Origin of the sequence: Pseudomonas sp. BF-RE-22 (assembly GCF_019956155.1) — a bacterium.
GTDB lineage: Bacteria > Pseudomonadota > Gammaproteobacteria > Pseudomonadales > Pseudomonadaceae > Aquipseudomonas > Aquipseudomonas migulae.
The window spans coordinates 1-57,671 of record NZ_JAHBDD010000023.1; the positions used below are offsets into that span (position 1 = coordinate 1).

Consider the following 57,671-nt stretch of genomic DNA (forward strand, 5'->3'; position numbering starts at 1 on the left):
AGGCTTGCCCGCGAAGGCGGTGTGTCAGGTAAAACGCCTTCGCGGGCAAGCCTCGCTCCTACAGGGTATGCGCCAGTCAAGAAGCACTGACGCTGCGGATCAGATCAAACCTTCTTGTACAGCTGACTGCCTTCCTGCTTGAACCGCTCTGCCTGTTCCGCCAATCCCCGGGCGACTTCGGCGTCGACGGTCTCGATGCGCTGGTTGGCCGCGTACTCGCGGACTTCCTGGGTGATTTTCATCGAGCAGAATTTCGGCCCGCACATCGAACAGAAATGCGCGACCTTGGCCGAATCCTTCGGCAAGGTTTCGTCGTGATACGAACGTGCGGTGTCCGGATCGAGGCCCAGGTTGAACTGGTCTTCCCAACGGAACTCGAATCGCGCCTTGCTCAAGGCATTGTCGCGAATCTGCGCGCCCGGGTGCCCCTTCGCCAGATCGGCGGCATGCGCGGCGATCTTGTAAGTGATGATCCCGGTCTTCACGTCATCCTTGTTCGGCAGGCCCAAATGTTCCTTCGGCGTCACGTAGCAGAGCATCGCGCAACCGAACCAGCCGATCATCGCCGCACCGATACCCGAGGTGATGTGGTCGTAGCCTGGCGCGATGTCAGTGGTCAGCGGGCCGAGGGTGTAGAACGGCGCCTCGTCGCAGCACTCGAGCTGCTTGTCCATGTTCTCTTTGATCAACTGCATCGGCACGTGGCCCGGGCCTTCGATCATGGTTTGCACGTCGTGCTTCCAAGCGATCTTGGTCAGCTCGCCGAGGGTTTCCAGCTCACCGAATTGCGCGGCGTCGTTGGCGTCGGCAATCGAGCCCGGACGCAGGCCGTCGCCCAGCGAGAAGCTGACGTCGTAGGCCTTCATGATTTCGCAGATCTCTTCGAAATGCGTGTAAGCGAAGTTTTCTTTGTGGTGCGCCAGGCACCACTTGGCCATGATCGAACCGCCACGGGAAACGATGCCGGTCACACGTTTGGCGGTCAGCGGCACGTAGCGCAGCAGCACGCCGGCGTGGATGGTGAAGTAATCGACGCCCTGTTCGGCCTGTTCGATCAGCGTGTCGCGGAACAGCTCCCAGGTCAGGTCTTCGGCAGCGCCGCCGACTTTTTCCAGCGCCTGATAAATCGGCACGGTGCCGATCGGCACTGGCGAGTTGCGGATGATCCACTCGCGGGTTTCATGAATGTGCTTGCCGGTGGACAAGTCCATGATGTTGTCCGCGCCCCAGCGGATGCCCCAGGTCAGTTTCGCCACTTCTTCTTCGATGGACGAACCCAGTGCGCTGTTGCCGATGTTGCCGTTGATCTTCACCAGGAAGTTACGGCCGATGATCATCGGTTCCAGTTCGGTGTGGTTGATGTTGGCCGGGATGATCGCGCGACCGCGGGCGATCTCTTCACGAACGAATTCGGGGGTGATGATTTTCGGCACGCTGGCGCCGAAGCTGTGGCCAGCGTGTTGCTGATCCAGCAGGCCAGCGGCACGGGCGACTTCAAGCTTCATGTTTTCGCGGATGGCGACGAATTCCATCTCGGGCGTGATGATGCCCTGACGCGCGTAGTGCATTTGCGTGACGTTGCCACCGGCCTTGGCGCGGCGCGGGTTGTTCACGTGAGCGAATCGCAGCTTGGTCAGCTCCGGATCGGCGAGGCGTTCCTTGCCGAAGTTCGAGCTGAGGCCGGGCAGACGCTCGGTGTCGCCACGGGCTTCGATCCACGGCGAGCGGATGTCGGCCAGGCCTTTGCGCACGTCGATGATCACGTTGGGGTCGGTGTACGGACCCGAGGTGTCGTACACGACAACCGGCGCGTTGATCTCACCGCCGAAGTCGGTCGGGGTCACATCAAGGCTGATTTCGCGCATCGGCACGAGGATGTCCGGGCGGGAGCCCTGAACGTAGATTTTTTGCGAGCGGGTAAACGGTTGAACCGATTGTTGATCGACTTGGGCCGAGTCACTCAGGTTCGTTATGTTTTTTGGTTTTATCGTCATCACGGGCTCTCCGAACACATCCAGGCAGTGGATTTTTGTCGGAGCGAACCTGTAATCGAATGGACGCACGGGCGCTGGGAAAACCAGCAGTGCTGTGCTCAGTGCTCGAGGGGTGTTCGATTGTCGAACAACATCCCGGACGAAGCACAAGAGGACTCGCCGGGTGACGAGAAATCTTGTTCCCTACGCAGGCGCTAACCTGATCAGGTTCAACGGGATCCGAAATTATTCGATCTCAGCCTCATAGCAAGGCACCCCGACAAGAACCCGGCCAGTCTAGACACAACTGACAAAGAACGCCAACACCGCAGTAAACACCATGATGAATGGCGCAATCAGACGATTGTTGCCGCACGTATGCGCAACTACACTCGCAACGGCCATGTCGCGCATTGACGCTGAGTGGGCTGCGCCGTACCTTTGGCGCTCAAATTATCAGTGTAATTTTTAGGGATGGCCTCATGCTGCGCAAACTCTCACTGGCCCTTGCCGTGTCTTGTGCTTCCAATGGAATGGCCTGGGCAGCAGAAGCGCCCTTATCGACCAAGACCGATCTGGTCAGCGTCTACCAGGAAGCGGTGGACAACAACGCCGACCTGGCCGCCGCCCGCGCCCAATACGGCGCGCAGAAAGAAGTCGTGCCCCAGGCGCGCGCCGGCTTGCTGCCGAATATTTCCGGTGGCGCCCAGTTGGCCAACGTGCGCACCGATATCGATCAACCGTCGTCCGTTGCCAACCGTAGCGCCAATTCCTATCAGGCAACGTTGGCTCAGCCTTTGTTTCGTGCCGATCGCTGGTTCCAGTACCAGGCCGCCAAGGACGTCAATGAGCAAGCCGCCCTGCAACTCTCGGCGACCGAGCAAAACCTGATCCTGCAAACCGCCGAGGACTACTTCAACGTGCTGCGCAGCCAGGACAACCTGGCCTCGACCAAGGCTGAGGAAGCGGCATTCAAGCGTCAGCTCGACCAGTCCAACGAACGCTTCGATGTCGGCCTGTCGGACAAGACCGACGTGCTGCAATCGCAAGCCAGTTACGACACCGCACGGGCCAACCGGATCGTTGCGCAGCGTCAGGTGGATGATGCGTTTGAAGCGTTGATCACCCTGACCAACCGTCAGTACAACTCGATTCAGGGCATCGTCCACACCTTGCCGATCCTGCCGCCGGCACCGAACGACGCCAAGGCCTGGGTCGACACCGCCGCCAAACAGAACCTGAACCTGCTGGCCAGCAACTACGCGGTCAGCGCCGCCGAAGAAACCCTGAAGCAGCGCAAGGCCGGCCACGCACCGACGGTGGATGCGGTGGCCAAGTATGAGAAAGGCGATAACGATGCCTTGGGCTTCAGCAACCCGAACGGCTTCGGCCAGCCGTATGGTGGCCCCGTCGAGCAACGCACGCTGGCGCTGCAATTGAACATCCCGATCTACAGCGGCGGGCTGACCAGCTCGCAGGTTCGCGAGTCGTACTCACGCCTGGATCAGACCGAACAACAGCGTGAAGGCCTGCGTCGGCAAGTGGTGGAAAACACCCGCAACCTGCACCGCGCGGTGAACACCGATGTCGAGCAGGTGCAGGCGCGCAAGCAGTCGATCATCTCCAACCAGAGCGCGGTGGAAGCGACCGAAATCGGTTATCAGGTGGGCACGCGCAACATCGTCGATGTGCTCGACGCGCAGCGTCAGCTGTACACCTCGGTGCGCAATTACAACAACACCCGCTACGACTACATCCTCGACAACCTGCGCCTGAAGCAAGCCGCCGGCACGCTGAACCCGGGGGATTTGCAGGACCTCAAGCGCTATCTCAAGGCTGACTACAACCCGGACAAGGACTTCCTGCCACCGGACCTGGCCAAGGCTGCGGCTGAGCAGTTAAAGGCAAAACCGGGGCAGTAATGGGCGGGTGATGGCGGTTCTGAAGACGCCTTCGCCAGCAAGCTGGCTCCTACAGAATCGGGGGATGACGGGGTTTCTGGGTTCACGCAAAACCCGTAGGAGCCAGGCTTGCCGGCGAAGGCGATTTCAAGGAAGTCTTCGCCAGCAAGCCTGGCTCCTACAGGTCAGCGATTGATCAATCGATCCAACCCATCCAGCAACCGCTGCAACGCGCCCTGATTGGTGCGCATCACTTTCAGCCCCGCGTCTGCCATTCGCTGCGCATCGCGCGGCAATTCGAACAGTCGCTGCACCGCCAGCGCCAGCCCCTCGGCATCTTCCACTTCCTGCAATGCCCCGGCGCTGCGCAACTGCGCGGCGATTTCGAGGAAGTTGAACAGGTGCGGCCCACTCAGCACCGGTTTCGCCAGCGCGGCGGGTTCCAGCAAGTTATGGCCACCGTTCGGCACCAGACTGCCGCCGACAAAAGCGCTGTCGGCCAGGGCATACAAAAACAGCAACTCGCCCATGGTGTCGCCGAGCAACACCGACGTATCGGCGGTGACCGGTTCGCCGGAGGAACGACGCACCGTGGCGAAGCCCTGTTGCCTGCAAAGCTCGAACACCGCGTTGAAACGCTCCGGATGACGCGGCACCAGAATCAGCAACGTATCAGGATGACTGTCGAGCAGTTGACGATGCGCCGCCAGCACCACTTCGTCTTCACCGTCGTGAGTGCTGGCGGCGATCCACACCGGACGCTCCTGCGCCCGCCATTGCCCACGCAACTCGGTCGCACGCTGAAGCAGTTGCGGGTCGATGGTCAGGTCGAACTTGATCGAACCGGTCACCTCAACCGTTTCCGCACGGGCGCCCAAATCGCGGAAGCGCTGGGCCTCGGCTTCGGTCTGCACGGCGAACAGGCTCATTTCGGCGAGCATCGGCTGAGTCAATTTACCGAAGCGGCCATAGCCTTTGGCGGAACGCTCGGACAGTCGTGCGTTGGCCAGCGCCACAGGAATCCCGCGTTTGGCGCACTGGTGAATGTGGTTGGGCCAGAGTTCGGTTTCCATGATCACCGCCAGTGTTGGCCGGACCCGGTCAAGAAACCGCGCCGCCGCGCATGGCAAGTCGTAAGGCAAATAGCAGTGCTGGATGCGCGGCTCGTTGGCGAACAAGGCGTGGATGCGTTCGGAGCCCGTCGGCGTCATGCAGGTCACGGTGATCGGCAGCGCTGGATAACGTTGCAGCAACGCGCGAATCATCGGCGCTGCGGCAATGCTTTCGCCCACGGACACCGCGTGCACCCAGATGCCGCCCGGCTTCATCGCCGGCAGCCCGAGCGAGAACCGCTCGCCGATGCGTTTGGCATACGCCGGTGCCTTGCGCGAGCGCAGCCACAGCCGAATCGCTACCAGTGGCAGCCCCAGGTAAAACAGCGCGGTGTAGAGAGTTCTATTCATGGCGGCGGAGTTTATCGGTTTTTTCGCCGATCGCCTGCAAGTGCACGGCAAAACGTTCCGCCAGCCAACGGGCCGCCGGGCCGAGCGGTTCATCCCGGCGCCAGACCAGTTCCACCACCAGCGCCGGCGGCGTCCATTCGCTGGCCAGTTCGACCATCAGCCCCTGATACGCCGGATACTGCACCACGTGCCGTGGCAACCAGGCCCAGCCGAGGCCACGCACCAGCCATTCGGCCATCACATAGAAACTGTCGGCCCGCCAGACCTGCGGGCTGGCCGGCTCGCTGCCGGGATACACACTGGACTGGGTCGACATCAGCAACTGCCGATGCTGCGCCAGTTGCTGACAATCGACCGGAGCCTGCGTTGCCAATGGATGCCCGACGCCGCACACCGTGACCATTTCGACGCTGCCCAGCACTCGCCGTTCGAGCGCCTCGGGAATCTGATCGTGGTAAAACAACAGACCGAGATCGGCCCGGCGCTCCACCAGCTTGCGCGCCACATCGCCCTGGGCAGCGCTGGTCAATTGCACTTCAAGGCTGGGAAACTGTTCCGCCAGGGCTTCGAAACTTTCAATGATCGGCTGATACGGCATCGCCTCATCCTGAGCCACGCGCAGGCGAGCTTCCTGCCCACGCGTCATTGCCAGCGCACGGCCATTCAGGCGCTCGCATTGACGCAGCACTTCCCGCGCCTCATCCAGCAACGCATTGCCGGCCTCAGTGAGTTTCGGCTGCCGGCCGCTGCTGCGGTCGAACAGGCTCACACCCAGGTCTTCTTCCAACAGCGCTATCGAACTGCTGACCGCCGACTGCGCCTTGCGCTGGTCCCGCGCCACAGCGGAAAACGATCGCTGCTCGGCAACGCTGACGAACAAACGCAACTGCTCCAGATTCCATTGAATGTTCATGGCCAACCCATCTCCCACACAGATAGGTAATGACTTTACCCCATCTGAGCAACCTCTAAAATGCCGACCTCATAAAGCAACACTTCACACGAGGATGCACCCATGACCGCTTACTACTACCTGGCCATCGCCATCTGCGCCGAAGTGATCGCCACTGTTTCGATGAAAGCGGTCAAAGGCATCAGCACGCCGCTGCCGCTGATTCTGGTGATCGTCGGTTATGGCATTGCCTTCTGGATGCTGACGCTGGTGGTGCGCAGCGTGCCGGTGGGTGTGGCTTACGCGGTGTGGGCCGGCATGGGGATCGTGATGGTCAGCGTCGCGGCGCTGTTTATCTACGGGCAGAAGCTGGATGTGCCGGCGATGCTCGGGATGGCGCTCATCGTGCTTGGCGTTGTGGTCATCCAGCTCTTCTCCAAAACCGCCGGGCACTAAGCCCTGAAACACAATCCATTGTAGGGGCGAGCCTGCTCGCGATTGCGGTATGTCAGCCAACATCTCCGCTGAATGTACCGCCCTCATCGCGAGCAGGCTCACTCCCACAGGATTTGTGTCTGGCTATGGATTGATTGCCAGCAAAACCTCCATTCTTCGAGTCTGTATACTGCGCCCTCGTCTTGAACACTGAGGTCGCTGCATGCCATCCGTTATTTCCACCGACGTTTTGATTGTCGGCGCTGGTGTCGCCGGCCTCTGGCTGAACGCGCGCCTGCGCCGCCAGGGTTTTTCGACCGTGCTGGTGGAAAGCGCCACCCTCGGTGGCGGGCAGAGCCTGAAGTCCCAAGGCATCATCCACGGCGGCGCCAAGTACGCGCTGCATGGCGCCCTGACCGGCGCCTCGGAAGCCATCGCCGACATGCCGCGCCGCTGGCGTGAAGCCCTGGCCGGTGACGGTGAACTGGATTTGTCTGGCGTGCGCCTGTTGTCCGAAGCTCATTACCTCTGGTCCCCCGGCACGATCGCCGGCAACCTCACCAGCTTCTTCGCCAGCAAAGCCGTGCGCGGCCGTGTCGATCAGGTCAAGGGCGACCAATTGCCGCCGGCCCTGCAAGACAAGCGCTTCAAGGGCAAGGTCTATCGCCTGGCAGAACTGGTGATCGACGTGCCGAGCCTGATTCAGCGCCTCGCCGACCTGGCCGGTGACGGCTTGCTCGCCGGGAAGACGATCGAGCCGTTGCTGGAAGCTGGCGTTCTGGTCGGCCTGAAGGTCGACGAGCGTGAAATCCGCGCCCAACGCATCATCTTGAGTGCCGGTGCCGGGACGGCCGCGCTGCTCGAAGCACTGGGGCTGACCAAGCCCGCCATGCAACGTCGGCCGCTGCACATGATCATCGCCAAAGGCCCCGGCCTCAAACCGCTGTACGCCCATTGCCTGGGTGGCGGCACCAAGCCGCGCATCACCGTGACCACCCATCCGGCCGCCGATGGCCAATGGGTCTGGTACCTGGGTGGCGATATCGCCGAGGCCGAAGGGGTTGCCCGCGAACCCGCCGAGCAAATTGCCACCGCGCAAAAAGAACTCGGCCAGTTGCTGCCATGGATCGACTTGAGTACCGCGCAATGGGCGACCTTGCGCGTGGACCGCGCCGAGCCGCTGCAATCGGGCCTGACGCGCCCCGACAACGCCTTCCTTGCCGAAGAAGGCCGTTTGCTGGTCGGCTGGCCGACCAAACTGGCGCTGGCGCCGGACTTTGCCGACCGCGTCATCAGCTCATTGCAACGTGACGGCATCCAGCCAAGCCCTCCCGCGCCGCTGCCCGAGTTGCCGAAGCCGCCGATGGGCGTCCCGGCCTGGGAGCAACTGCTGCCATGAGCCAACCGACCCTGCACGACTTGCATCGCCCGCTGGGCAGCACCGGCCTGATGGTTTCGCCCCTGGGTTTGGGCACCGTCAAACTCGGTCGCGATCAAGGCGTGAAATACCCCAACGGCTTCCAGATCCCCGACGATGACGAAGCGCGCATGCTGCTCAAACTCACGCGCGACCTGGGCATCAACCTGATCGACACCGCCCCGGCCTATGGTCGCAGCGAAGAACGACTCGGCCCGTTGTTGCGCGGTCAACGCCAGGACTGGGTGATCGTCAGCAAGGTCGGCGAAGAGTTTGCCGACGGCCAGTCCCGCCACGATTTCAGCGCCGCGCATACCCGGCTCTCGGTGGAACGCAGCCTGCAACGTCTGGAAACCGATTTTATCGATCTGGTGCTGGTGCACTCCGACGGCAACGACCTGGCGATCCTCAACGACAGCGAAGTCTACGCAACCCTCGCCGCGCTCAAGGCCGAAGGCAAGATTCGCGGCTATGGTTTCTCCGGCAAAACCGTCGAAGGCGGTTTGAAGGCTCTGGAACAAGGTGATTGCGCCATGGTCACCTACAATCTGAACGAACGGAACGAGAAGCCGGTCATTGACTATGCTGCTGATCACGGCAAAGCCATCCTGGTCAAAAAAGCCCTCGCCAGCGGTCACGTCTGCCTGAGTCCAGGCGTGGATCCGGTGCGCGCCAGTTTCGAGTTGTTGTTTGAACATCCGGGGGTGGCCAGTGCTATTGTCGGGACCATCAATCCGCTGCACCTCGCCCACAACGTCGCGACCGTTGCCCAGGTCCTACGTAGCAACTGATGCCGCCCCACGCGGCCTTAAGCAGGAGCCGACATGCCGCGTACGCTCATTAGAAAGAACCCGAGCAACTTCAAGACCCTGCCGTTATTCGTCGAAGCGACTCCCGAAGGCCTGAGTTATCAAAGCGTCGGGATGCCGCTGAATTTTTCCCAGACGTTGCAACGTCGCCGTCCGGTGACAGTGGCTGACAGCGAACGGTTCGCCGTGGAGCTGGCCAATCTCGGGGTTTCGGTGCGCCTGACCCTGCATTGGCAGAATCGCGATTACTGGGTGTTGGTACGTCAGCGTCGGCAAGACCGTGGCGATGTGGTGCTCAAGCTGATCTCCGGTTACGTGCCGGCCCACGAACTGAACCTGCCGCTGCACACCGCCATCCAGGAGATTGCCGAAGAGTGCCTGCTGGAAACGCCGGAAGGCTGGCTCGGCGGGCGCTTCAACGACACCTGGCTGCCGGCGCCCTACTCCGCCGCGCTGCACTATCGCGAGGCGTTGCCGTTTCGGCTGACGCCGCTATCCGGCTCGGCGCGGCCGGTGCGCTGCGCCAACCTGCAGTTGATCGAACGACCGCGCGCCTACGTGCACCTGCCGACCGCGTCGCTGCAACTGATCTATGACTTGCGCCTGGACGTGCCCAAGGAAGCCAAATCCCTGAGCCTGTTTCATGTCGACGAACGACTGGAGGGCGATCAACTGGTGGCCCGCCTCGACCGCAAGCGCCCCGACTTGTACCTGATGCCGTTGCAGGACGGCCAGCCGATGGCCGAGTTGTATACCCTGAAAAAGGATCACCTTTACCCGGCGAGCACACGCGGATTGTATCTGGCAGAGAGCTTTGCCCAGCAGCAAGGCTGGCTGGTGCGCGATGAGCGGATTCGCTGGAAGGATTGGGTGCGCCAGCAAGGCTTGAACCCGCCGGGGAAAGATTCCGGTTTGGCGCGGTTGCGCGGGAAGGCGAAGCAATTGCTGAAAAAGATTGTGCCGCGCAAGAAGGTTAGTTCGTAAGATCAATTGATCTCAACGGGATGTACACATACCCCCTGTAGGAGCTGGCTTGCCAGCGATGGGCTCAAGGACGCCGCGCTTATTCAGTAAACAAGCGTCATCGTTAACGACCATCGCTGGCAAGCCAGCTCCTACAGGGTTTGGTATCACTCGGACTTGCGGATTTTTTCGACTATCGCGGTCGTGGAACTGTTTTCCACCAGCCCCAGCACTTTTACCGTTCCGCCATACGCCGTCACGATGTCCGCACCGACGACCTGGTCGATCCCGTAGTCCCCGCCCTTGACCAGCACGTCCGGCTTGACCTCGCGCAGCAGGTTTTCCGGGGTGCCTTCAGGGAAGCTGATCACCCAATCCACCGCACCCAGACCTGCCAGTACCGCCATGCGACGGTCGACGCTGTTGATCGGACGACCCGGCCCTTTCAGGCGGCTGACCGAAGCATCGTCGTTGACCGCAACGATCAGACGATCGCCTTGAGCGCGCGCCTGTTCGAGGTACGTCACGTGGCCGGCGTGCAGGATGTCGAAGCAGCCATTGGTGAAGACGATCTTCTCTTTATGCGCACGCGCATCATCGACCGCCAGCAACAACTGCTCAAGACCCAGCACACCGCGCTCGGAACCTTCTTCACGCTGGATGGCGCGACGCAGTTCCGGGGCGCTGATGGCAGCCGTACCGAGCTTGCCGACAACGATGCCTGCCGCCAGGTTGGCCAGGGCCACGGCGTGAGGCAGTTCCTCGCCCGCGGCAATCGCCGCCGCCAGGGTGGAAATCACGGTATCGCCGGCACCGGTCACGTCGAACACTTCACGTGCCCGAGCCGGCAGGTGCAACGCCGGATGATCCGGGCGCAACAGGGTCATGCCGTGTTCGCCGCGAGTCACCAGCAACGCGCCGAGGTCGAGGTCGTGCATCAGCTGCGCGCCCTTGCTCACGAGTTCATGCTCATCGGCGCAACCGCCGACGATGGTCTCGAATTCGCTGAGGTTCGGAGTGATCAGGCTCGCACCCCGGTAGATCGAGAAATCCTTGCCCTTGGGATCGGCCAGCACCGGAATGCCACGGGCACGGGCGGCCTGGATCAGCACTTGATGATTTCTCAATGCGCCTTTGCCGTAGTCGGACAGCACCAGCACCTTGATGCCTTCGAGCAGTTCATCGACTTGCTCGCTGAGCGCCAACGCGTCGGTGGCGAAGGGTTCTTCAAAGTCGATACGCAGCAGTTGCTGGTGACGGCTCATGACCCGCAGCTTGACGATGGTCGGCTGGTGCGCGATGCGCTGGAACAACGCCCGTACGCCAGCGCCCTTGAGGCTGTTGGCCAGGCTGTCGGCGGCTTCATCGTCGCCGGTCACGCCGACCAGTGAGGCCGGTGCGCCGAGGGCGGCAATGTTCAGGGCAACGTTCGCGGCACCGCCCGGGCGGTCCTCGATTTGCTCGACTTTGACGACGGGTACCGGCGCCTCAGGGGAAATCCGTGAGGTACCACCATGCCAGTAACGGTCGAGCATGACATCGCCGACCACCAAGACAGGGGCTTGATCGAATCGCGGCATGGACAACTTCATGGAGCAACCCACATACAGAATGAACAGGGGCGGGATATTAACACAGGGTTGGCGTGGGCTTGTGTGGCGGCTGCAACGGGATGATTTTGCAGGGTTTATTGCTCATTTATTGAGCAATAAACCCGATAACCGCCGGCAAGCGTCTGCCATCTCCAGCGTTTGCGTGTCGATTTCACACTCGGCGCACAACGGTGCCTCGTAGGGACTGTCGATCCCCGTGAAATCCTTGATCCGTCCTTGCCGGGCCGCCCGGTACAAGCCTTTTGGGTCGCGCTGCGCGCACACCGCGAACGAGGTGCTCACATACACCTCGATAAAATCGCCCTCAGCGAACAGGCGCCGCGCCGCTTCACGCTCGGCCCGAAACGGCGAAATCGCCGCAACAATCACGATCAGGCCGGCATCGACCATCAGCCTCGCCACCTCGGCCATGCGCCGGATATTTTCCCGACGACACTCAGCCCCCATCCCCAGGTCACGGCACAGACCGGCGCGCAGATTGTCACCATCGAGCACAAAGGTATGCCGCCCGAGCTCATTGAGTTGCAGCTCAAGGGCATTGGCCAGCGTTGACTTGCCCGCGCCGGACAACCCCGTCAGCCAGAGGCAGCGCGGCCGCTGCGATTTGATCGCGGCACGGTCGTTGATCGACAGCGACAACGCATAAGGCCTGATCCCGGGGACTGACATCGACAGCGCCTCATTCATAACCGAGCATCTCGTAATCGCGCTGGTACACCCGCCGTACGAGCCGGCGGGTGCGTACCGAGCAGAAGTCACGGGCAGGCGCTGTGCGCCGCTGCTGCGAGCTGTTGATGTGCGGCAGCGGCACCGCGTCGCCCACCTGCTCGCACACGCGCTGAAAGTCGCGCTCCAGATGCTCCTGATAGCCAATGAAATCCAGCGCCAGGTGCCCGAAGGAATCGGTGAGAAAATCCGTTTGCGCAGCGAAATGCAGCTGCCGGTGGATCGTTTCCGGGTGCAGCCAGCGAGCGACAAAATCGTCGAAATCGCGGTAGTGGCTGACCATTTTTTGCGCGGGTCGGTCGCGCAGGCTCAGCTCGTTGCCCCGCAGAAAAGCGTAGGCCGAGTACGCCCTTTCCAGCGGATCGCGAACAAAAGCAAACTTGAAACTGTCGGCAAACTGCTCGGGAAATTGCTGTTCGTACCAGTACAAGGGCAAGTGCCCCGGGCTCCAGCCATCGAACAGCGCCGCACAGACGCTGCTCCCGGCGCATTTGGGGACGTGAATGAACAGACAGGAACGCTGTGTGAAAGGCCGGGGAAAGCACAGGTTGGCCGACATCGACCGATTGACCACCTGACGGTCCACGACCGACAGGCGCCCCAGCAAGAATTGCCGTTGCGTCTTGGGCAACAGCTTCCAGAGATAACGTTGCAACATTGCAGCACCCGCGCGAAGGGGATGGCCCCCTCGATTGAAGTCAAAGTTCGTTCAGGAACCTTAACAAGCGCGTTGCCGAGATTTATTCAGGTTTGGTCAAGAAAGGTAAAGGTCTGGATACAATTCACCGGACGCATTGCACGTCGATGAGCGCGAGGGTGAGCCTGGCTCACCCTCGCGTCGGGTCAGGCGATGTTTTCTGCCGGCGCATCGAGCCCCATCGCATGCAGCCGCGAGTAGTAGCCGTTTTGTGCCAGGAGCTGGGCGTGGGTGCCGCGCTCGACAATTTCCCCATGGTCCATGACCAGGATCAGGTCGGCCTTCTCGATGGTCGACAAGCGGTGAGCGATCACCAGCGTGGTGCGACCTTTCATGACCTGATCCAGCGCCGCCTGAATGTGCCGCTCGGATTCGGTATCGAGCGCCGAGGTCGCCTCGTCGAGAATCAGCAACGGTGCGTTCTTCAACAAGGCCCGGGCAATCGCCAGACGCTGACGCTGACCACCGGACAGCAACACGCCGTTTTCGCCGACCTGAGTATCCAGGCCTTGCGGCATTTGCGAGATGAAGTCCATCGCATAAGCGTCCGTGGCGGCCTTTTCGATGTCTTCACGCGGCGCACCGGCAAGGTCGCCGTAGGCAATGTTGTTGGCAATGGAGTCGTTGAACAGGGTCACATGCTGCGTCACTTGCGCCACATGCCGACGCAGATTACGCAGACGGTAATCTTCGATTTCTACGTCATCGAGCAGGATCTCGCCGGTTTCATGGTGATAGAAACGCGGAATCAGACTGGCCAGGGTCGACTTGCCGCTGCCGGAACGCCCCACCAGCGCAATCATTTGCCCCGGCGCCGCGGTGAAGCTGATGTTCTTCAGCACTTCACGGTCGGTACCTGGGTAGGTGAAGCTCAGGTTACGCACTTCCAGGTGACCGCTGACGCGATCGCGCTCGACGGTGCCGGTGTCGACCTCAGGCTCGACGTCCAGTTGTTCGAAAATGCTTTCGGCACCGGCGACGCCTTTCTGGATGGTCGAACTGACTTCCGACAACTGGCGAATCGGTTTCGGCAACAGGCCGGCGGCGGTGATGTAGGCCACCAGGTCACCTGCGGTGGCATCACCGCGCAGGAACAACACGAGGAACATCAGCACTGCCATGGCGGTGTAGATCACCAACTGCAGCATCGGCGTGTAGACCGCGCCGGTCTTGGTCATGCGCAATTGCTTGTCGGTGTTGCCCTGACTGGCTTCGGCAAAGCGCCGCTCTTCGTAGCTTTCGCCGCCGAAGCTGCGCACCACTCGATAGCCCTGAATGGTTTCGGAGGCCACGTGTGTCACGTCGCCCATCGCCACCTGGATCTTCTTGCTTTGCTTGCGGAATTTCTTGCTCGCGCTGCTGACCATGACCGCGATGATCGGCAGGATCGCCAGCATCACCAGGGTCAGTTGCCAGTTCATCCACAACAGGTAACCAAACAGGAACACCACGGTCAGGCCTTCGCGAATGACCACTTTGATGGCATCCGTGGCAGCACCGGTGACCATGGTCACGTTAAAAGTGATGCGCGAAATCAGGTGCCCGGAGTTATGGGTGTCGAAATAGCGGTTGGGCAACACCAGCAATTTGTTGAACAGTTCGACGCGCAGGTCGTGAACCAGACCGAGGGAGACCTTGGCCAGGTAATAGTTGCCCAGGAACGACCCCAGGCCTTGCCATGCCGCGATCAGGATGATCAGCAGCGGCACAGCCATCAGCAACTGCAAGTCTTGCAGGTAGGGAACGTTCGGGAACAGCACCGCTTCGGGGTTGCTCAAGCCGTCGACGAAGTATTTGAGAATCCCGGCCAGCATCGGCTGTGTCGAGGCAAAAATCACGAAGCCAATGATACTGATGGCAAACAGGCCCCAGTACGGGCGCACATACGACAGCAGGCGCAGGTAAATCTTCAAGCTCGACGGCGCAGGCGAATCAGGGCTAGTCATGAGAACCCGTTGTATGAGAAAAGAGCCCGCGAGTGTAACACAGGCCATTTTAGTCGCTGAGCTGCGGTAATATGGCCGGCTATCCATGCCTCACGGCGTCGACCCCGGAGTATTGATGCAAGCGCTTGACCACACCCGATACCTCGCCCTGCGCGAGGGTGCACAAGTCCTTGAAGCGGATGGTTCGGGAGACAAGGTGCTGCGGTTGACGGACGGCTCGATCCTCAAGCTGTTCCGCCGCAAGCGTCTGTTGACGTCGGCCGCCTGGTATCCGTACGCCAAACGTTTTGCCGACAATTGTGATGCATTGCGTGAACGGCACATTCCCTGCCCGTCGATTCGTCAGGTCTACCGCATCGCAAGTATCGAGCGCGATGCCGTGCACTACGATCCGTTACCGGGTCAGACCCTGCGCCAGTTGCTGGACGACGAAGGCGACGCTGATCCGCTGCGCGGCCAGTTGGGGGCCTTCATGGCGACCCTGCATGAGCGCGGGATCTATTTCCGCTCGGCGCACCTGGGCAACATCGTGCTGACGCCCGAGCATCAATTGGGTTTGATCGACATTGCCGATATGCGGGTCTATCGCCGTCCGCTGCGCAAGACCCTGCGGCTGCGCAACTTCAAGCATATGGTGCGTTACCCGCAGGATCGCCAGTGGTTGCTCGACGATCACGGTGAGGTGTTCATGCAGAATTATGGCCAGACCCAGAGCGTTTGCTCTGCGGAAGAACTGAGCATCGCCCTGCAAAAATGATCTGGACACCTTCGCCTCCGGGGAGGAGGCGAAGGTCAGGCATTACGCCAGTGCCTGGCGTCGCGCTTTCAATACACGCGAGAGAATCATCGCCGAAGGCAGCAACACCAGCGGCCACAACTCGTCAGGGTTGCCGATCAGCAAACTTCCATCGAAGTTCAGCATCACCAACGCACACGCCAGATACATGCCCCAGGCATCACGCAGACGCCAGGCCTGCCAAAGTGAAGCCACCATCAGCGCGACAAACAACACCAGCGCCACCGCACCGCTGTAGAGCCCCAGCGCCACAAAAATATTGTGCGGATGCTGAATCGGCGTCATGCCCACGAGTAGCTGATCGGTGTGAAAACCGATGCCGCAGCCCAGCGTCCAGCCGCAACGGTGCCACTCGCCGACCATGATGTTAAAGATTTCGACGCGAGACGAATCGCCTCGGCTCAAGAGCGATTCGAACCAGAGCTCGTTGTGCACCACCCCGTACAAGCCCCACAGAGCCACCAGACCAATCACAATGATGCTGCCGATCAGGCGCGGTTTCTGGTGAAGACCATAAAGCAACCAGCAGCCGATGAGGAGCACGGCCCCCACCAATGCAGTACGCGTTTGCATGACGAAGATCACCGCGAACAGCGACAGGACGATACCCAGGCCAGCTTCAATCAGTTTTCGTTCTTTGAACCAGATGGGCAGCACCAATGCCAACGAGCAGAACAGCCAGATGCTCGCATAGATGATGTTCTGCAATCGTGCCGGCAGTAACGCCAGGCGGGCGCCGAACGGGAGCTCACCGCTGCTCCAGCTGTAGATCGCGCAAATGAAAATGTACAGCGTCAGGATCCAGAACTGCGCACGAGCAAACGCAAGGCTACGAAAGAACTGCGGATCGGTGAACGCACCGGCCACCATGATAAACATCAGCACATAAAAGATGTGCTTGAAGAACTGAGGTTCGCCGGCAATCGAAGCAGGCACCAGAAACCACAAAAGGAACGCCAGCCACCCCCACGCCAACGGCTGCTTGAGCAGGCCCGCGCCCTTTTCCTTGATCAGGAACACCAGGCCTGGCAAGACCATCAGTCCGTAGAACAGATTGTTGGTCCACTTCGATGACCAACCCACCACAAAACTCAACAGAAACAGGCAGAGCGCCAATCCAAAATACGACGTGAGGGTGATTTTTCCTGGCTTCATGCCGCTAAATTCCATTGACTGCCCAACCTATTGCCACACCGAGTATAAGGGCCACGACCAGCTTGATCCGATCGAGACGTTTACGCCGCAACTTGTTTTTGCGTTCCTGAGGAACCACCACATGCTCACCGAAACCGGTGTGCAGGACCGCATCGTTTTCCAGAATCAACGCATAGCGGTTTTCTTCGGCATACAGACGCGACAAGTCTTTCTCCCCGGAAAACGCGGCATACGGCGCATGAATCAGGTAATCCGCGCGACGGCGCAGCCCCGGGTTCAGGGAAAAGCCCTGCCAGTCGGCCTTGTGCGAGCCCAATACATAGTAGGGAATGCCATGGCTAACCTTGCGCTCGTTCAAAAACACATAAGGACTGTGAACCTTGAGGTCATGATTGAAGCTGCGCAGCCACACCTGCAAGGCTTGCGGATCTTCTTCCAGCAAGCATTGGGATTCTTCGATAAACCCTTCGCGGTAGAAGTCCCAGTCGTCTTCGCAGTGGAAAATCCACGAGGTCTGCACCTCGGCATAGGCCGCATCGATGGACCGTAGCTGACCCAGTCGCGGATTGTTGATGAAGAAACGGGTATGCGCCCGCCAGTGCTCCGGAATGCAGGCCTCGACGGCGCTGTCGCCGGAGTCTTCGGTAATGAATACCCTGCGGATGGGAGCCGTATTGAACCGGTCAAACGTCTCCAGGGTTCGCTTCAACAGATCGAAGCGACCGCAACTGGTGATGACGACCGAAATGTCGCTAGTCTCGCTGAACAGCATTTATTTACACCGCTCCATTAGTGGTTTTACCGCCGGCTTCACAGCCCGAGCGTTAAGCGTATTTTTTCTTTCCAGCCCAGCGGAACGTGCTCGCGTAGCGGCGCGCGCAAGGCGTCGACAATCGCATGCCCAACGGCGCGGAAGGTGTAACGCTGCTCTACCAGAGCCTGCCCGGCCAATGAAATGGACTCGGTCAGTTGCGGGGACTCACGCAACACCGCAAGTTTTTCCCTCAGCTCCTCGCGCGTTCGATAAAGCACAATGTTGTGCATATCGACAAAGCCCAATGCGCGATTCTCTTCTTCGCCCTGATCGTAAGCAAACAACACACAACCACAGGCCATGGCCTCGAAATTCTTGATCATGTATTCGCCCATGCCGACATCGGCACTCACGAAACAACGGATCCGGCTCAACGTCTCGCAGTATTCCTCACCCGACTTGGTGCGCGTGATCAGCAGGTTTTCGACTTCGGCCACGGACTCGAGCATCGCCCTGCGTCCGGCATAGGCAACACTGTTCAGGCTGCCGACGAAACCCAGCTCGATGTCACGTTCACGCTGACGGTTCTGCAACAGCGCCTGATCGTAGCCCTTGGGCACGAAATGCGCGTCAAAGCCTTCATCGCACAGGCGCTGGCTGACCATGTAACCCGAGCTGATCACCCGCGCCCAAGGCAACTTGCGGTAATGGGCGCTGAACTTTCCGGTGTACTTGCACGGAATGTAATTCTGGTAAGCATCGTGTTCCAGAATAACCAGATTGGGCAGGGTCTGTATGAACCTCACCTGTCTGATTTCTTTTTTGAAGCGCAGGAAGAACACGATCCGGTCATAGCGGGAGACATCTACGTGCTTGCGAAAGTAGCCACGCAAGTCGTCCTGTTCCTCACTGGTCAATTCGCGCTTGTCGCAGTCGCACTGCTCGGCAATACCGTCATACAGCCGATCGAGGATCGCTCGCTGCTCTTTCTGTACCAGAAACAGAACTTTCAATTGGTCTCTCTCTTTCCCGACAGCTCATGGACCCAGAACAATTCATGGCGTCGCACCGCTTTACGGAAGAACTCGTTTTCGCCGAACGTCGGCCAGTGTCTGGCCGCCAGACAACGTTGTATCGCCCGACGGAGTACACGCTTGAGGGGAAGTCGCGGTTGAAGGTCGTGCATCATGCCCAACGACATGGCCTTGTGCCACTGCTTTTCGGCCGACAGACAAAGCGTCCAGGGACGCAACGGCTCTTCAGCACTGATCTGCGGAGGCATCGCCACACCCGCACCGGCATCGCCCATTGGCCAGCGATCGTTATCGTGCAGGTGATTGGCGTAATGCAACAAAGTCTCGGGCTGCCAGGCTGTACCGCCCAGCGCCTGCATCACCGCTTGTTGCGAGCATAGATGATCCGGGTGCGGGTCGAAGCGCGGATGCGGCAAGACAATGACCTGAGGCTGAATGCGCTCGATCAGCTCTTTCAGGTCGGCCACCAGGTTGTTCCATGACGGCACGCCATCCACATCACTGCCCAGGGCGAACGGATTGAACCGGCGAAAATAGCGGGTATCGCCCAGTTGCGCCTCGCGCGACAGCACGGCCTCGGCCGGTGCGTTTTGCATGGCTGGCAACTGCAGACAGAAGTAGCCCAGCTGGACACAACGCTCCTGAGGTACGCCGCCCCACAATGGCACACTGACACTATCCCAAGCGCGAAGCGAACCTTTCAACCGGGACGCCTCGACGCCTTTGAGCCCCATCTGCTGGTAGTGTTCGGCCTCGATTTCACCGGCGGTCAACGTCACGATCCAGCTTTCGCTGGCACTGCTGTACAAGCCGAACGCGGCCAATTCGGCATCGTCGGCGTGGGGCGCGATCACCATCACCCGCCGATTGCTGTAATCCGGATGTTCGAACGCCCAGAGTACCGGTTCGCCGAGCAATCGACAGAAACGCCCGCGCAGACGCAGCTCGCCTTTGGACAGAACCTGCGCCTGGCCGCTGAGGTTGAGGTAACGCAGACCGTTCACACCGCGCTCAAAGACTTGCCGGTCCGGACTGTCGCCACCCGACAATTCCACTATCGGGTCGAGAAAGCGCCCCAGCCAGGTACTTTTGATCCGTAACGCCAGCACCAGGGTCGCGTCGTCCACCAGCATGACGCCATCATCCAGCCGCAAATGTTCACCGTCCAGGTGAACCTTGGGTTGCTGGGTGTAGGGAGGAAAGCTGTATTCGTAATCGTCTTTGGGCGAATAAAACAAATGGTCCGCAAACCATGCTTCGTGAGCGATCCAGCCCAGGACCGCCAGAATCAGCGGCAACCACCAGGCCACCAGCACGCCGATGGCAATCAACAGCACCAGCGCGACCAGCAGGCCGATGCGTTTCTGGCGCCGATGGCGCTTGAGCAATTGCTGTTTACGGCTCATGGATTGGCTCATACGGTGAAGACTGGCACAGGATTGCACCAGCGATCCTTGTATTCACGATCGGCGCGACCGAAGGAGAAGCGCAGGGGCTTGTCCAGCGCTCGCGCATGCTCCCAGGCACTTTGCGTATTGAGAAAGCTCAGCACGCTGCCAGGGCTGAATTCGCGGGTTTGCGGATCCACGCCACCATTGATGTACTCGACACTGATCCATTGCGGCGCTTCAACGCGGTAGACCAGTTGAATCGCGATTGGCGCGTCGTTGAGGAAAATCACCGAACCGATCAACAAGTCACGCAACAACTCGATCACTTCACCCATGCGCTCGGCACCGGTGGCCGCAAAGCCCCAGCGACGCTGAAACAGGTCGCAATAAATCGCGGCCAGTTCGCGGCTGGAAAACTCGCTGACCGGCCGCACCACGCCGCCCGCCTCCTCCAGCAAGCGCAATTCGCGGCGCTGGTTGTAGCGAAACTTTTTCGACAGCTCTTCCGGAGTACGGGCCATGGCCAATTGCTCAGTCTGCAACCTGATGCCGGCGAACCGGCCTTCATTCAGTGCTGACAGATAACGGGCGCGATGGCGCAGGGGCGCTTGCGTATCAGCAGCGGCCGGCAGGATGAGCTCGGCGTTGCCGAGGTCGAACAGGCCTTTTTTACCGTTGCGCTTGAGCACGTCCTTGGACAAGGCAAGGTCGCGCCCCCAGGTCGGGATGGCCGCCTGGACGTCACCGTTTTGCGCCCAGGCCAGATAGCGCACGGGAATGCCGGCCAAATGAGCCAGTCGTTCGACGACCATCGGATGCGTCGCGACGCTGCCGCCATAACGGTTCCAGGCCTCGGCGTAAGTCGAGGCATCGACCACCGCCCAGCCACGCTCGCGCCAGCCTTGTAGTCGGTTGAGCATCAGCCCCTCGGCGCCAGTTCGGTAACGTGTGGCAAACGCCAGAAAGCATCGCGTACGGCACGGTCGGAGAAGCGCTCACGCAGGCGGTCGAGCATCAGCTCGGCGCACTGGCGACGTTGTTGCTCATCCATTGCGGCCAGATGGTGCAGCCCTTGAGCCAGGTGCCCGGCATCGCCCAACGGGAACAGAATGCCAACGCCTTCCACCACTTCCTTCGCGCCGCCACACGCCGTGGCGAGCAACGGCACGCCGGCAGCCATGGCCTCCAGCAGCACCATGCCGAACGGCTCGTGATCGGAACTCAGGGCAAACACATCGAAGGCACGGAAATAACGCCGAGCCTCGGGCACCTGCCCAAGGAACAGTACGCGATCGCCAATGCCCAACTCGCGGGCCTGGGCCTTGAGGTCCTGCTCCAGCCGACCGGTACCCAAAACGACCAGTTGGCTGTTAGCCGGCAAACCCGGCAGAGCCGTCGCAAAACCTTCCAGCAACGTGGCCTGATCCTTGTCCGGATGCAGCCGTCCGACGTTGCCGACAACCCAGGCATCCATCGACAACCCCAGGGTTTCCCGGGCTTCACGAACGGACACCTGGCTGTCTTGCAAGGTTTGCACATCGATGCGGTTATAGAGTGTCTGAATCCGCCCGGCCGGCCATTTCGGCAAGCAACCGCGCATGTCATCGCGCACAGCGTCGGAAACCCCGAGCAGGCTCAGTCGCTTGCGGAAAATATGGGCGAAGAGCTTGCGAGTGCCGCGCTTGTAGTCATCAAACGCATGATGCACACCGATGACCGGCAACGAAGTGCCCAGCAAGGCGATGTAGATCGGCTTGAAACGATGAGCGATGCAGAAGCTGAAGTTGCGCGAAGCGGCGATCTTGCGCAGATCGCCGATGGCACCCAGCTTCAGGCCACGAATGGCCTTGGAGCTGTATTCCATGAACAACACTTCATCGGAAGCACAGCCCGCGGCAACCTCGCTGTCTGCAACCCCGGTCAGAAACACCGTGGTCACTCGATATCCGGTCCCCGCGAACAGGCTGGCGTACTGCCGGGCGCAGTCCAGAAACGGCCCGTCATAGCCGTGACAGAACTGCAGCACATGGCGTTCAGCCGAGCGTGTCATATGCGTCCGCGCCCTCTTTGACCACCAGGATGTCTTCCATGATCAGATACTGCAGGTCGGAGCCGAAGAACATGTTCAGGGCATCCGTCGGCGAGCAGATCATCGGCTCGCCACGACGGTTGAGCGAAGTGTTCAGCGACACGCCGTTGCCGGTCAGCACTTCCAGCGCCTTCATCATGTCGTAGTAGCGCGGGTTGTATTCGCGCTTGAGCACCTGGGCCCGGGACGTGCCGTCTTCGTGGACGACTTCCGGCACGCGGGTTTTCCACTCTTCAGCCACTTCGAAGGTGAAGGTCATGAACGGCGCCGGGTGATCGATCTTGATCATCTGCGGTGCGACGGTGTCGAGCATCGACGGGCAGAAAGGCCTCCAGCGCTCGCGGAACTTGATCTGGTGGTTGATGCGGTCAGCCACGCCGGTCGCGCTCGGGCAACCGATGATCGAACGACCGCCCAAGGCACGCGGACCGAATTCCATACGGCCTTGGAACCACGCAACCGGGTTGCCATCGACCATGATTTTGGCAATGTTTTCCGGCATGTTCTCGAGCTTGCGCCATACCGGCTTGCTCGGGTGACGGGCGCATGCTGCCAGCACGTCTTCGTTGCTGTACGACGGGCCGAGGTAGACGTGTTCCATCTTCTCGACCGGCACGCCACGGGCGTGAGACACGTAAGCCGCCGCGCCGACCGCGGTGCCGGCATCGCCGGACGCAGGCTGGACGAACAGCTCTTTGACGTCGTCACGGGCGATGATTTTCTGGTTGAGCTTGACGTTCAACGCACAGCCGCCGGCGAAGGCCAGCTTGCCGGTTTCCTTGAGTACGTCGCCCAGGTAATGGTCGATCATCTGCAACGCCAGTTTCTCGAACAGCGCTTGCATGCTCGCGGCGTAGTGAATGTACGGCTCGTCGGCGATATCGCCTTCGCGCTTGGGACCCAGCCACTCGATCAGCTTCGGCGAGAAGTAGAAACCCTTGCCCTTCTCTTTATAACGGCGCAGGCCGATGACGTTGGCGTAGTCGGTGTTGATCACCAGCTCGCCGTTCTCGAACGAGGCCAGACGCGAGAAGTCGTACTTGCTGGCGTCGCCGTACGGCGCCATGCCCATGACCTTGAATTCGCCGTCGAGCATTTCGAAACCGAGGAACTCGGTGATCGCACCGTACAGGCCGCCGAGGGAATCCGGATCGAAGAATTCCTTGATCTTGTGGATCTTGCCGTTTTCGCCGTAACCGAAGAAGGTCGTGGCGTACTCACCCTTGCCGTCGATGCCGAGGATCGCGGTTTTCTCTTTGAAACCGGAGCAGTGGTAAGCGCTGGAAGCGTGAGCCAGGTGATGCTCGACGGGCTCGATCTTGATTTTCTTCGGGTCGAAGCCCAGTTGCTCCAGGCACCAGACGATCTTGTTGCGATAGCGCTTGTAGCGACGGTTGCCCATCAGGATCGCGTCGAGGGCGCGGTCCGGGGCGTACCAGTAACGCTTGGCGTAGTGCCAGCGCGCCTTGCCGAACAGGCTGATCGGGGCGAACGGAATCGCAACCACGTCAACGTCGGACGGCTTGATGCCCGCCTGCTCGAGGCAGAACTTCGCCGATTCGTATGGCATGCGGTTCTTTGCATGTTTATCGCGCACAAAGCGCTCTTCTTCAGCCGCCGCGACCAGCTTGCCGTCGATGTACAAGGCTGCGGAAGGATCATGGCTAAGGGCGCCGGACAGGCCAAGAATCGTCAATGCCACAGGGGTCTAGCCTCTTTAGTCTGCATGCAGGCGCAACGCGCCTCAAAAATTAATGTGCCCTCGCAAGGGGCGAGAGACAGCTAAAGGGCGGGATTATAGCGTAAACATGCCGGGAATGACCCTACGGTTATCAGCGGCGTAAACATGACCCAAGGCCAGGACGCACGGCCAGGATCATCCGCGACCCGGCCGCCAGTAAATCCTGAGATTGCCATCGACCCCTTGCCGGTAAATCGTGTACGGCAAGGCAACGGTGTCCAGCGCACCGGACAATGCCAGGTCCAGCAAAACCAGTGGTACAAGAAAACCCGTGGGGTCTGGCGGTGCATTCAGCACACAAAAATCGTAGGCCATCCCGCTGTAGATTCGCGGGATGGACTGGCAGTAGGTTTTTTGTTTGCGCAGGTCACGCGCCGCGTCTTCGTCATTTTGCAGGACGGTGACGGCGGTACCGCAGCCAGATAGCGCCAGTGAGAATGTGCCGAGCAGAACAGCCGTTTTGATCGTCAAGATTTGCCCTCCATGAACGTCAGGCAAACTAGCATTGCGGCTATTCAGGGCACAGTTCATGGGGTCTGGGGATCATGTAGGACATTTCATAAGAACTTGTCCGCCTGATCTCCGGTGGCTGTGCCGGCCCCATCGCGAGCAGGCTCGCTCCTACAGGATCTGCGGCGGGAACAGAATGTGTGTTTGCCGCAGACCCTGCAGGAAATTCAGGCAGCGCTGGCGATTTCTTTGGGCAACCGCTGATCGATAACCTGATACAGCGCGCTGCTCTCAGGCCAATTGCGCATGAACCGCGCCCGGTCCCGCGCATACGCCGGGGCGAAGCTGGCGAGCGAGCCGTGCTGACGCATCGCGTCCAGATCGATCAGTGCCCAGCGATCTTCCTGCCAGAACAGGTTGTGGCCCTTGAAGTCGCCATGACTGATCCGCTCGCGAATCAGCTCTGCAAACAACTGATCCAGCGCCACCAGCTCTGCCTCGGGCGCTTCACCGCTTTCAACGTACGGCGCAAACCGCTCGATGATGTCCGGCCCCGCCAAATGCTCGGTCACCAGATACGCCCGGCTGCGCAACCAGAGAAAACGTTTTTCCAGCACGGCCAGCGGTTTCGGCGTGGCAAAACCAAGGAATGCCAGCCGATTGCCTTCGCGCCATGAGTGCCAGGCACGGCTCGGGCGCCAGAAGCGCTTGAGCCAGTGGGCAAAGCCTTTGATGTTGTAGCGCTTGATTACCAGCGTCCGACCGTCCACCGCGACTTTTCCGACACTCGCCGCGCCGCCGGTCTTGTACAGATGGCCCTGATCGAGCAATGCATCGGCCTGCTCCAGCACCGGCAACATCGCTGTTTCTTCCTCGCGGCGAATCGCCCGCAACCCGAAGGCCCCGCGCTGCACACTGAACAGCGTGCATTCGCGTCCGACCTTGATCAGGAAGTCCTTGAGGCGCCAGCTGCGGACCTTGTCGATCTGTTTCTGCAACGCTTCCATGGGCAAGGCATGCTCGCCATTGCTCAGCAGGTAATAGACCAGCAATTCTTCGGTGAAAGGCTCCAGCGCCTTGGGCAACTGGGCGAAAAACACCCCGAGGTTTTCCAGGACTTTCTGCCGCGACAATGGCTGGCCGGGGGTTTCGCTACAGATCCCGGCGCCGTCGATCAGATACAGTCGACCGCCCTGGCGCAGCAGGTTGTCCAGGTGCAGGTCTTCCTGCCACAGCCCTTTGCGGTGCATCTGGCCGATCGCGCCCAACGCCTCGGCCAACACGGCCCCTTGCCCATCCGCGAGCACCGGCAAGTGCTCGACCTGTTTCCAGGTATCCCCCAGGCTCTCGGCGCCTTCAAGGAAATCGAACAGCAGCCAGCCGCCCTCGCCGTCCTTCAAGCCGTCGGCCAGCAGCTGCGGCGTGGTCAGACCTTGAGCGGCGAGCAAGCGAACACCGTCCAGTTCTCGCTGAAAATGCCGGGCCGCCTTGGTGCCGACCAACAACTTGGCCAGCACCGGACGACCACGCCAGACACCGGCGCCGACATAACGCTGGCCCGGCAACACCCGCAACAGACTCAACAATTGCAACTCGGCAGGACCGGCGGCATCGGCCAGTGAAACGCTCAGCGGCAGAGCCGGGCTACGGCCGGTGTTTTTCAGTTCGGACAAACGCATCAGCGCGCCTCCTTGTGGCTGCGCCGCGCGGTCAGTCGCGCCAGCCAGCTGTCGATCAGCGAACTGTCCTGCGATTGATCCAGGTAAGCGGCCAGTAATTCACGCACCTGCGCATCGCTCCACTCGGGCGCCCGCCGCGTCAACGGTTCCAGATCCTTGACCCGGTCACGTCGGCCCCACAGCAGCGGCCGGGTTTTCTCCAGGTCGATCAATTGAGCCTGGTAACCGTCGCCTGTGGCCCGCAGAAAAATGTGTTTGGGATAGAAGCAGCCATGAACCTGACGCGCCGCGTGCAGGCGCCGAGCCAGCTCGCCACACGCCTGCAAAATCGCCGAGTGCTGCGCGCCACTTAACTCCGACCAGCGCTGCAACAGCGAATCCAGGTCATCCCAACCGTCCAGCGCACGGGTCAGCAGAATCGCCCGGACTTCGCCATCGACTTTGCGCTCACCGAAGAACGCCGCTTTCAGCGCCGGAATGCCAAGCTTTTCATAACGACTGATGTTGCGAAACTCCCGGGCAAAACTGGGTTCGCCAAACGGCGCATGCAACGTGCGCATCTGGTAGTTGCTTTGCCGTTTTAGGTAGAAGCCGTGACCTTCAAGATCCAGCCGAAACACGCTGCTCCAGCCACCGCGCACGGTGTTGGGCTCATCCACGGCATCAAGCTGCCTGGCCCAAAGCGCATCGAAGTTGCCGAGGCCGTGGCGCTCCAGTAGCGCACGGTCTTCAGCAGCCAGAAAATCAGTCATTCGCGTCCCTCGAAAAATCTAACCACGTGCCGGATCCGTTTTTTGTCGGCGGCATTGAGTCGTGTCCGTTGGCTGTATTGCAGGTAAAAGCGCAGGCGTTGAGTCGCCGACAGCTGATACTTGGCGACCTTGTCCAGGCACGCCAGATCCTTGGTGATACGGTACTTGAGCCAGAAGCCGCGCCAGAAATTACCGTTGGGGCAATCGATCAGGAACAGCCGGGCCTGGTCGTCGATCAACAGGTTGCGCCACTTCAGATCGTTATGGGTGAAGCGGTGGTCGTGCATGGTCCGGGTGTAACCGGCCAATTGCCGACTGACATGATCGACCCAGGCGCGGTCCGCCAGTTTTGGATCATGCCGTTCAGCCAGGATGGACAGGTCTACGGTATGCGGCAGTTCAAGGGTAATCATCGCCCCGCGAGCGTACGCCGCACCACGCCGCTCCAGCCCCCAGGCCACCACTTCAGCAGTGGGAATGCCCCATTTCGCGAAGCGCTTGAGGTTCTGCCACTCCATTTTCACCCGCGGCTTGCCCAGATAACGGCGCAAGCCCTTGCCCGCGCCGACGTAACGCTTGACGTAATAGTTGACGCCATTGCGATTGACGCGGATGACTTCGGACAACGGATCGTGAGTCAGTCGCTCGCCCTTAAGCGCAAACACCGCTTCAAGGCTGCCGAAATCTTCTGCCAGCTCGCTATAAGCAGGTTCCAGTTTCCAGCCCGACATCAGAGCGCATCCCCGTATCGCTGTTTACGGTCGTAGAGTTTGTTGGCCTTGCCTTCCAGCCAGGCGAGCAGCCCCGCTTCTTCCGACAGAACCTGGCGCAGCGGTTGCTGGAAGTAGCCCTTGAGGAAACGCAATTTGTCGCGCTGGGTCAAGCCGATGTCCAGGGCCGAGAAGTACAGCGCCGCCAGATCCTTGTTACGCCAGCGCTGGGTAATCGTCGGGCGGGTCTGGGCGCGGTGCAGGTCGATCACCGAAAGTTTGAAATCGTCGGCGGTCACCGGTTTATCGGTGTGCAACAGGAAGTGGCAGATGTAGCAGTCGCGATGGTTGACCCCGGCGCGGTGCATCATGCCGGTCATGCGCGCGACTTCGGCGATCAGCGCGCGCTTGAGTTTGGGTTCCGGCGGTTGCTTGACCCAGTCGATACTGAAATCTTCGAGGCTGACGGTCGGCGCCAGCTCTTCGGTAACGATGAACGAATGCTGGTCCGCCGGGTTGCTGCCCTTTTCACCGTAGGCGACAGCGGTCATGGTCGGCACACCGACTTCCTGCAGGCGCTGAATGGCTTTCCACTCCTGGCCCGCACCGAGCACCGGCAGTTTGGCGGTCAGCAGGTTCTTGAAGATCTCGCCCCAGCCAATGCCACGGTGGATCTTCACGAAAAAACCATGGCCGTTCACTTCGGTGCGCAAGGTCCGGCGCGCTTCCAGCTCGCGATAAACCTCGCCCTGCAAGCCTTCGACTTCGGCGAACGGGTCGCGTCCTGCCCAAAGGCTCTTGAACGGTTCAGCCAGCATCAACTTCATTTAGCGTGCTCCGCCAGAATCACATCGGCCGCGTGTTGCGGCATGCTGTAGAGGTCGGCCGTCTCGGCGAAGGCCAGACCATTGCGGCTCCAGGCCGCCCGTGCTTGAGCGTCGTTCAACATGCGGGTCAGGTATTGCGTCAGTTGCGCCTGATCGAAGGGTTCGTCCAGCACCAGGCCCGCGTCGGCCTCGGCGATGTAATGGGCGTAACCGCACACGGCGCTGACCAGTACCGGCAACCCGGCCACCAGGGCTTCGAGCAACACGGTCCCGGTGTTTTCGTTGTACGCCGGGTGGATCAACAGGTCGGCACCCAGCAGAAAACGCGGGATATCACTACGACCCTTGAGGAACGTCACGTTGTCGCCGAGCCCCAAGGTGGCGCTCTGCACCTGGAATAACTTGGGGTCATCCTGGCCAATTACAAACAGCCGGGTGCGTTTCTTCAGGTCAGCGGGCAATGCGGCCAGCGCCTTGAGGCTGCGATCCACGCCCTTGGTCTTGAACCCGGAGCCGATCTGCACCAGCAACAACTCGTCGTCCTGCAGGTTGAATTCACGACGGAACCCGGCACGAATCTCAGCCGCATTCGGTGGCGCACGACGGTCCTGAGAAATGCCCGGCGGCAGCAAATGGAAGCGTTCCAGCGGCGTGTCGTAATGCTTGATGAACAGCGGCTGCTGGACTTCGGAGATCATCAGCACTTCTGTCTTGGCGTCCTTGGCGAACACCGCGCGCTCGTACTCGGCGAAGTGCCGGTAGCGGCCCCAACGACGGTACAGCGAGTTGCGCAGGTTCTGCGCCTTGTCTTCGAAGCAGCCGTCGGCGGCGTAGTAGACGTCCAGGCCTGGCATTTTGTTGAAACCGATCAGACGGTCCACCGGACGCTTGGCCAGATCGGCCTCCATCCACTCGCTGAGTTTCTCGTTGCGACGATGATTGAAGAACGCCTTGACCGGCGCCACCAGCACTTCGAAACCCGGCGGGATATCGCCCTCCCAGATCAGCGTGTAGACACGAATCTGATGACCGCGCTGCTGGCATTCCAGGGCAATGCGCATGAAATCGCGCTGCAAGCCCCCGAACGGAAAGTACTTGTACAAGACGAATGCCAATTGCATCAGCGCAGCTCCTCAGCCAGTAACAACGTGCTCAGTCGGGTCGCGACACGCTCGGGATTCAAACGCGTGAAGCACAGCGGCGACTCGCGTTTCAGGTCAAACCGGCGGGCATCTTCGGCCGTCGGTTGATAGGTGCATTTCTTTTGCAGGCAGGGTGCGCAGGGGAAATCGCTGGCCATGTGAATCTGCGCCTTGCCATACGCGCCGGTCAGGCCAGGGTTGGTCGGACCGAACAGCGACAGCGTTGGCACATCGAGTGCGGCCGCGAGGTGACCAAGACCGGTGTCCACCGCCACGCACGCTTGCGCACCGGCCAGCACTTTGCCGATGCCCGCCAGGTTCAACTTGGGCAGCACTTCGACGTGGCGCATGTCTTTGGCGATGCGTTCAGCCCGGGCCTTCTCGGCCGGATTGCCCCACGCCAGCTTCACGCCGACGCCCAGATAGCCAACGCGCTCGGCCAGTTCGCGCCAATAGGCTTCAGGCCAGTGCTTGGTGTCCCAGGTGGTGCCGTGCAGGAACAGCACGTAAGGATTCTTGCGCGGCAATTCCACCAGGCGCTCGACGTTCAGACCGTAATCGCCCAGACCTTTTGGCAAGTCGTAACCCAGGGCGATGGCGAACAGCTGACGCACTCGCTCCACCGCGTGTTGACCACGGGCCACCGCCAGGCGTCGGTCATAAAAACGCGCAGCAATCGGCTCTCGCGCCGATCCTTTATCCAGGCCCGCCACCGGCGCCTTGACGTAGCGGGTCAGCAACGCGCTTTTCAACAGGCCTTGCGCGTCAATCACCAGATCATATTTCGTGGCGCGAACGCTTTGCTTGAAGCGCTTCCACTCGCCACTCTTGATGGTTTGCCAGATGTTCTTGCGCCAGCGACGGATCGCCACCGGAATCACCTTGCCCACGGCCGGGTGCCAGGTCGGGATCTCGGCGAAACCTTCTTCCACCACCCAGTCGAACGTGATGCCGGGAATCGCCCGGGATGCGTCGGTCAACGCCGGCAACGCATGAATCACGTCGCCCAGCGAAGAAGTCTTGATCAGCAGAACCCGCAAACTATTTGACCTCGACCACAGTGCCCTGCAACCGCTGCAAGGCTTCGTTCACCGCTTGCGGCATCAGCTGGCGCAGGCAGTTGTAATGACCAAAGCGGCACGTGCGATCAAAGCACGGGCTGCATTCGATGCCCAGGCGCACGATCTCGACATGTTCGGCCAGCGGTGGCGTGAAGCCCGGCGACGTCGAACCGTACACCGCCACCAACGGGCGGTTCAGTGCCGCCGCGACGTGCATCAGGCCGGAATCGTTGGACACCACCGAGTCCGCGCAGGACATCAGGTCGATAGCCTCGGCCAGGGACGTACCGCCGCTGAGGTTCACCGACTCTTCACGCAGGCCGGGAATCAGCCGCGCGCGAATGTCTTCGCCCACGGCGTGATCGTTTTTCGAACCGAACAGCCAGACTTGCCAGCCTTCGCGAATCTTCGCCTCGGCGACCTGGGCGTAATGCTCGGACGGCCAGCGCTTGGACTCGCCAAACTCGGCACCGGGGCACAGCGCCAACACCGGACGGTCGAGGCTCAGGCCGAATTTGGCCAGCGCCGCTTCGCGGGTGACCGGATCGATCTGCAAGCTCGGGCGCGGATACGGTTTCGGCAGTTCAAGGCCGGGCTCGTACGCCAGCGCCATGAAGCGCTCGATCATCAGCGGGTAACGTTCTTTGTCCAGCGTGCGCACGTCATTGAGCAGGCCGTAGCGGAACTCGCCACGCCAGCCGGTGCGTTTCGGGATGCCGGCGAAGAACGGCACCAGCGCCGACTTCAGGGAATTGGGCAGCAGGATCGCCTGGTCGTACTGACCGGCCAGGGATTTGCCGATGCGCCGACGCGTCGCCAGCTCCAGCGCGCCGTGGCCGAGCGGAAAGCTCAAGGCCTGGCGAACTTCGGGCATGCGCTCAAGAATCGGCCGGCTCCACTCGGGGGCCAGCACGTCGATTTCGCATTGCGGGTGGCGTTGCTTGAGACACTGAAACAGTGTCTGCGCCATCACCATGTCACCGACCCAACTGGGCCCAACGATCAGAATTTTCATGTGGTTTCCAAAAACGAACCGGGGAGGCATACGCCTCCCCGCCTCGAGAATTCTACAAAACACTGCAGATCTACTGTGGGAGTTTGCTCCCACATTGGGTATTGGTGCACATCCAGTGCGGTGCAGCTTAGCTGCCTCAATTTACAAAACAACGCAGATCTACTGTAGGAGCAAGCTTGCTCGCGATGAGGCCATCACATTCAACATTGATGGTGACTGACACTCCGCCATCGCGAGTAAGCTTGCTCCTACAGGGGTATTCGGTGCTGCCACTGTCCGGTTTCAGCTTAGTCCCAGCTCGCGCCAGATCCGCAACACCTGCCGCCGCTCGTCCGCGAACTGGTCGCCCGGTATCACCCCGGCGTCCTTCTGCAAGGCCTGCCGGTGCGCGGCGGAGCGGTAGGCTTTATAGGCCTCGCGCAACAGGCTGGCGTCTTCGGCGGGCATCAGCCCTTCGTGTTCCAGCTCTTCCAGAATGCGGATATTGTCGGTCCAGCGCAGCAATGGCGGGTGTGTTTCGGACCACGCCAGAGCCGCGTATTGCACCATAAATTCAATATCGACGATACCTCCCGCGTCCTGCTTGAGATCGAACGGCGCCGTGGCTTCGAAGGCATTCGCCCCGGTGCCGGCCGCGGTGCTCTTGCTGCCAAGGTTATCGCGCATCTTCGCGCGCATCTCGCTGACTTCCTGACGCAAGGTCGGTAAATCCCGAACTTTGCCCAATATCGCCGCACGAACCTTCTCGAACGCCTGGCCGACATCCTGACTGCCCACCAGCACCCGCGCCCGTACCAGCGCCTGATGTTCCCAGGTCCAGGCTTCGTTTTCCTGATAACGGGCAAACGCCCCGAGCGAACTCACCAGCAGGCCCGAAGCACCGGATGGTCGCAGGCGCATGTCCACCTCATACAGCTGACCGGAGTTGGTCTGGGCGGTGAGCAAGTGAATGATCCGCTGCCCCAGCCGGGTGAAAAATTGCGCGCCGTCGATCGGTTTCGGCCCGTCGGTTTCTGCCTGCGGATCGCCATCGTGAATGAACACCAGGTCCAGGTCCGAACCATGCCCGAGTTCCAGACCGCCGACTTTCCCGTAACCGACAATGATGAAGCCGGGATCGCACAAGGTGCCATCGGTGCGTTGCGGCGTGCCGTACTTGGCCACGGTCTGGCGCCAGGCCAGGGCAAGCACTTGTTCGAGGATCGCTTCAGCGAGCCAGGTCAGGTAATCACTGACTTTCATCAGCGGCAGGCTGCCGGCGATTTCCGACGCGGCGACGCGCAAACGGTGCGCCAGTTTGAAATGGCGCAGGGCTTCCATTTGTTGTTCGAGGTCGTCCTCGGGGATTCGTGTCAGGCGCTCGCGCAACTCGGCGGCCAGTTCCGGCGCCAAGGGCGGCTTGAACAACCGGCCTTCGTTGAGCAATTCATCGAGCAGCAGCGGGAAGCGCGTGATCTGTTCAGCGATCCACGGGCTCGCGGCGCACAAGGTCAGCAAACGTCGCAGCGCGCCGGGGTTTTCAGTCAGCAGCACCAGGTACGCGGAGCGTCGGGCCACAGCTTCGACCAGTGGCAGCACGCGCTCCAGCACCAGGTCCGGGTTGGCGTGTTCGACCGCCTGGGCCAGCAACCGTGGAATGAACGCATCAAGGCGTTCGCGGCCCAAACGCTGCATCGCGCGCAATTGCGGGCTGCTGCGCAGGCTGGCCAAGGCTTTCAGCGCTTTGGTGGCATCGGCGAAACCGCCCTCCTCCAATTGACGGCAAGCAGCCTCTTCGTCCTGCGCCTCCTCCCACAATGGCAGCCATTCACCGCCGACCACCACTTCGCTTTCGGTGCCTTCCTCTTCATCAGGGTCGGCGATCACCTGGCCAAAGTGCCAGGCCACGCGACCGCGCCAATACATCAGCCGCTCATGGAAAGCGTCCCAATCGGCGAAGCCCAGCATAAAGGCAATGCGCGCCTGATCCTGCGCCCCGTCCGGCAACATCTGCGTCTGGCGGTCGGCAATCGCCTGGATCGCGTGCTCGGTGTAACGCAGGAATTCGTAGCCTTCGCGCAGCTCGCTGACCACCGCCGGCGGCAGGTAACCCTGACCTTCCAGCGTGCTCAGTACTTTTAATAGAGGACGTTGCTGCAGGCTCAGGTCGCGGCCACCGTGGATCAGTTGGAACGCCTGGGCGATAAACTCGACTTCGCGGATGCCGCCGGAGCCGAGCTTGATGTTGTCGGCCATGCCCTTGCGCCGGACTTCCTGCTGAATCAGCTGCTTCATCGTGCGCAGCGCTTCGATGGCGGAGAAGTCCAGGTAACGCCGGTAAACGAACGGACGCAGCATGTCTTGCAGCTGCGCACCAGCCACCTGGTCGCCGGCCACCACCCGCGACTTGATCATCGCGTAGCGTTCCCAGTCACGGCCCTGATCCTGGTAATACTGCTCCAGCGCGTTGAAGCTCAACACCAGCGCACCCGACGAACCGTAAGGGCGCAGGCGCATGTCGACGCGGAACACGAAGCCGTCGACAGTCATCGGGTCCAGCGCCTTGATCACGCGCTGACCGAGACGGATGAAGAATTCCTGATTATCCAGCGAGCGCTTCACGCCGACGGTTTCGCCGCCCTCGGGGTAGGCGAAGATCAGGTCGATGTCCGACGACAGGTTCAGCTCGACCGCGCCAAGCTTGCCCATGCCGAGGATGACCATTTGCTGCGGCTCGCCGCTGCGCCGGCCGGTGGGCACGCCAAACTGCTGGCAATGCCGCGAGTACAACCACTGATAGGCCTGATCGATGCTCGCATCGGCCATGTCCGAGAGGTCGCGGCAGGTCTGGACCAGATCGGCCTGACGGGTCAGGTCGCGCCAGATGATCCGCACTTGATGGCGGGTGCGCTGGCGGCGCAGGGCACGACCGAGCTCGTCTTCGGTTTCAGCCGCGTTCACCGCTGCCGCAATCTGCGCGCACATCTCACCGGGAGCAAAACCGCGATCCAGCTCACCGGACTGCACCAGCGCCAGCAACATCAAAGGGTCACGTACGCTCTGTTCAATCACGAAGTCGCTGGCGGCGGTGACGCGGGCGAATTGCGCCCAGCGCTCAGGCGTCCAGGCGGACAAGCCATGATCATCATCAAGAGCCTCGACGGCCGCACGGAACGACTGCTCGGCGCGGGTGACAAACGGCAGGAGAATGCCGGGCAGTTCAGCAAGCGTAGGGAGGCTCATGGTCTATCCTTGATCGGCGTGTAGGAGGCTGCATGTAGTGAATTTTCAAATTGCACTACCTGATCGACTGTCGAACAAAGGTTAGAAATAGCTGAAATTTCTTTATTTTTGGCAGGCAGCATCAAGCTTTCACCTTTTTCGGTTGGCAAAAGACCAACCTTAACGATTATTCTCACAACGTAGCCGGAGGCCACAAGCCGCTCATCTGTAGTTTTACTACTCGTATATACATTCGAATAGCTGAAATGCCCGATGATTTGTAGTAAAACTACACGCCGCCGAATCCTACCTCTCGGCAATCCAAGAATTTATATCGTCTGCCCACAAGGCCAGTCGCAAACTCAGGCAACCGATTCTGGAAGCCTTTCCGCCCTGGAGCAAGCCATGCAAGACCTCGATCCCGTCGAAACCCAGGAATGGCTGGACGCCCTGGAATCGGTTCTCGACAAAGAAGGCGAAGACCGTGCTCACTATCTGATGACCCGTATGGGCGAACTCGCAACCCGCAGCGGTTCGCAATTGCCTTACGCCATCACCACGCCATACCGCAACACCATTCCCGTTACCCACGAAGCACGCATGCCTGGCGACCTGTTCATGGAACGCCGCATTCGCTCGCTGGTACGCTGGAACGCGATGGCCATGGTGATGCGCACGAACCTGAAAGATTCTGACCTGGGCGGTCACATCTCCAGCTTCGCTTCCAGCGCAACCCTGTACGACATCGGCTTCAACTATTTCTTCCAGGCCCCGACCGACGAACACGGCGGCGACCTGATCTACTTCCAGGGCCACACCTCGCCAGGCGTTTACGCCCGTGCGTTCATGGAAGGCCGCATCACCGAAGACCAGATGAACAACTTCCGCCAGGAAGTGGACGGTCAGGGCCTGTCGTCCTACCCGCACCCTTGGCTGATGCCTGATTTCTGGCAGTTCCCGACTGTATCCATGGGTCTGGGCCCGATCCAGGCGATCTACCAGGCGCGCTTCATGAAGTACCTGGAAGCCCGTGGCTTCATTCCGGAAGGCAAGCAGAAAGTCTGGTGCTTCCTGGGCGACGGCGAGTGCGACGAGCCGGAATCCCTGGGCGCGATCTCGCTGGCTGGCCGCGAGAAGCTCGACAACCTGATCTTCGTCATCAACTGCAACCTGCAGCGCCTCGACGGCCCGGTTCGCGGCAACGGCAAGATCATCCAGGAACTCGAAGGCGTGTTCCGCGGTGCTCAGTGGAACGTGACCAAAGTCATCTGGGGCCGTTTCTGGGACCCACTGCTGGCCAAAGACGTCGACGGCATCCTGCAACGTCGCATGGACGAAGTCATCGACGGCGAGTACCAGAACTACAAAGCCAAAGACGGCGCGTTCGTGCGTGAACACTTCTTCAACACGCCAGAACTCAAGGCGATGGTTGCAGACCTGTCCGACGACGAGATCTGGAAACTCAACCGTGGCGGCCACGACCCGTACAAGGTCTACGCGGCGTACCACGAAGCGGTCAACCACAAAGAACAACCGACCGTCATCCTGGCCAAGACCATCAAAGGTTATGGCACCGGTGCCGGCGAAGCGAAAAACACTGCGCACAACACCAAGAAAGTCGACGTCGACAGCCTGAAGTTGTTCCGTGATCGTTTCGACATCCCGGTCAAAGACGACGAGCTGGAAAACCTGCCGTTCTTCAAGCCAGAGCCAAACAGCGCCGAAGCCCGCTACCTGAGCGAGCGCCGCACTGCACTGGGCGGCTTCGTGCCACAGCGCCGCGCGCAGAGCTTCAGCGTACCGACGCCATCGCTGGATACGCTCAAGGCGATCCTCGACGGCTCGGGCGACCGTGAAATTTCCACCACCATGGCCTTCGTGCGGATCCTCGCGCAGCTGGTCAAGGACAAGGAAATCGGCCCGCGCATCGTTCCGATCATCCCGGACGAAGCCCGTACCTTCGGTATGGAAGGCATGTTCCGTCAGTTGGGCATCTACTCCTCCGTCGGCCAGCTCTACGAGCCAGTCGATAAAGACCAGGTGATGTTCTACAAGGAAGACAAAAAGGGCCAGATCCTCGAAGAAGGCATCAACGAAGCGGGCGCCATGAGCTCCTTCATCGCTGCCGGTACTTCGTACTCCAGCCACAACCAGCCAATGCTGCCGTTCTACATCTTCTACTCGATGTTCGGCTTCCAGCGTATCGGCGACCTGGCCTGGGCTGCCGGCGACAGCCGTACCCGTGGCTTCCTGATCGGCGGAACCGCCGGCCGGACCACGCTGAACGGCGAAGGCCTGCAACACGAAGACGGTCACAGCCACATCCTGGCTGCCACCATCCCGAACTGCCGCACCTATGATCCAACCTACGGCTACGAGCTGGCGGTGATCATTCAGGACGGCATGAAGAAGATGACCGAAGAGCAGCAGGACGTTTTCTACTACATCACCGTGATGAACGAGTCCTACCAGCAGCCAGCCATGCCGGCCGGTGTCGAGGAAGGCATCATCAAGGGCATGTACCTGCTCGAAGAAGACACCCGCGAAGCGGCGCACCACGTTCAGCTGATGGGCTCCGGCACCATCCTGCGTGAAGTCCGTGAAGCGGCGAAGATCCTGCGTGAACAGTTCAACGTTGGCGCCGACGTGTGGAGCGTTACCAGCTTCAACGAACTGCGTCGCGATGGCCTGGCCGTCGAGCGCACCAACCGTCTGCACCCTGGCCAGAAGCCTAAACTGAGCTACGTCGAAGAGTGCCTGAACGGCCGTCAAGGTCCGGTCATCGCGTCTACCGACTACATGAAGCTGTTCGCTGAGCAAATTCGTCAGTGGGTCCCGTCCAAGGAATTCAAAGTCCTGGGCACCGACGGTTTCGGCCGCAGTGACAGCCGCAAAAAGCTGCGTCACTTCTTCGAAGTCGATCGTCATTTCGTGGTGTTGGCAGCCCTGGAAGCATTGGCTGACCGTGGTGACATCGAACCTAAAGTGGTGGCTGAAGCCATCGCCAAGTTCGGTATCAACCCGGAAAAACGCAACCCACTGGACTGCTGAGGAGAGATTCTGTGAGCGAACTCATTCGCGTACCTGACATCGGCAGCGGTGAAGGTGAAGTAATTGAACTGTTTGTGAAGGTCGGCGACCGTATCGAAGCCGACCAGAGCATCCTGACACTTGAGTCGGACAAGGCGAGCATGGAAGTGCCTGCGCCGAAGGCCGGTATCATCAAGAGCCTGAAAGTGAAGCTGGGCGACCGCCTGAAAGAAGGCGACGAACTGCTGGAACTGGAAGTCGAAGGTGCTGCTGCGGCCCCTGCGGCTGCCGCGCCTGCTGCCAAAGCCGCAGAGAAACCGGCCGCTGCTCCAGCGCCGGCCGCTCCTGCTGCTGCGCCAGCTGCCGCTTCGGTTCAGCAAGTGCACGTGCCGGACATCGGTTCGGCGGGCAAGGCCCAGATCATCGAGATCCAGGTCAAGGTCGGCGACACCGTCGAGGCTGATCAGTCGCTGATCACCCTGGAATCCGACAAGGCGAGCATGGAAATTCCATCGCCTGCCGCTGGCGTGATCAAAGCCATCAGCGTCAAGCTCAACGACGAAGTCGGCACCGGCGACCTGATTCTGGACCTGGAAGTGGCAGGTGCTGCGGCACCGGCTGCGGCCGCTCCAGCACAGGCTGCTGCTCCTGCCGCTGCACCTGCGCCAGCCGCTGCCGCCCCGGCCGCACCGGTTGCCGACAGCGTTCAGGACATTCACGTCCCGGACATCGGTTCGGCGGGCAAGGCCAAGATCATCGAAGTACTGGTCAAGGCCGGTGACACCGTCGCCGCCGATCAGTCGCTGATCACCCTGGAATCCGACAAGGCGAGCATGGAAATCCCATCGCCTGCCGCTGGCGTGGTGGAAAGCATTTCCATCAAGCTGGATGACGAAGTCGGTACCGGCGACCTGATCCTGAAGCTGAAAGTCAAAGGCGCTGCGCCTGCTGCTGCCCCGGCTGCGGCGTCGGCTCCAGCCGCTGCGGCACCGAGCGCTCCTGCGCCAGCCGCCGCTGCTCCTGCTGCTCCAGCACCTGCGGCGGCTCCGGCCAAGTCGGGCGCCAAGGTTCACGCAGGTCCTGCCGTACGCCAACTGGCCCGCGAATTCGGCGTCGAGCTGAGCGCGGTCAGCCCAAGCGGCCCGCACGGTCGTGTGCTGAAAGAAGACGTGCAGGTTTACGTCAAAGCCATGATGCAGAAGGCCAAGGAAGCACCGGCCGCTGCTGCCGGCGCAACCGGCGGCGCGGGCATCCCGCCGATTCCGGTCGTGGACTTCAGCCGCTTCGGTGAAACCGAAGAAGTGCCGATGACTCGCCTGATGCAAATCGGCGCGTCGAGCCTGCACCGCAGCTGGTTGAACATCCCGCACGTGACTCAGTTCGATTCGGCTGATATCACCGAGCTGGAAGCGTTCCGTATCGCTCAGAAAGCCGTTGCAGAGAAGGCCGGCGTCAAGCTGACCATCCTGCCGCTGCTGCTCAAATCCTGCGCGCACATGCTCAAGGAACTGCCGGACTTCAACAGTTCGCTGGCACCAAGCGGCAAGGCGATCATCCGCAAGAAGTACGTAAACATCGGCTTCGCCGTCGACACCCCTGAAGGCCTGCTGGTTCCGGTCATCAAGAACGTCGACCAGAAGAGCCTGTTGCAACTGGCAGCCGAGGCCGCTGCGCTGGCTGCCAAAGCCCGCGACAAGAAGCTCACCGCTGACGACATGCAAGGCGCCTGCTTCACCATTTCCAGCCTCGGCCACATTGGCGGCACCGGCTTCACGCCGATCGTCAACGCGCCGGAAGTGGCGATCCTCGGTGTTTCCAAGGCAACCATCCAGCCAGTCTGGGACGGCAAAGCCTTCCAGCCGAAACTGATGCTGCCGCTGTCGCTGTCCTACGATCACCGTGTGATCAACGGCGCCGCTGCTGCACGCTTCACCCAGCGTCTGAGCAGCCTGCTGGCGGACATCCGCACCATCTTGCTGTAACACCGGCCGGCCCTCCTTCACCGGAGGGCCGTTCGCGTTTCACGTTTTCCGAGCGCCACGCTCGTACCTCAACCCCGCCAATTTGGCGGGGCTTTTTTTGACTTGAAGAAAGTCACTTTCCTACGTTAGTGGTTGAGTTAGCCCACAACTCGAATCCACTTCGGCACGATATTTTTTGCCGGCCTCCCACTAGGCTTGGTTATACAAATGACTAACTAAAGGTTTAGTCGGATTACTTATTTAGTTAATACCCCTTCGAATGGATTCGAATATGTTTAAACCTACAGTCGGCCCGATTATTGGCCACACTACAACTCAACACGCCCGTATCTTTTTACGTGGCGAGTTACAAGAAGACACTTTGGTGTTTGGTGGAATTCGTTATCGACGCAGCGGTGATACGCCGTGGTCCAAAGCAATATTCAAACAACTGACAAGCACGCGCGACATGTGCGACGTCTTTGCCCTCAACGATCTTGCCACCGATACCGAGTACGAATACCAGGCAGGCTGGTTCAGCCCCATGAGCCCCGTGCACACCGTGGAGACGGTTCAGGAACTGCCGCTGCAATGGCCCAGGCATGTCTACCGTTTCAGCACCCAGTCCGGCAATCCCGCAGCGCCACGGGCTTACATCGTCGGGTCATGCCGTTACCTGCGGATGACGGTCGGTGCACCTTCGTTCCCGCATCTGGGCGACCGGATCTTTGCCTCCATCACGAACCTGGCGCAGCGCGCCGAAACGCCCATCAGCGCCCTGTTGATGACCGGCGACCAAGTCTATATCGATGACTTGAACATCATCGCCCCTGATCGGGAATACAAGGAAATACTCAGCAAGTACCGCATGGCTTTTTCCCAGCCGCACATTTCAAAGTTAATGTCCGGCACGCCGACTTACATGATCCTTGACGACCATGAAATAGAAGACAACTGGCCCGCCAATAAAAACAAAAACGATGACCTTCTCTATAACAATGCCATCGCCGCTTATGAGTTATATCAAGCCAGCCATAGCCCGGCCCATGAGTTGCTTGAAGATGGGAACATCCATCAGCACTTGGAGCGCTATTGGTATCAATTCACCAACGGGGATATCGAATGGTTTGTCACCGACAGCCGGACCCGACGCAACCTGTCGGCCGGCGACCGGCGCATTCTCGACGAAGAGCAGGAGCAGGCCCTGTGCGAATGGCTGATCCACAGCCCGGCCCGGGTCAAATTCGTGGTCACCAGCGTGATGTTCTACCCCGACCGAAAACGCCTGGGCGATGACGCCTGGAAAGTCTTTCCGGAGCAACGACTACGGTTGCTGGAGACTATTCGTACACGCCGCATCAAGAATGTGTTCTTCGTGTCCGGTGATGTGCACGGCTCCCTGACCAGTCGGTTGACCCACAGCGAAGACCCGGACTTTGAAGTGCACACCATCGTCTCCTCGCCGCTGTGCAACAGCAAACTGCTGCCCTACGCCAAGGCCTCGACCTTCATCCTCGATCAGCCATTGGTGCGGACTGCCGCCGGAGATTATCGGCATGAACTGACCAGCCAGGTCATCAGCCAGGACAATTTCGCGCACCTGATCGTTGAGCCAGAACAGATCCGCGTCAGTTATCACGACCGCGACGGCAAACTTTTACAGTCGACGAGCATTACGTTGCGGTGATGCCGAAAACAGCGCCAGCAAGCCGGCTCCTACAGGATTTACGCGATCCCCTGTAGGAGCCAGCTTGCTGGCGATAGCGACCTCAAACTCTGCGCCGCCCTTCAGGCCGCCTTCGCTGGCAAGCCAGGCTCCTACAAGTCCGGTGTCGCTCCGCAGATCGAGAATTACCCCACCCCCCCCTGTAGGAGCCAGCTTGCTGGCGATCAGCCGCAACGCTTTTTCCAGCGAAATACGTTAGTTTTCAGCCATTACTGAAGAAATGTTCACGCCGGCCGACATATTCTTATAGCACTTGGCCTTCATGTCTCTTGTCAGTCGGTGTCGCAATGATGCAACCTTGCCGCAGGCAACAGTAAAGAGGGCGAGAGCCCGGCGCGATCAGCACATTCGAAGCGAGTTACCCTCCATGAAAAGCCAACCCGATGCCGCCAGCCGTATGGTGGCCGAGGTAGTGACGCAGTTGCCGGTGCCCTCGCGGCTCGGCATGCTGCGTTTCGAACGGCTGAATGAACCCAGCTGGGCGCTGCTGTTTCTCGATCCTAACTGCGAGCGACAGTTCGGCCTGCCCGCGGTGGAACTCTGTGCGCTGGTCGGCTCGCCCTATGCCAGCCTGATGGAGCCCGAAGCGCGCTATCAGCTGCATGACGCGGTCCAGCAACAACTCACCGACAGCCCGCATTACCTGATCCGCTACACCTTGCACACCGCCGCAGGCACCCTGAGCCTGCTGGAACTGGGCGAAGCCTACAAACAACACAATCGACACCTGCTGCGCGGCTACCTGCTGGTGGTCGATGGCATGTTCCAAGGCGATCCGCTGCTGCCGGCGCTGGACCTCGAAACCCAGAATTCGCGCTTGCAGATCGCCCTGGAACTCAATCAGCGCGCCCAACAGGAACAGCTCCTGCACCTGGACCGCGTGCGCGCCCAGCAAGACTTGATCCTGCTGCTGACCCGTCAGCGCTACAGCACCGGCAATTCCCTGCAAGAAGCCGCCGAGCTGATCACCCGCAGCGCCTGTGACATCTACGAAATCGACTGCGCCAGCCTGTGGAACCTCGACGGTTCGATGTTGGTGCCGATCTCGGCGTATCACCGCGCCACCCAGGAATACGCCCTGCCGGAGCCGATCGACATCAGTGGCTTCCCCGATTACATGGACGCGCTGCACGGCAGCCGTGCAATCGATGCCCACAATGCGATTCGCGATCCGCGCACCCGGGAAATGGCCGAAAGCCTGCGCCCGCGTGATGTGAACGCGATGCTCGACGCCAGCATTCGTGTCGATGGCCAAGTGGTCGGCGTGCTCTGTCTGGAGCAGACCGGTGCGACCCGCGCCTGGCAGTCCGACGAAATCGCCTTCGCCGGCGAGCTGGCCGACCAGTTCGCCCAGGTCATCAACAACCACAACCGTCGCACCGCCACCAGCGCCCTGCACCTGTTCCAGCGTGCGGTCGAGCAAAGTGCCAACGCCTTTTTGCTGGTCAATTGCGACGGCGTGGTGGAGTACGTCAACCCGAGTTTCACCGCGATCACCCAGTACTCCACCGAAGAAGTCCACGGCCAGCGGCTGTCGGAACTGCCGGCCCTGGAAAACCTCAGCGAACTGCTGTTCGACGCGCCCTCGGCGCTGGCCAAGAGCAACAGTTGGCAGGGTGAATTCAAGAGCCGCCGCAAAAACCTCGAACCCTACTGGGGCCAGCTGTCGATTTCCAAGGTGTACGGCGACAACCGCGAGCTGACGCACTACATCGGCATCTACGAAGACATTACCCAGACCAAACTCGCCCAACAGCGCATCGAGCGCCTGGCGTACACCGACAACCTGACCAACCTCGGTAACCGCCCGGCGTTTATCCGAAATCTGGATGAACGTTTCGCCCGAGACAGCGATACCCCGATCAGTCTGCTGCTGGTGGACATCGACAACTTCAAGCGGATCAACGACAGCCTCGGCCACCAGACCGGCGACAAACTGCTGATCAGCCTGGCCCGTCGCCTGCGCAACAGTCTGATCCCGAGCGGCAGCCTGGCGCGCTTCGCCAGTAACGAATTCGCCGTGCTGCTGGACAACACCGACCTCGCGATGGGCCAGCAAGTCGCCAACCAACTGCTGGCGACCCTCGACAAACCGATGTTCGTCGATAACCAACTGATCAGCGTCACCGGCTCCGTGGGCCTGGCCTGCGCGCCGCTGCACGGCCGCGACCCGCAAACCCTGATGCGTAACGCCGGGCTCGCGCTGCACAAGGCCAAAGCCAACGGCAAGCATCAGGTTCAGGTGTTCACCGAAGCGCTGAACGCCGAGGCCAGTTACAAACTGTTCGTCGAGAACAACCTGCGCCGCGCCCTGACGCAGAACGAGCTGGACGTGTTTTACCAGCCGAAACTGTGCCTGCGCAGCGGTCGCCTGCTGGGCATGGAAGCGTTGCTGCGCTGGAACCATCCGGAAAAAGGCATGATCCGCCCGGACCAGTTCATCAGCGTCGCCGAAGAAACCGGGTTGATCATCCCGATCGGCAAATGGATCGCCCGCCAGGCCTGCCGCATGAGCAAAGACCTGACGGCCGCCGGCCTGGGCAATCTGCAAGTGGCTATCAACCTGTCGCCCAAGCAGTTCTCCGACCCGGACCTGGTGTCCTCGATTGCCAACATCCTCAAGGAAGAAGCGCTGCCTCCAAGCCTGCTGGAGCTGGAACTGACCGAAGGCCTGCTGCTGGAAGCCACCGAAGACACCCACTTGCAGCTCGACCAGCTCAAGCGCCTGGGCCTGACCCTGGCCATGGACGACTTCGGCACCGGTTACTCGTCGCTGAGTTACTTGAAAAAATTCCCCATCGACATCATTAAGATTGATCGAAGCTTCATTCACGAAATCCCGGACAACCAGGACGACATGGAGATCACCTCCGCAGTGATTGCCATGGCCCACAACCTGAAACTCAAGGTCGTGGCTGAAGGCATCGAGACGGCCGAACAGCTGGCTTTCCTACGCCGCCACCGCTGCGACGTCGGCCAGGGCTACCTGTTCGACCGTCCGATTCCGGGCTCCGAGCTGATCGAAAAGCTCAAGCGCTACCCACGCGGCCCAATCGCCTGACTGCCCCACCGCAATCCCCCCCTGTAGGAGCGAGACCGGCTTGCCGGCGATGGCGGTGTGTCATCCAACGTAGATGTTGGATTTGCCGACCTCTTCGCGAGCAGGCTCACTCCTACATTGGGTAGTGCGTTACCAGGCAGCATTGGGCAAACTGGCGGTCTGACTATCTACATTTCAACCTGACTGAGAGGACTGATCATGGTTCTGCGCTCGGAAATTCTGGTGAACAAAAACGTGCTCCCGACTAAAGAACAAGCTCTGCCTGGCCGCGAATCCCCGATGACCGTGCCGGAAAAACACTTCGTCCACGACGCCCCGCTGCTGGGCCCGTTCGCCATGGACGTGGACTTTGCGATCTTCGGCCTGGGTTGCTTCTGGGGCGCTGAGCGCAAGTTCTGGCAGCGCGAAGGTGTGGTGAGTACGGCGGTGGGTTACGCCGGTGGCTTCACGCCGAACCCGACGTATGAAGAAGTCTGCTCGGGCCTGACCGGCCACAGCGAAGTGGTACTGGTGGTCTACGAGCCGGCGAAAGTCAGCTATGAAGAACTGCTGAAAATGTTCTGGGAACTGCACAACCCGACTCAGGGTATGCGCCAGGGCAATGACATCGGCACTCAGTACCGCTCGGTGGTCTACGCCACCAACCCGACGCAACTGGAAGCGGCCAAGAACAGCGAAAAAGTGTTCCAGGCCGAACTGACCAAGGCGGGTAAAGGCACCATCACCACCGAAATCGAAGAAGCGCCGACGTTCTACTTCGCCGAGGCCTATCACCAGCAATACCTGGCCAAGAACCCTGAAGGCTACTGCGGGATTGGCGGCACCGGCGTCACCTGCCCAATCTGATTTCCGGGCCCTAAAAGCATCGCGGGCAAGTCGGATCGCCGCACCGCTCGCTCCTACAGGATCGATGTCTGACCACACTCTTGTGATCGACATAAATCCCTGTAGGAGCGAGCGGTGCGGCGATCCGACTTGCCCGCGAAGGCGTCCTGTCAGACACCATCAATGCAACTGATCAGCAATCAACTCTCGGCGATCAACCAATCCATCTGCCACCCACCCTGGGTTTGTCCCAACTTCTTGGACAACCACGGCAGCAGCTCACGCAATTCCTCTTCCAGCCCCCACGGCGGGTTCGCGATCGCCAACCCGGAACCGTTCAGACTGTTCGGCGTATCCAGCGGATGCACCAGCAACTCCACCCGCAACAACTTCGGCGCGCCCGTGCCGGCCAGATCCTGATAAAAACGACGCAACATGCGCTGGTCCTTCACCGGATACCAGATCGCCGCCACGGTTTGGCGCATCCGGCCAATCGCTTCTTTCAGCGACGCCGCACAACGCTGCATCTCATCGAGCTGTTCAAACGGCGGATCAATCAACATCACCGCGCGCTTCTCCTGCACCGGTAACATCGCACGCGGCACATGCCAGCCTTCGCCCAAGTGAACCTTCACACGACGGTCGCCGGCCATGTTGTCCTTGAGCAACACACCGTCTTCGGGGTGCTTCTCGTTGAGCATCACCCGATCCTGCGGCCGCGTCAGACGGCGCGCCAGCTCCGGCGACCCCGGGTAATAGCGCAACTGGCCATCCGGGTTCATGTCGTGCAGCACCTTCATGTAATCGGCGGTCAGTTCCGGCAGATCCGGCTGATCCCACAACCGCGCGATGCCTTCCAGGTACTCACCGGTACGGCTCGCCTGATCGCCTTGCAGGTCATACAGACCAATGCCGGCGTGAGTGTCGAGATAGGCAAACGGCTGCTCCTTGCGCGACATCAGGGCGATGAGGCGGGTCAAGGTCAGGTGTTTGAACACATCGGCGTGATTGCCGGCATGGAAGGCGTGACGATAATTCATGATTGCTCCTGCGAAGGCCGGGAAGTTTACCTTGTACCGAGGCGAACGTCAGGGCTTCGCGGCTGAGCGGGCAGTGATCGTTCCCACGCAACGCATGGAAACGATCATTCAGCGGCGTTACGCGGAAGGCCGAGCCTTCAACCGCCGCCCCAACACATCCAGCACATCACACCCGTCCCGCAACGGAATGGCGCAGAGCAAGGCAAAGTCACTGAGGATGAAGGACTGGCACTCGATAGAACCGCGCATCGACAGGTTTTCGAGCACTTGGGTGACAGCGCGGATTCGATAGCTGGCGGCGTCGTACAAGACATCGAGCGGTGCGCGGGTATCGACGAACAGCGTGGGCATGTCGTCGCAGTTGCTGGTGAGAGCCATGAAGCGGTTTTCGGGGGGAGGGGTTGGTTTTTCGTAGGGTGGGTCGGGTTTGATTGTTGGCATTAGAAACTCCCAAAGAATAATGGAGCTGCCATAAGCCTTCCTACAGGCTAGGGTGGCAGCTATGCGCGAGGTAGGAATATCGAGACCTTTGGGAAAACTCGACCACGCCGAAGCGTGCCCGCGCATAGCCGCCGCAAATTGATCTTACGGACGCATGTTAACGGCCGCAAACCAAGCATTGACGCTATGAGCATCCCATCGGTCTTGAAGGGTTCCTACACCCCGCCGCTGCATTTGCAGCGACAGCCAAAGACTATCGATGGAATTCATTTCAAACCAGTTCATGGAAACCGCTACAACTTGAAGGAAACTTCCGACGACCTTGCCCGGAAATTTCGCTACACATCGTGATCCACGGCGTACAGCGAAACTCGGCACGCCCCATAGTTAAAGCATGCCGAGAATATGTTCCAACCAAGCCCTACCTGAGGGCCACGCGTGAGGGTAATAGTACGAGCATCCAATTTCTTCAAACAAAAATGCCTGAAACTGCTCTTCATTTTGGAGATTGCGCAAAACGATCTGCAATTCATCCTTCACCCGCAAAATCGTGTCAGAAGAAGACTCAGCAACAAATGATTTAACAACGTCATCTTCAGTCTCGTAATCAAAGTGCCAGTCCTGATGAAAGTAGCCAGCGAAAAACTGAAACAGCTCTGGAAATTTATTATTCATTTCTCTACATACCCCGTATGTATGCGATACCCGATGGGTGGTCTCTTGTCTCTTCGTAAAACTAGTAGCAGCTTGGAAGTCGGCGTTACGGTTGATGCATTACGCTTTAAATACACACCGACCGGATGAGAAACCGAATCCTTAATAACGAGCTGACCATCCTTACTCTTCATGAAAGTTTCTATTTGCGCTTTGTTGGCTGCTAACACGCTAGATATGGCTTTCTCTGCTGTGGCACGGTCGTAGAAGGTGGAAGTCCGACCTAGCCATGGCTCATCGCTAAGCCTTTTTGCCAACTGAGCTTTGGTTCGACCGATATGCTTCTCGATAAGATGCCCACCCCGACCTTCATGTGCAGCCAATCCACCTCCAGGAACAATTTCGCTATACGGCCCATCAACATCCACATCACCAGGACACGGGCCGCAAGCCAACCCCAACGGATCAACCCACCCCGTCGGATTCAGCGCATACCGATACCCGTTCAGCCCACCCGCCAACTTGACCGGATCCGGCGTCAGGTACCGCCCCACCTCCGGATCATAGTACCGATGCCGGTTGTAATGCAGGCCGCTCTCGGCATCGAAGTACTGCCCTTGAAACCGCAGCGGCTGCTCAAGTTGCTCGCCCCCACCGAACGCTAACCGCGTAACTTTTCCGTAGGCGTTGTACTTCGCCGACCAGACAATCTCGCCACCAAAATCGGTCAGTTCCTGCGGCGTACCGAGGTGATCGAGTTGGTAGTAAAACGGGCAAGCCTTGCGCGGGCCTTTGCCGTCGAGCATGGCCAATGGGCGGAAGGTGCCCGGTTCGTAAACATAGCTGCGGTAGTGTTCGCGACTGCTTTCAGCGACGAGGTTGTCGCCCTGCCAGAAGAATTCGGTGGTTTTACCCTCAACGGTTTTGGCGATGCGGCGGCCAAAAGCGTCGTAGCGGTAACTCGCGCAACGTCCGTCCGGGGTCGTGACGCGGACCAAGCGGTGCTGGCAGTCGTAGGCATATTCGGTGACGAGTTTCTGCCCGGTGCCGCGACGTTCGCGGATGAGGTTGCCGAAGGCGTCGTAGTCGTAATGCCGGTCGCCTTGCATGAGCAGGCGATTGCCTTTTACGGCAGCCACACCAGGGCGGTTTTGCATCAGCAGGTTGCCGGCCGGGTCGTGGGCGAAGCTCTCCGGTGGGTCGTCGCGGGTGTGGCGCACGCGGGTCAGGCGGTTGAGGGCGTCGTAGTAATAGCTGCGCTGGCCGTGGCGGCTGTCGGCGATGGTCGCCAGGTTGCCGTTGACCGAGTAGGTGTAGTGTCGCAGGTACAGCGGCCGGGTGTGTTGATTGATCGCGTGCGCTTGCAGACGGCCCTGTTCGTCGTAGTGGTAGCGGCTGGTGAGCTTGCCTTGTTGGCGCTGCTGTTCACGGCCAAACGTGAATTGATGGGTGGTGAGCGGCGCACCGTTGAGGTCGATGGCGGTCAGCGCGCCACCCTTGGCGTGGTGGTAATCGAGCTTGCTGCCGTCCGGCAGGCGCATGCGGTTGAGTTGGCCGCAGGTGTCGTAGCCGTAGCGCAAGGTGCCCCAGCCTTGGTGCTCGGTGATCAAACGGTCTTGTCGGTCGTACTCGAATTCCAGCGGATGATCGTGACCGTCGTCGACGCTGATCAGTCGGCCGAGGTTGTCGTAGCGGTATTCGACCTTGATGTCGTCGGGCAGCGTTTTGACCAGCAACCGCCCTGCCGAATCTCGCTCATAAGCGGTAACCCGCTGCGAGCCGTCGTCGCCGAACTCGGTTTTTTCCAGCAGGTTTCCATTGAGGTCGTAGGTGTACGCCGTGCGCTGGCCATCGAACCCGGTTTCCTGTCGGATCAATCCGCCAGGCGTGTAGTCCAGGCGATATTGTTCGCCTGATTCGTTTTCGATTTCTGTGAGCAGCAGCTGCGCGTTGTCGTAGCGATAGTTGAGCTGCGTGCCGTCGGGATTGATCCGGCGGCTGACCAAATGCAAACCATCGACGTATTCGTAGCGGGTAACGAGGCCAAGCTCGTCGCGTTCGGCAGTGATTTTTCCGTAGGCGTTGTAGCTGAAGGCGCGCGTGGCCCCTGTAGGAAGTGTCGTCTGAACCAGTCGCCCAACGGCGTCCCACCCGTAGTGAGTGAGCGATCCGTGTTCATCCTGATCGGTAATCCGCCGGCCCAGCACGTCGTAGGAAAACCGCCGCAGCCCACCGTCCGGCAGAGTTTCTTCAACCAGTTGCCCTAAAGCATTGCGGACGAAGAGATGGCGACTGCTATCCGGGTAACGGATCGACAGCAACTGTCCTTTTTCATCGTAGTGATAGTGGGTGACCTGACCGTCGGGATCAGTCTCTTCGGTGATGTCGCCCTGAGCATTGCGCTGATATTTCCAGACCGCTTTGCCGCGATACCGGGCATGCAGGAAACCGTTGCGATACTCGTAGGACGTGGGCTCGTCTTCCGGCGGAATCAGCGCCACCAAGCGTCCGACTTCGTCGTAGTGGTACTCGGTGACGGCGCCGAGCGGATCCTGCTCGGTAATCAATCGACCTTTATCATCGTAGGCCTTGAGGTGTTCGCCGCCATCCAGCTCGACCTTGCGCACCAATCGCGCCCGGTCGTCATGCTGGTAAACCTCTTCGCTGCCGTCGATGTTGTGGACAGTGACACTGCCCTCGTCATCCCAGACATAGCGCGCTTCCATCTGCGCAAACGACGCCCAATGCCGGACGCATCGCGCAGCCTTGCCGGACCTTTCCCACTCCCAGAAGAAACTCGCCCCACCGGCCAGTTGCCGCTGCCGGATGACGTGCTGGTCGTCGTAGTCGTAGCGCTCGCTTTCCCCGGCGGCGTTGGTTGCTTCGATCAGTCGAGCGTGCTCGTCGTAGCGATAACTGACCAGCGTCTGTTCGGTTATCCAGGCTTCGTCCGACGTGTCTGCCGGGACAAAACGCTGGTAGTCGACGGCAATCAAATGGTGCTGGTCATAGCGCAACAGCAAGGCACGACCGGCACCGTTGTCGAGGCGCTGGACACGGTCGCGGCGGTCGTGAGTGATGCGCAGCCGGTTGTCGTAACCGTCGCTGATCGCCGTCAATCGACCGTTGATGAAATGATAGAAACGCGTGTCGTCGCCAGCCTGGGCGAGGATCAGTTCTTCCGGGGCATCGCCCAGGTAAATCGCTGCACGCGAGAGGCTGTTGTGGATCGCCGGGCGCTCATTGCCAGGCAGCGGAAAGGCGGTGCGACGGTTTTCATGGTCGATCCAGACGACGCCATCGCCATCGATTTCCAGTCGGTGCGCAAGGCTGTGACTCCAGCCGAAACCGAGGCCGCAATCAATCTCGACGGCGCTGGTGCGGTAGAGCCGCGTGAGGTCGAACGGCAGGATTCCATTCAAGGAACCGTCGGTGAGGGTCAGCAGTTCTTCACCGGTGACCATCGACACCGGGCATTTGTTGGTGGCGGTTTTATCGGCGGCATCGGCGCTGTCGCCGTTGGGATTTGTTGCTTGCTTCGAGGCGTCGTCGCGGTGTTCGTTTTGTTTGAGCGTGGTGTTCTTGCGAGCATTCCAGCGCAGGTGCATGGCACCATTTTTCGGTCCGGCCGCGACGCCCCGTGCAGCGACTTTTTTGTAGCGGCTTACATAGTCCATGAAGTTGTTGATGATCGTAACCATCGACTTCACGAATGCCATCGCAGCCTGAAAAATCTGCGCGCTGTACTTGGCCAGGCGCACTGCCAACCAGGCAACACCAACCCCCACCACACTCAGCACCAGACCAATCAGCAGATCGATGACTAACCCGACGACAACTTTGGAAATGGCCTCGGCCGACGACTCGGCCAGTTGCGTCGGTGGCAACATTTCCAGCCATAGCGTCGCGGTGCGCACCAGCAAACAGAGTGCGGCCTCGTCACTGGCCAGCAACATGGCTTTTTCCATCATGTCTGGCGCGCTTTTCGCGAGCTCGGCCAGTTCGCCGGCGCTTTCACCCAGCTTTTCTACGAAGGCATTGGGGTCTTTCAGAATGTCGGTGAGCTCACCAATGCCATCCCAAACCGCCTGAATCGCCGCCCAACCGCCCGCCAATGTTCCGTTACCCGCTGCGGCCAGCGAAGCGGATGCGGATTGCTGCGACCACTCCGGTTTGAAGCCTCGCCACTCATTTCGCAGCCAGTCTTCCAACTGCTGGGTCAGGCCGTCGTAAGAAGAGAAAAGCTCATTAACTTGATCCGGCGTCACTTCACTCTGGACATGCACGCGGTAGAACTTCCCGGCAACGCCCCTGAATTGTCCCTTGCCGTTTTCATCAAGCGTGACAGTGGTTTTTTCGCCGCCATCAACGGCAATCACATCAACATCAATGTTCCCCAGCGGAACGTCATAAACCGATTCGAACTTGCTCTCGATCTGCAGAATTCCGTTTAGCGGACACTGCGCAACACTGGAGAAAAAGTCGTCATCACTGCGGCTCACCGACTGGGTGGTATTGCCCAGTTTGATCTGCCGGTCCATGTCCATCAGCGAGGGCAGGTCCATTGCCCGGCTGACCTTGTCGGCATTGCGACTTAAAAAGCCCTTGAGTTGCTGGCGATACACACTCAGCGTGTCCTTGAAACCGTCGAGCTCCTGCTCGATCCGTACGATCTGATCCATCAGTCCAGCTCCATCGACAGGTAAGCCACCAAGGCTGATTTCGGGGCTGGCGGCAGGCTCGGCTCTTCCAGAAAGATCGCGACTTTGCGCCGCAAAACGCTTTCGGAAAACGCCTCGAAAAGATCAGGACGGTCCTCGCTCAGCCACGTGAGCAAGTTGTTCAGCCGAGTGGTGTTTGATTGTTCACAGAGTTGCTTCAACAGCGTTGTGGAGATTTCCCACCATGGAAAAACCCCGGCGGTTTTCAGTGCAGTTCCACCGATGTCGAGCGGCTGACCATTGATCAGGCACCGCCCCACGACCGGTAGCAGTTGAGCAACTTCGACATCCGCAGACTGAAGAATCGGCAGCAAGTAACGCCCATCCCAAAAGCGGAAAAACACCGCGTTGCCATTGGGCAAAAACACTTGCGTGAGGCTGCGCAGATGTTCGATCAACACGTCTTGAGGCGAAGAGGAAACTGCCAGCCAACCCCAATCGCGAGACTCGGTAGTGGCGACCCAATCCAGAAACTCACTGTCAGCAGCGACGATTCCGACATAGGGCATGACCGGTTCCCACTCGGCATAAGCGGTGTCGGCCCAGATCGGGCTCGGAGCATGCAACGGACTTGATCTCTGCCAGGCGTTGAACGGCTCAGCGGAACTGGCATTGCCGAACACTGCGAACAACTGCTCGGAAGGCTCGAGTGGTTGGCGCTCCAGCCAAGTGAGGGGTGACAAGCACTCAGGCTGCACAGACACCACCCTTGCAGCGTTCACATTCTTCGCAGAATGGGGCGTCGCTTTTCAGGGTCAGAATCTGTGCGGCGCTGAGTGCCAGAAGTGTTCGTTGAGTGGTCGCGGCGCCCATGGCCGGCATCGGTGCACCGCCCAATTCAATCGGAACGCTGCTGAAGATCCCGGCGGGGCCGATGTTGATCCAGTGGCCACCTGCCTGAATGGTCGCGTTTGCGCCACCGTCGATGACAATTTGCTGGCCGGCGCTGGCGTGAAATTGCCCGCTCACTTTGAGGGTCTGGTTGCTGACGGTGATGGACCGGTCACCGTAAACATGCAGGTTATCGTTGGCACCAATCACCGCACTGCGCTGATTTCCGACCTGGACGTGCAGGTCGTTCAACACGTGTTGAGTCCAGTTTCGCTGGGCCCGCAGGTAGATTTCCTCGGCGCCTTTGCGATCCTCGATGCGTAATTCGCTGTAACCGCCGCCACCGGGACTGCTTTGACTGCGGAAAATGCTGCGGGTTTTGTCGGCGGGCAGATTCAGTGGTATCGAGTTGGCGCCATTGGGCACGCAGCCCATGACCATCGGTTTATCGACGTCGGCATCGAGAAACCCCACCAACACTTCCATGCCGACCCGAGGAATCAGTGCGATGCCGTAGCCTTCATGCGCCCAACCGGTGGCGACGCGCAACCAGCAACTGGAATGCTCATTGCGCTTTGCGTCACGATCCCAGGCGAGCTGAACCTTGACGCGGCCGTACTCGTCACAGTGGATTTCACTGTCGGTGGGGCCAGTGACTACGGCGGTCTGATAACCGGTGAAAGAGGGTTTCCCGATCAGGGGCGGGCGAAACGAAACATCCCACGGCGTCGCCAGAAAGGTATTGCGATAGCCCTGAAAATCATCCGCCCCGTCGCTGCTGACTGACTCTTCGAGCACTTGCGGCTGACGGCCATGGTGTTCGATTTGGGTGATCAGCCACAGGTCATTCCAGGCCTGGCGCGGATGTTCCGACAACGCCAGGAAGTGACCTGTCACCAAAGCGGGCTCATCGCTGCGACCTTCAGCCTGACGGTAGTCCGCGTTGTGGCGCTCCAGTGCTCGTTGAGCCAACGCCTTGCCTGATTCGCGATCCGTGAACTGGCCGGGAAAGTGATAATCCTCAAGCGTCGGCAGTTGCCCGTTGTCGCTTCGGCTTTCAAGTTGCAGCCCGGGTTTGTGGAAGTCGTAGTCGCGACGGGCTACCGAAGTGGTGCGGGTTTCCAGCCGCACGTTGAAGCGATTGATCGCGGGCGCGTCGGCCGCCATTCCGGTGTCAGGCGAGAAAAGTGTCGGCTTGTCGATCAGGGGGAAAACCGTCTGGTCGTCACCAAACACCAGCAGGTGCCCGTCGGGGCTGTGTTGAAAGTGGTAGTGAATGCCGATCTCGGCGCACAAGCGCTGGATGAACGCCAGATCGCTTTCCGCGTATTGCACGCAGTACTCGCGATCGGGGTAATCGCTGCCGAGCTGAAAGGCGAACGCATCGCGTTGGATGCCGTGATCCTCAAGGATTTGCGCAATGATCACCGGCACACTTTTGTGCTGGAAAATCCGCTGATTGATGCGCTGGTCGAGGTAGGTCAAACGCGGAACCAGGCTGACTTGATAGCGCGTCAGACACTTACCGGAATCGCCCTGGCCAACCCGAAAAATCTGACCGTGAATACCGCTGCCTTGTGTATCGAAACTCAGAAATGCCTGACGATGCAGAAGGCTTTCGAGCTCGATGTCCGGCCGTTCACTGACCAGTTCCAGGTCAAAGCGATAAGGCTGGCTGATGGCTTCCTTGCCGGTGAACTCAAGCACCTTGAGGTCATGCTGGTCACCGTCGACGGTCAGCGTGAAGCGCGGTTGATTAGCAAGAGCGAACATCCGATGTGTCTCTGCAGAGTGAAGGCGGGCGATTCTGCATGAGCGACAAGGGGTGTTGACGAAGGGACAGGAAACTCAGATTTGTCGTGCTTTTTTTAGAGAATTTTCCTTCATAAATCAGGACAGCGAACTACAGACATTCCCTCAGGAAGGTCGGGGTTAAATCAAATTACGCCTTCGCGGGCAAGCCTCGCTCCTACGGTTTTTTGGTTGCGCCCATTAGTTTTGAATCAATGCAATCCTGTAGGAGCGAGCGGTGCGGCGATCCGACTTGCCCGCGAAGGCGGCATCGGCAACACCAAACTTTTCCCCGCCCAATAAAAACGGCCCGCCTCCAAAGGAAGCGGGCCGTTTTCATGTTCGGCGAAAGGGTTGAGCCTCAGCTCATCCCGATCACTTGTTCAGGCGGAAATCAGCCTCGGCAGCAGCGAAACGCTGCAGCATGCCGTGAGTCGGCGCGCCCAGTTTGCTGACGATGTAGATCGCCAGGCTGGCGAAGATGAAACCAGGGATGATTTCGTACAGGCCCAGCAGTTCGAAGTGTTTCCACACGATCACGGTGATCGCGCCGACCAGGATGCCGGCCAGTGCGCCGTTACGGGTCATGTCTTTCCAGATCACGGAGATCAGGACCACTGGACCGAACGCAGCACCGAAACCGGCCCAAGCGTAGCTGACCAGACCCAGCACACGGTTTTCCGGGTTGGCGGCCATCGCGATGGCGATCAGGGCAACCAGCAGCACCATGGCGCGGCCGACCCAGACCAGTTCCACCTGGGAAGCCGATTTACGCAGGAAGGTTTTGTAGAAGTCTTCGGTCAGGGCGCTCGAGCACACCAGCAACTGGCAGCTCAGGGTGCTCATGACCGCAGCCAGAATGGCCGACAGCAAAATACCGGCGATCCACGGGTTGAACAGAATCTTGGCCAGTTCGATGAACACGCGCTCGTGGTTTTCACTGACAGGCATCGCCACGGCAGGGTTGGCCGAGAAGTAGGCAATACCGAAAAAGCCTACAGCCACGGTGCCGCCCAGGCACAGGATCATCCAGGTCATGGAAATGCGACGGGCATTGGCGATCGACTTGACCGAATCCGCCGCCATGAAACGCGCCAGGATGTGCGGTTGGCCGAAGTAGCCCAGGCCCCAGCCCATCAGCGAGATGATGCCGATGAAGGTGGTGTTTTTCAGCATGTCGAAGTTGGCTGGATCTTGCGCTTCGATGGCCAGGAACGCGGTATCGACGCCGCCGGTCGCCAGCAACACGATGATCGGCGTGAGGATCAGGGCGAAGATCATCAGCGTGGCTTGTACGGTGTCAGTCCAGCTGACTGCCAGGAAACCACCAACGAAGGTGTAGGCAATCGTCGCCGCAGCACCGGCCCACAGCGCGGTCTCGTAGGACATGCCGAAGGTGCTTTCGAACAGACGGGCGCCAGCGACGATGCCGGACGCGCAGTAGATGGTGAAGAACACCAGGATCACAACCGCCGAGATGATCCGCAGCAGGCCGCTTTTGTCTTCGAAACGGCTGGAGAAGTAGTCCGGCAGCGTCAGCGCATCGCCGTTGTGCTCGGTCTGCACGCGCAGACGGCCGGCGACGAACAGCCAGTTCAGGTAAGCACCGACGATCAGACCGATGGCGATCCAGCTTTCGGACAGACCGGACATGTAGATGGCGCCCGGCAGACCCATCAACAACCAGCCGCTCATGTCGGAGGCACCAGCGGACAATGCAGTCACGACGCTGCCCAGGCTGCGACCGCCCAGAATGTAGTCAGAAAGGTTGTTGGTGGAGCGATAGGCCATGAAGCCGATCAGCACCATTGCTGCGATGTAGATCACGAACGTGATCAGGGTTGGATTGCTAACGCTCATTAAGTGATGCCCTGGCTTTGTTTTTATGTAGCGGCAGAGTGTGAAAACGCCGACAAACGACAATGTTTGATCAAACGATTTGCGGGTCCGCGCATTTAGGACTGATGTTTCCCCAGGAAAGCCATCAGCCGGTGCACCTGTCTTTTTGACCGGTTGCACCTTGGGCGCGAATCCTATTCAACAACGCAAATAAGGTGCAACCCATTTTTTGAGAATAAGTTGCACCTAGTCGGATTTAGCTTGAAAAGCTCTGTTTTTGCTCCCTTTTAGAGCAGTCATGGCGGTTTACTAGAAGCAAAAGCACCAAGCAGGAGCGGTACGTTCGTACCGGAATTTAATTCCTGACGAGCTGCCTATTATTCCGACAAAAAAAGGGTTGCACCCGGTTGCACCTCGGAGAGCGCGCAGCTAATCTTGCCGCCAGCTGATGCCACGCGGTCGTGGCAAACATGAGGATAAAAATATGGCTACCACCACCCTTGGGGTCAAACTTGACGACCCGACCCGCGAGCGCCTCAAGGCCGCCGCGACTTCGATTGATCGCACGCCGCACTGGCTGATCAAGCAGGCAATTTTCAATTACCTGGAAAAACTCGAGGGTGGTGCAACCCTGACCGAGCTCAACGGCCTGACGGCCAAAGAAGCCGACGACAGTGGCGACGTCCACGTCGACCACGCGCACCAGTGCTTCCTTGAGTTCGCCGAAAGCATCTTGCCGCAATCGGTGCTGCGCGCCGCCATTACCGCTGCTTACCGTCGCCCTGAGCCGGAAGTGGTGCCGATGCTGATCGAACAGGCTCGCCTGCCGGTCGCCATGGCTGACGCCACCAACAAGTTGGCTGCCTCGATTGCCGAGAAACTGCGCAATCAGAAGAGCGCCGGTGGCCGTGCCGGAATTGTTCAGGGCCTGTTGCAGGAATTTTCCCTGTCGTCTCAGGAAGGCGTGGCACTGATGTGCCTGGCCGAAGCGCTGTTGCGCATCCCGGACAAAGGCACTCGTGACGCACTGATCCGCGACAAAATCAGCACCGGTAACTGGCAGCCGCACCTGGGCAACAGCCCGTCGCTGTTCGTCAACGCCGCAACCTGGGGCTTGCT

At 60.0% G+C, this 57,671-nt stretch carries 43 protein-coding genes and 1 riboswitch (1 of these 44 running past the window's edge); of the genes, 12 read left to right on the forward strand and 31 right to left on the reverse strand.

Features of this window, described 5'->3' with window-relative positions; translation table 11 throughout:
• Positions 1 to 104: 104 nt before the first annotated feature.
• Positions 105 to 1,994: a phosphomethylpyrimidine synthase ThiC gene (gene thiC, locus KGA82_RS14325; protein ID WP_008027894.1), complete on the reverse strand. Its 1,890-nt coding sequence runs from the start codon at positions 1,992 to 1,994 to the stop codon at positions 105 to 107.
• A gap of 163 nt (positions 1,995 to 2,157) precedes the next feature.
• Positions 2,158 to 2,263: riboswitch (TPP riboswitch) on the reverse strand.
• 192 nt (positions 2,264 to 2,455) lie between these two features.
• On the opposite strand from thiC, the gene KGA82_RS14330 reads away from it, so the two are divergent.
• Positions 2,456 to 3,895 (forward strand): TolC family outer membrane protein, encoded by a 1,440-nt coding sequence (locus KGA82_RS14330; protein ID WP_008027893.1) that lies wholly within the window; start codon positions 2,456 to 2,458, stop codon positions 3,893 to 3,895.
• Positions 3,896 to 4,059: 164 nt separating this feature from the next.
• Here KGA82_RS14330 and waaA read toward each other — a convergent pair whose 3' ends face one another.
• Positions 4,060 to 5,337: a lipid IV(A) 3-deoxy-D-manno-octulosonic acid transferase gene (waaA, locus tag KGA82_RS14335; protein WP_223450892.1), complete on the reverse strand. Its 1,278-nt coding sequence runs from the start codon at positions 5,335 to 5,337 to the stop codon at positions 4,060 to 4,062.
• Positions 5,330 to 6,250 (reverse strand): LysR family transcriptional regulator, encoded by a 921-nt coding sequence (locus KGA82_RS14340; RefSeq protein WP_008040402.1) that lies wholly within the window; start codon positions 6,248 to 6,250, stop codon positions 5,330 to 5,332. The genes waaA and KGA82_RS14340 overlap by 8 nt, the downstream gene beginning before the upstream one ends.
• Before the next feature lie 102 nt (positions 6,251 to 6,352).
• On the opposite strand from KGA82_RS14340, the gene KGA82_RS14345 reads away from it, so the two are divergent.
• The 4 genes from KGA82_RS14345 (at position 6,353) to KGA82_RS14360 (ending at position 9,874) form a co-directional block, all read left to right on the forward strand.
• Positions 6,353 to 6,685: a DMT family transporter gene (locus KGA82_RS14345; protein WP_084320936.1), complete on the forward strand. Its 333-nt coding sequence runs from the start codon at positions 6,353 to 6,355 to the stop codon at positions 6,683 to 6,685.
• 202 nt (positions 6,686 to 6,887) lie between these two features.
• Entirely contained in the window at positions 6,888 to 8,063 is a 1,176-nt protein-coding gene (locus tag KGA82_RS14350; protein ID WP_223450893.1) for an NAD(P)/FAD-dependent oxidoreductase, read from the forward strand.
• Complete coding sequence (locus KGA82_RS14355; protein WP_008027882.1) at positions 8,060 to 8,872, forward strand: aldo/keto reductase; 813 nt, start codon at positions 8,060 to 8,062, stop codon at positions 8,870 to 8,872. Before KGA82_RS14350 ends, KGA82_RS14355 begins: the two co-directional genes overlap by 4 nt.
• 33 nt (positions 8,873 to 8,905) lie before the next feature.
• Positions 8,906 to 9,874: a hypothetical protein gene (locus tag KGA82_RS14360; protein ID WP_008040396.1), complete on the forward strand. Its 969-nt coding sequence runs from the start codon at positions 8,906 to 8,908 to the stop codon at positions 9,872 to 9,874.
• Between the two features lie 146 nt (positions 9,875 to 10,020).
• On the opposite strand, the gene hldE is transcribed toward KGA82_RS14360, so the two are convergent.
• From hldE to msbA, 4 genes are all read right to left on the reverse strand, one after another.
• A complete protein-coding gene (gene hldE / locus KGA82_RS14365; protein ID WP_008040393.1) occupies positions 10,021 to 11,445 on the reverse strand; it encodes a bifunctional D-glycero-beta-D-manno-heptose-7-phosphate kinase/D-glycero-beta-D-manno-heptose 1-phosphate adenylyltransferase HldE in 1,425 nt (474 codons plus the stop codon).
• 102 nt (positions 11,446 to 11,547) lie between these two features.
• Complete coding sequence (gene cysC, locus KGA82_RS14370; RefSeq protein ID WP_192226909.1) at positions 11,548 to 12,153, reverse strand: adenylyl-sulfate kinase; 606 nt, start codon at positions 12,151 to 12,153, stop codon at positions 11,548 to 11,550.
• Positions 12,146 to 12,850: a sulfotransferase family 2 domain-containing protein gene (locus KGA82_RS14375; RefSeq protein ID WP_223450894.1), complete on the reverse strand. Its 705-nt coding sequence runs from the start codon at positions 12,848 to 12,850 to the stop codon at positions 12,146 to 12,148. Before KGA82_RS14375 ends, cysC begins: the two co-directional genes overlap by 8 nt.
• A 185-nt stretch (positions 12,851 to 13,035) precedes the next feature.
• On the reverse strand, positions 13,036 to 14,835 hold the full coding sequence (msbA, locus tag KGA82_RS14380; protein ID WP_223450895.1) for a lipid A export permease/ATP-binding protein MsbA: 1,800 nt from the start codon (positions 14,833 to 14,835) through the stop codon (positions 13,036 to 13,038).
• 115 nt (positions 14,836 to 14,950) lie between these two features.
• Here msbA and KGA82_RS14385 point away from each other — a divergent pair, with 115 nt between their 5' ends.
• Positions 14,951 to 15,592 carry a toluene tolerance protein gene (locus KGA82_RS14385; protein WP_223450897.1) on the forward strand — a complete coding sequence of 214 codons (642 nt, stop codon included), beginning with the start codon at positions 14,951 to 14,953 and terminating at the stop codon, positions 15,590 to 15,592.
• Between the two features lie 42 nt (positions 15,593 to 15,634).
• On the opposite strand, the gene KGA82_RS14390 is transcribed toward KGA82_RS14385, so the two are convergent.
• The 17 genes from KGA82_RS14390 to KGA82_RS14470 all read right to left on the reverse strand — a co-directional run bounded on the left by KGA82_RS14390 (position 15,635) and on the right by KGA82_RS14470 (position 34,847).
• Positions 15,635 to 16,786 (reverse strand): O-antigen ligase domain-containing protein, encoded by a 1,152-nt coding sequence (locus tag KGA82_RS14390; RefSeq protein ID WP_223450899.1) that lies wholly within the window; start codon positions 16,784 to 16,786, stop codon positions 15,635 to 15,637.
• Positions 16,787 to 16,790: 4 nt separating this feature from the next.
• Positions 16,791 to 17,558: a glycosyltransferase family 2 protein gene (locus tag KGA82_RS14395; protein ID WP_223450901.1), complete on the reverse strand. Its 768-nt coding sequence runs from the start codon at positions 17,556 to 17,558 to the stop codon at positions 16,791 to 16,793.
• Positions 17,559 to 17,596: 38 nt separating this feature from the next.
• Positions 17,597 to 18,553, reverse strand: coding sequence for a glycosyltransferase (locus KGA82_RS14400; protein WP_223450903.1), 957 nt, complete (start codon positions 18,551 to 18,553; stop codon positions 17,597 to 17,599).
• Positions 18,550 to 19,980, reverse strand: a complete 1,431-nt coding sequence (locus tag KGA82_RS14405; protein ID WP_223450905.1) for a PIG-L deacetylase family protein — start codon at positions 19,978 to 19,980, stop codon at positions 18,550 to 18,552. The genes KGA82_RS14400 and KGA82_RS14405 overlap by 4 nt, the downstream gene beginning before the upstream one ends.
• Before the next feature lie 8 nt (positions 19,981 to 19,988).
• Positions 19,989 to 20,885: an antimicrobial resistance protein Mig-14 gene (locus KGA82_RS14410; RefSeq protein ID WP_223450906.1), complete on the reverse strand. Its 897-nt coding sequence runs from the start codon at positions 20,883 to 20,885 to the stop codon at positions 19,989 to 19,991.
• Entirely contained in the window at positions 20,885 to 22,015 is a 1,131-nt protein-coding gene (locus tag KGA82_RS14415) for a glycosyltransferase (RefSeq protein WP_223450907.1), read from the reverse strand. Before KGA82_RS14415 ends, KGA82_RS14410 begins: the two co-directional genes overlap by 1 nt.
• Positions 21,999 to 23,756: a carbamoyltransferase gene (locus tag KGA82_RS14420; RefSeq protein ID WP_008027860.1), complete on the reverse strand. Its 1,758-nt coding sequence runs from the start codon at positions 23,754 to 23,756 to the stop codon at positions 21,999 to 22,001. The genes KGA82_RS14415 and KGA82_RS14420 overlap by 17 nt, the downstream gene beginning before the upstream one ends.
• A gap of 174 nt (positions 23,757 to 23,930) precedes the next feature.
• The gene (locus KGA82_RS14425) at positions 23,931 to 24,266 is read right to left on the reverse strand and encodes a YceK/YidQ family lipoprotein (RefSeq protein WP_008027859.1); all 336 of its coding nucleotides are present in this window, start codon (positions 24,264 to 24,266) and stop codon (positions 23,931 to 23,933) included.
• A 206-nt stretch (positions 24,267 to 24,472) separates the two neighbouring features.
• On the reverse strand, positions 24,473 to 25,924 hold the full coding sequence (locus tag KGA82_RS14430; protein ID WP_223450909.1) for a lipopolysaccharide kinase InaA family protein: 1,452 nt from the start codon (positions 25,922 to 25,924) through the stop codon (positions 24,473 to 24,475).
• On the reverse strand, positions 25,924 to 26,676 hold the full coding sequence (locus KGA82_RS14435; protein ID WP_192226900.1) for a lipopolysaccharide kinase InaA family protein: 753 nt from the start codon (positions 26,674 to 26,676) through the stop codon (positions 25,924 to 25,926). The genes KGA82_RS14430 and KGA82_RS14435 overlap by 1 nt, the downstream gene beginning before the upstream one ends.
• Positions 26,673 to 27,407, reverse strand: coding sequence for a lipopolysaccharide kinase InaA family protein (locus tag KGA82_RS14440; protein WP_008027856.1), 735 nt, complete (start codon positions 27,405 to 27,407; stop codon positions 26,673 to 26,675). The genes KGA82_RS14435 and KGA82_RS14440 overlap by 4 nt, the downstream gene beginning before the upstream one ends.
• A complete protein-coding gene (rfaP, locus tag KGA82_RS14445; protein WP_008040354.1) occupies positions 27,407 to 28,213 on the reverse strand; it encodes a lipopolysaccharide core heptose(I) kinase RfaP in 807 nt (268 codons plus the stop codon). Before rfaP ends, KGA82_RS14440 begins: the two co-directional genes overlap by 1 nt.
• The gene (locus tag KGA82_RS14450; protein ID WP_223450911.1) at positions 28,210 to 29,334 is read right to left on the reverse strand and encodes a glycosyltransferase family 4 protein; all 1,125 of its coding nucleotides are present in this window, start codon (positions 29,332 to 29,334) and stop codon (positions 28,210 to 28,212) included. The genes rfaP and KGA82_RS14450 overlap by 4 nt, the downstream gene beginning before the upstream one ends.
• A complete protein-coding gene (waaC, locus tag KGA82_RS14455) occupies positions 29,334 to 30,395 on the reverse strand; it encodes a lipopolysaccharide heptosyltransferase I (protein WP_008027853.1) in 1,062 nt (353 codons plus the stop codon). Before waaC ends, KGA82_RS14450 begins: the two co-directional genes overlap by 1 nt.
• Position 30,396: 1 nt before the next feature.
• Complete coding sequence (gene waaF / locus KGA82_RS14460; protein ID WP_192226899.1) at positions 30,397 to 31,431, reverse strand: lipopolysaccharide heptosyltransferase II; 1,035 nt, start codon at positions 31,429 to 31,431, stop codon at positions 30,397 to 30,399.
• Positions 31,432 to 31,713: 282 nt separating this feature from the next.
• The gene (gene glnE, locus KGA82_RS14465; RefSeq protein ID WP_223450917.1) at positions 31,714 to 34,653 is read right to left on the reverse strand and encodes a bifunctional [glutamate--ammonia ligase]-adenylyl-L-tyrosine phosphorylase/[glutamate--ammonia-ligase] adenylyltransferase; all 2,940 of its coding nucleotides are present in this window, start codon (positions 34,651 to 34,653) and stop codon (positions 31,714 to 31,716) included.
• A complete protein-coding gene (locus KGA82_RS14470) occupies positions 34,650 to 34,847 on the reverse strand; it encodes a hypothetical protein (RefSeq protein WP_157214357.1) in 198 nt (65 codons plus the stop codon). The genes glnE and KGA82_RS14470 overlap by 4 nt, the downstream gene beginning before the upstream one ends.
• Positions 34,848 to 35,037: 190 nt before the next feature.
• Here KGA82_RS14470 and aceE point away from each other — a divergent pair, with 190 nt between their 5' ends.
• The 5 genes from aceE (at position 35,038) to msrA (ending at position 45,256) form a co-directional block, all read left to right on the forward strand.
• Positions 35,038 to 37,683 (forward strand): pyruvate dehydrogenase (acetyl-transferring), homodimeric type, encoded by a 2,646-nt coding sequence (aceE, locus tag KGA82_RS14475; RefSeq protein WP_008027850.1) that lies wholly within the window; start codon positions 35,038 to 35,040, stop codon positions 37,681 to 37,683.
• A gap of 11 nt (positions 37,684 to 37,694) precedes the next feature.
• Entirely contained in the window at positions 37,695 to 39,644 is a 1,950-nt protein-coding gene (gene aceF, locus KGA82_RS14480; RefSeq protein WP_223450919.1) for a dihydrolipoyllysine-residue acetyltransferase, read from the forward strand.
• Positions 39,645 to 39,915: 271 nt separating this feature from the next.
• Positions 39,916 to 41,310 carry an alkaline phosphatase D family protein gene (locus KGA82_RS14485; RefSeq protein ID WP_223450921.1) on the forward strand — a complete coding sequence of 465 codons (1,395 nt, stop codon included), beginning with the start codon at positions 39,916 to 39,918 and terminating at the stop codon, positions 41,308 to 41,310.
• Positions 41,311 to 41,716: 406 nt separating this feature from the next.
• Positions 41,717 to 44,410 (forward strand): GGDEF and EAL domain-containing protein, encoded by a 2,694-nt coding sequence (locus KGA82_RS14490; RefSeq protein ID WP_207284708.1) that lies wholly within the window; start codon positions 41,717 to 41,719, stop codon positions 44,408 to 44,410.
• A gap of 198 nt (positions 44,411 to 44,608) precedes the next feature.
• A complete protein-coding gene (msrA, locus tag KGA82_RS14495; protein ID WP_008040336.1) occupies positions 44,609 to 45,256 on the forward strand; it encodes a peptide-methionine (S)-S-oxide reductase MsrA in 648 nt (215 codons plus the stop codon).
• Between the two features lie 179 nt (positions 45,257 to 45,435).
• On the opposite strand, the gene KGA82_RS14500 is transcribed toward msrA, so the two are convergent.
• The 7 genes from KGA82_RS14500 to putP form a co-directional block, all read right to left on the reverse strand.
• On the reverse strand, positions 45,436 to 46,275 hold the full coding sequence (locus tag KGA82_RS14500) for a 23S rRNA (adenine(2030)-N(6))-methyltransferase RlmJ (RefSeq protein ID WP_223450924.1): 840 nt from the start codon (positions 46,273 to 46,275) through the stop codon (positions 45,436 to 45,438).
• A gap of 117 nt (positions 46,276 to 46,392) precedes the next feature.
• A complete protein-coding gene (locus KGA82_RS14505) occupies positions 46,393 to 46,716 on the reverse strand; it encodes a hypothetical protein (RefSeq protein ID WP_223450925.1) in 324 nt (107 codons plus the stop codon).
• Between the two features lie 387 nt (positions 46,717 to 47,103).
• Entirely contained in the window at positions 47,104 to 47,391 is a 288-nt protein-coding gene (locus KGA82_RS14510) for a contact-dependent growth inhibition system immunity protein (RefSeq protein WP_223450926.1), read from the reverse strand.
• A complete protein-coding gene (locus KGA82_RS14515; protein WP_223450927.1) occupies positions 47,388 to 52,052 on the reverse strand; it encodes an RHS repeat-associated core domain-containing protein in 4,665 nt (1,554 codons plus the stop codon). Before KGA82_RS14515 ends, KGA82_RS14510 begins: the two co-directional genes overlap by 4 nt.
• A complete protein-coding gene (locus KGA82_RS14520; protein ID WP_223450929.1) occupies positions 52,052 to 52,789 on the reverse strand; it encodes a DUF4123 domain-containing protein in 738 nt (245 codons plus the stop codon). Before KGA82_RS14520 ends, KGA82_RS14515 begins: the two co-directional genes overlap by 1 nt.
• The gene (locus tag KGA82_RS14525; RefSeq protein WP_223450931.1) at positions 52,779 to 54,695 is read right to left on the reverse strand and encodes a type VI secretion system tip protein VgrG; all 1,917 of its coding nucleotides are present in this window, start codon (positions 54,693 to 54,695) and stop codon (positions 52,779 to 52,781) included. The genes KGA82_RS14520 and KGA82_RS14525 overlap by 11 nt, the downstream gene beginning before the upstream one ends.
• A gap of 393 nt (positions 54,696 to 55,088) precedes the next feature.
• Positions 55,089 to 56,573: a sodium/proline symporter PutP gene (gene putP, locus KGA82_RS14530; RefSeq protein WP_192226891.1), complete on the reverse strand. Its 1,485-nt coding sequence runs from the start codon at positions 56,571 to 56,573 to the stop codon at positions 55,089 to 55,091.
• 463 nt (positions 56,574 to 57,036) lie between these two features.
• On the opposite strand from putP, the gene putA reads away from it, so the two are divergent.
• Positions 57,037 to 57,671: the start of a trifunctional transcriptional regulator/proline dehydrogenase/L-glutamate gamma-semialdehyde dehydrogenase gene (gene putA / locus KGA82_RS14535; protein ID WP_223450934.1), read on the forward strand. Its footprint extends 3,319 nt past the window's final position; the window shows 635 of its 3,954 coding nt (coding positions 1–635); it begins with the start codon at positions 57,037 to 57,039; the stop codon falls past the right edge of the window.

Bases quoted from the DNA above. Each gene is read 5' to 3' on its own strand.
- msrA (WP_008040336.1), top strand. From the start codon at position 44,609: ATGGTTCTGCGCTCGGAAATTCTGGTGAACAAAAACGTGCTCCCGACT.
- KGA82_RS14345 (WP_084320936.1), top strand. From the start codon at position 6,353: ATGACCGCTTACTACTACCTGGCCATCGCCATCTGCGCCGAAGTGATC.
- KGA82_RS14430 (WP_223450909.1), bottom strand. From the start codon at position 25,924: ATGCGTTTGTCCGAACTGAAAAACACCGGCCGTAGCCCGGCTCTGCCG.
- KGA82_RS14435 (WP_192226900.1), bottom strand. From the start codon at position 26,676: ATGACTGATTTTCTGGCTGCTGAAGACCGTGCGCTACTGGAGCGCCAC.
- rfaP (WP_008040354.1), bottom strand. From the start codon at position 28,213: ATGAAGTTGATGCTGGCTGAACCGTTCAAGAGCCTTTGGGCAGGACGC.
- waaF (WP_192226899.1), bottom strand. From the start codon at position 31,431: ATGAAAATTCTGATCGTTGGGCCCAGTTGGGTCGGTGACATGGTGATG.
- aceE (WP_008027850.1), top strand. From the start codon at position 35,038: ATGCAAGACCTCGATCCCGTCGAAACCCAGGAATGGCTGGACGCCCTG.
- KGA82_RS14515 (WP_223450927.1), bottom strand. From the start codon at position 52,052: ATGGATCAGATCGTACGGATCGAGCAGGAGCTCGACGGTTTCAAGGAC.
- KGA82_RS14500 (WP_223450924.1), bottom strand. From the start codon at position 46,275: ATGAATTATCGTCACGCCTTCCATGCCGGCAATCACGCCGATGTGTTC.
- KGA82_RS14355 (WP_008027882.1), top strand. From the start codon at position 8,060: ATGAGCCAACCGACCCTGCACGACTTGCATCGCCCGCTGGGCAGCACC.
- KGA82_RS14490 (WP_207284708.1), top strand. From the start codon at position 41,717: ATGAAAAGCCAACCCGATGCCGCCAGCCGTATGGTGGCCGAGGTAGTG.
- KGA82_RS14340 (WP_008040402.1), bottom strand. From the start codon at position 6,250: ATGAACATTCAATGGAATCTGGAGCAGTTGCGTTTGTTCGTCAGCGTT.
- KGA82_RS14405 (WP_223450905.1), bottom strand. From the start codon at position 19,980: ATGAGCCGTAAACAGCAATTGCTCAAGCGCCATCGGCGCCAGAAACGC.
- KGA82_RS14410 (WP_223450906.1), bottom strand. From the start codon at position 20,885: ATGCTCAACCGACTACAAGGCTGGCGCGAGCGTGGCTGGGCGGTGGTC.
- KGA82_RS14390 (WP_223450899.1), bottom strand. From the start codon at position 16,786: ATGAAGCCAGGAAAAATCACCCTCACGTCGTATTTTGGATTGGCGCTC.
- hldE (WP_008040393.1), bottom strand. From the start codon at position 11,445: ATGAAGTTGTCCATGCCGCGATTCGATCAAGCCCCTGTCTTGGTGGTC.
- waaA (WP_223450892.1), bottom strand. From the start codon at position 5,337: ATGAATAGAACTCTCTACACCGCGCTGTTTTACCTGGGGCTGCCACTG.
- KGA82_RS14360 (WP_008040396.1), top strand. From the start codon at position 8,906: ATGCCGCGTACGCTCATTAGAAAGAACCCGAGCAACTTCAAGACCCTG.
- KGA82_RS14330 (WP_008027893.1), top strand. From the start codon at position 2,456: ATGCTGCGCAAACTCTCACTGGCCCTTGCCGTGTCTTGTGCTTCCAAT.
- KGA82_RS14525 (WP_223450931.1), bottom strand. From the start codon at position 54,695: ATGTTCGCTCTTGCTAATCAACCGCGCTTCACGCTGACCGTCGACGGT.
- KGA82_RS14385 (WP_223450897.1), top strand. From the start codon at position 14,951: ATGCAAGCGCTTGACCACACCCGATACCTCGCCCTGCGCGAGGGTGCA.
- KGA82_RS14510 (WP_223450926.1), bottom strand. From the start codon at position 47,391: ATGAATAATAAATTTCCAGAGCTGTTTCAGTTTTTCGCTGGCTACTTT.
- KGA82_RS14415 (WP_223450907.1), bottom strand. From the start codon at position 22,015: ATGACACGCTCGGCTGAACGCCATGTGCTGCAGTTCTGTCACGGCTAT.
- KGA82_RS14440 (WP_008027856.1), bottom strand. From the start codon at position 27,407: ATGTCGGGCTGGAAACTGGAACCTGCTTATAGCGAGCTGGCAGAAGAT.
- glnE (WP_223450917.1), bottom strand. From the start codon at position 34,653: ATGAGCCTCCCTACGCTTGCTGAACTGCCCGGCATTCTCCTGCCGTTT.
- KGA82_RS14395 (WP_223450901.1), bottom strand. From the start codon at position 17,558: ATGCTGTTCAGCGAGACTAGCGACATTTCGGTCGTCATCACCAGTTGC.
- thiC (WP_008027894.1), bottom strand. From the start codon at position 1,994: ATGACGATAAAACCAAAAAACATAACGAACCTGAGTGACTCGGCCCAA.
- cysC (WP_192226909.1), bottom strand. From the start codon at position 12,153: ATGAATGAGGCGCTGTCGATGTCAGTCCCCGGGATCAGGCCTTATGCG.
- KGA82_RS14350 (WP_223450893.1), top strand. From the start codon at position 6,888: ATGCCATCCGTTATTTCCACCGACGTTTTGATTGTCGGCGCTGGTGTC.
- KGA82_RS14505 (WP_223450925.1), bottom strand. From the start codon at position 46,716: ATGCCAACAATCAAACCCGACCCACCCTACGAAAAACCAACCCCTCCC.
- KGA82_RS14485 (WP_223450921.1), top strand. From the start codon at position 39,916: ATGTTTAAACCTACAGTCGGCCCGATTATTGGCCACACTACAACTCAA.
- KGA82_RS14375 (WP_223450894.1), bottom strand. From the start codon at position 12,850: ATGTTGCAACGTTATCTCTGGAAGCTGTTGCCCAAGACGCAACGGCAA.
- KGA82_RS14450 (WP_223450911.1), bottom strand. From the start codon at position 29,334: ATGCAATTGGCATTCGTCTTGTACAAGTACTTTCCGTTCGGGGGCTTG.
- putP (WP_192226891.1), bottom strand. From the start codon at position 56,573: ATGAGCGTTAGCAATCCAACCCTGATCACGTTCGTGATCTACATCGCA.
- msbA (WP_223450895.1), bottom strand. From the start codon at position 14,835: ATGACTAGCCCTGATTCGCCTGCGCCGTCGAGCTTGAAGATTTACCTG.